Below are 57,671 nucleotides of genomic sequence, written 5' to 3'. Positions count from 1 at the left end.
GTGCGGCGCCGATGGCGTTGCGTCGCCGGGCGAAGGCGTGATCGTGATTCCCGCGCCGACCCCGACGCCCACTCCGACCCCGACCCCGACGCCCACGCCGACCGGCGTGACCCCGGCCGACGCCTGTCCGAGCATCGCCGGTGCCGACCAGCTGACCGACCTCGGCACAATCGCCGGTAACGAAGGCACCTGGCGCAACTGCGGCTTCCCCGCGCGCTTCAATTCGACGACGGCGATCCCGAAGGTGGACGGCGTCATCTATTCGCTGCCCGGCCGCGTTGACGTCGGCACCGATCAGGGCGCCGCTAGCACCAACACTGCCGTCACGCTGACGATCGATCCGGGCGTTACCATCTTCGGTTCGACGGGCGTTTCGTACCTTGTCGTCAACCGCGGCAACCGGATCGACGCCGTCGGCACCCCGACGCAGCCGATCGTCTTTACCGGCCGTGGCAACGTCGTCGGTTCGGCGGGCGACAACACCTCGCAGCTCTGGGGCGGGGTCGTACTGCTCGGCCGCGCGCCGGTCACCGACTGCCTCGCACCGGGCGCCGCCGAAGGTACCGTCGATTGCGAACGCGATACCGAGGGTACGTCGAACGCACTATACGGCGGCGCGCAGCCGGCAGACAATTCGGGCCGCATGTCCTATGTCCAAATCCGCTATTCGGGCTTCATCCTCAGCGCCGACAAGGAACTGCAGGGCCTGACCCCGTCGGGCGTCGGTTCGGGCACCCAGTTCGATCACATCCAGATCCACAACAGCTCGGACGACGGCATGGAAGTTTTCGGCGGCCGCCCGAACTTCAAGCATATGATCGTCACCGGGGCCGAAGATGACGCCTTCGACACCGACGTCGGTTACAAGGGCAATATCCAATATGCGATTGCGATCGGCCGGGCCGGCGGGACGGTTGGCGACTCGATGATGGAAATCGACTCGGACGGCAACGAACAGGCGGTGCCGCGTCAGAATGTGACGATCTCGAACTTCACCTTCATCCACCGTAACGCGAACAACAGCAATGCGGCCGCCATCCGCATCCGCGGCGGTGCCGACTACACCTTCGCGAACGGCCTGCTGACGACCGATACGTCGTGCTTCCGCATCGACAGCACGTCGACGACGCAGACGACGGGTGCCGACGAACAGGGGCCGCCGCGCTTCTTCTCGGTCTCGGCGAAGTGCAGCGCCGCCCGCCCGTTCCGCGGCGGCGGCAGCCCGGCCGTGACGGACGCCGAAGTCCAGGCGATCTTCACCGCCGGGACGAACAACCGCTTCGACTACACGCCCAGCCTGACCAGCCTGTTCGTCAATGGCGCCACCGAAACGGGTTTCGCGGCGTTCGACGCCAAGACGATCGCGTCCTTCTTTGACACCACGGCCTATGTCGGCGCGGTCCGCGACGCGAACGACACCTGGTACCAGGGCTGGACCTGCAACTCGGCGACGGCGGACTTCGGTACGTCGAGCGGCAGCTGCAGCGCCATCCCGACGACCTGATCGCTCGCGATCCAAACGGGGAGCGGGCACGCCTGACGGGCTGGCCCGCTCCCTTCCTGCATATACCTTGGGGATTTTCACCATGACCAAGCGGCCGATCTTCGCCAGCCTGCTTCTCCTTAGTTCCGCGCTCGTTGCGCCGGCCGCGCTCGCGCAGGACGCCAGCGCCGAACCCGCTGCCGATGCGCCGCCCGCTGCCGATGAAGCGGTTGCCGACGACACGGCGGCGCCCGAAGAAGAAGCGGATGTTTCGATTCCCGGCGGCGCCGACGAGGAAATCGTCGTCACCGGCCGCTATACCCCCAATATCGTCCGTGCGACGCCCGAAGTCGTGTCGTCGCTTTCGTCGGCCGACATCGCGCGCACCGGCGAAGGCGATATTTCGGGCTCGCTGCAGCGCGTGACCGGCCTGTCGGTCGTCGGCGGCGGTTTCGTCTATGTCCGCGGCCTCGGCGACCGCTATTCGCTCGCGCTGCTCAACGGATCGCCGCTGCCCAGCCCCGAACCGTTGAAGCGCGTCGTTCCGCTCGACATCTTCCCGACCAACGTCATCGACTCGACGCTCGTGCAAAAGAGCTTCTCGGTGAACTTCCCCGGCGAATTCGGCGGCGGCGTGATCAACCTCACGACCAAGGCCACCCCGCGCGAGACCTTCCTCACCTTCTCGGGCGGCATCGGCTGGGACAGCGAGACGACCAACGAACTCGGCTATACCTATTATGGCAGCGACACCGACTGGACGGGATTCGACGACGGCACGCGCGACGTTCCGCCGCTGCTGAGCGCTGCGCTGAAGAGCGGCAAGCCGATCCTCGCAGGCGCCGATTTCTCGCAGGACCAGCTCGAAGCGATCCAGATGGAGCTGGTGAACGCCGAAACCACGCTGCTGCAACAGAACAACCATATCCCGGTGAATTGGTCGGCGGGCATCACCGGCGGCACGACGATCCAGCTTCCCGATGGCGAACTCGGGATCATCGCGACCGCCGGGATCAGCAACAAATGGCGCACGCGCGACACGCTCCAGCAGACCTCGGTCAACGACGACCTCTCGGGCGACCCGCAGACGAGCTATAACCGCGTCATCACCGACAATCGTGTCGTGGTGAACGGGCTGCTCGGCTTCGGGCTCGAACTTGGCGATCACAAGATCCGCTGGACCAACCTCTATATCCGCGACACGTTGAAGCAGGCGCGCCTCGCGCTCGGTACCGACGCCAACCAGTCGGACCGCGACATCATGAAGCAGGACACGGCCTGGTACGAGCGCCAGCTGATCAATACGCAGCTGGTCGGCGAATTCAAATTCGACCGGCTGAAGCTCGACCTGCGCGGCGCCTACGCCAATTCGCAGCGCGAGGCGCCCTATGAGCGCGGCTTCACCTATGTCCGCACCAACCAGCCGGGCGACCCGGTGGGCGACAAGTTCGTTAACGACCTCGGCGGCAACCGCGGCGACGCGACGATCGCCTTTTCGGACCTCAACGAGGATCTGTGGTCGGGCGGCGTCGATCTGTCGTACGAACTGGCGCCGCGGATCACCGCCACGGTCGGTTATGCCTATACCGACACGCACCGCATTTCGGAACGCCGCACCTTCCAGTTCCGCGCGTCGAACCTGCCGATCGAGGTGCAGCAGCTGCGCCCCGACTATCTGCTCTCCGACGCGACGATTCAGCTGTACGACATCTCGCTGCTCGAAACTTCGGCGCAGGACGGCACGGCGGCCTTCGATGCGAAGCTGACCACCCATGCAGGCTATGCGCAGGTGCAGGCCGAGCTGACGGCGGGCGTCAATGTCAACGCCGGCGTGCGCTATGAAGAGGCGAAGCAGACCGTTGTCCCGATCGACCTGTTCGGCACCGGATCGTCGGCGATCGTCGAAACAAACCTCGACAATGATTACTGGCTCCCGGGCGTCACGCTGACCTGGGAAGTCGCGCCCGATATGCAGCTGCGCCTCAACGGATCGAAAACGATTGCCCGCCCGCAGTTCCGCGAACTGGTGGCACAGGTCTATCAGGATCCCGAATCGAACCGTCTGTTCCGTGGTAACCCTTCGCTGACCGACAGCGAGCTGTGGAATGCCGAAGCCCGTTATGAATGGTATTTTGACAAGGATCAGCGCCTGACGGTCGCCGGCTTCTACAAGTCGATCGACAATCCGATCGAAACCTATACCTCGATTTCGGACTCGTCGGTGAACAGCAGCTACGCCAACGCGCCGAAGGCGACCCTTTATGGCGCCGAGCTTGAAGTGCAGAAATATCTTCCGCTCGACACGCTATCGGATTCGCCCTTCTGGCAAAGCCGCCGCCTCGTGCTGATCGGCAACTACACCTACACCAAATCGGAGATCAAGGTCGGCGATGGCGACACGACCGTCATCAACGGCGTGGTGCAGAATGCGGAGAACTTCTTCTTCGACGGGGCGCCGCTGACCGGCCAGTCGGACCATCTGGTCAATTTCCAGATCGGGCTCGAAGATCAGGACCGGCTCTCGCAGCAGACCCTGCTCCTGACCTACGCCAGCCCGCGCGTGACCAGCCGCGGCCCGTCGGGCCAGCCCGACCTCAAGGAAAAGCCCGGCATCCAGCTCGACTTCGTCGCGCGGCAGGGAATCAATCTCCTGAACAAGGAAATCGAACTGAAGTTCGAGGCGCGCAACCTCACGGGGCGCAAATATCAGGAAGTCCAGACCTCGGGCGACAACAAGATCTTTTTCAACCGCTACAAGCTGGGCCGCACCTTCTCGCTCAGCGCTTCGATCAAGTTTTGACCCAACTGACGCCCTCCCCTTCAGGGGAGGGCAGCGAGACTTGCCAGCTTGCTGGCTTAGTCGCAGCGGGTGGGGGCCATCGGCCTTGCGCAAGGCCGATGGCCCCCACCCCAACCCAGTGTCAGGTAAACCGTCCCCCGGACGGTTTAGGTCATGCCGGGGGCATGACCGACCTGACACTCCTAAAGGGGAGAGGCTTATGCGAAGCGCCCCACCGCACCGGACTCGCCCGGCTGACAAAAAACTGTAATCTTGCCGTCAACTGATTGTCACCAATCGCCCCTAGGCGATTCGCGAGATGCTCTTTCGGTTGGGGGACAGATAACCACATGGCAACGCTGATGTCCGGATCGGCCGTTCGGCTGCCGCGCGCGCTGCCCTCGTGGCTCCGCGTTCGCAAGCGGACCCCGCGCGAAATCTGGCCGCACCTGCTCGTCGGCCTGCTCGGCGCGCTCCTGATCTGGCAAGGCGTCCGCCTGCTCTGGACATTGCTCACGCCGCTCTCGCCGCTCGGCGCGTGGCAGCCGCAGACCGCCGTCATCGCATCGCCCGCCGAACGGCGTTCGCTCTTCACTAGCCTCGATCCCTTTTTCCGCGGCAATGTTCAGGGTCCCGCCACCGCGACCGTGACCTCGGCCGGGCTCACGCTGTTCGGGATCAACCTCAACGAAGCGACGGGCGGCGGGTCGGCGATCATCGCGGGCGAGGACGGGGTGCAGACGAGCTATGCCGTCGGCGACGAGATCGCGCCGGGGCTGAAGCTTGCCGGCGTCGCGTTCGACCATGTGCTGCTCGATCGCGGCGGCGCGCGCGAAAGCCTGTTTCTCGACCAGAGCGGTGAGGCGCCCGTCGCCAGTCCGGGAACGGCGCTCCCCGCGCCGACGCCCGAAATCGGCGCGGCGCCGTCGGCCACCAGCGGCGAAATGACCCCCGCAGCGATCAAGGCGGGCGTCGCCTTTGCGCCGCGCGCCGAAGAGGGTAGCATCACCGGCATCGTCGTCCAGCCGCAGGGCGACGGCGCCACCTTCCGCGCCGCGGGTCTGCGCCCCGGCGACGTCATCCGCTCGGTCGGCGGCCGCCCGATCACCTCGGCGAGCGACGTCGCGGCGCTTGCCAATCAACTTGCCCCGGGCGCGCGTATCGCGCTTGAGGTCGAACGCGGCGCCAGCGTCGTTCCCGTCGCCATCTTCCTTTCGAAGCAATAGGTTCTATGCGTCTTAAACTCTCGCTCATGCTTGCCGCCGCGCTCGTTTCCGCCACACCGGCGCCTGCGGTCGCCCAATATACGCTGAACGTGCGCGACGCTGATATTCGCGCCTTCATCCAGGATGCGGCGCGGATCACCGGACGCACCTTCGTGATCGACGGGCGCGTCAACGGCAAGGTGTCGGTGGTCACCGACCGGCCGCTGTCGCGCAGCGAATATTTCGAGATTTTCCTCGCAACCCTCCGTTCGAACGGCCTCGTCGCGGTGCCGGGGCCGAACGGCAGCTATCGCATCCAGCCGATCGACGGCGCGGCATCGCAGCCCGGCCGCATCGGCAGCGCGCGCGCGGCGCAGAACCAGTTCGTCACCGAAATCATCCGCCTCAGGCATATCGACGCCGTCGCGGCGGTCGAAACGCTGCGCCCGCTCGTCAGCCCGCAGGGCTCGCTCACCGCGAACCGCAACGCCAACAGCCTCGTCGTGGCCGACTTCGCCGACAATATCCGCCGCATCCGGTCGCTCGCCGCCAGCATCGACCGCGACAGTTCGACCAGCCAGATCGTCACGCTCAAGAACGCCGGGGCACGCGAAATCGCTGCCGCGCTCGCCGCGCTGGTGCCCGCGGCGGGGGAGGGCGCGCGCGCGCCGGTCGCGATCGTGCCGATCGACAGCAGCAATGCGATCGCGCTCAGGGGCGATCAGGCGCTCGTCGCGCGCTTCGTCGCGATGGCGAATGATCTCGATGCCAAGGCTGCGGGCGGCACCGAACTGCGCGTCTATTGGCTCGAACATGCCAATGCCGAGACATTGCTCCCGACGCTCCAGCAGCTGATCGGCGGCGGCAGCGACCCCGCGCAAAAGGCGGGCCTGCCGCCTGCGTCCGCCTCGACCTCGACTTCTTCCTCGAATGGCGGCAGCGCACCCGCGCCCGCCGCCGCACCCGCCGCGACCTCGACCGGCGCGGGCGGCAGCGGCAGCATCTCGACTCGCGGTCCCGCGATCGTCACGCGCTACGAGGGCGCGAACGCGATCATCGTCGCGGCGAACAGCGAAGTGCAGCGGATGCTCGGCGAGCTGATCCGCCAGCTCGACAGCCGGCGGCAACAGGTGCTCGTCGAGGCGATCGTGGTCGAGATCGGCGACGACGCGGCCAAGAAGCTGGGCGTCCAGTTCCTGCTCGGCGGCAAGAATATCCCGTTCGTTGCGACGAGCTACAGCAATGCGTCGCCCAATATCCTGACGCTCGGCGGCGCCTATGCCTCGACGCAGATCAGCGAGGAAACGACGACCACCGACGGTACGACCGTGGTGACCACGACGTCGAGCGCGCTCGGCGACGCGTTTCAGGAGGCCGCGGCGGCGCAGCTGCTTCAGGCCACGGGCGGCTTCGCTGGCTTTGCGGGCGACATCGGCAAGAACACGATCTTCGGCGCGATCATCAACGCGGTGAAATCGGACACGACGTCGAACCTGCTCGCGACCCCGCATATCGTCACGCTCGACAATCAGGCGGCGAAATTCCTCGTCGGGCAGGAAGTGCCGATCACGACGGGCGAGGCGCTCAGCGACAATTTCGACGAAGCCTTCCGCACCGTCCAGCGCGAAGAGGTCGGCATCAAGCTCGACGTGACGCCGCAGGTCAACGGCGCGGGCGAGGTCAAGCTGTTCCTCCGCCAGGAAGTGTCGAGCGTCGCGGGGCCGGTGTCGTCGCGCAACAGCGACCTCATCATCAACAAGCGCGCGTTCGAAACCGTGCTGACCGTCGACGACGGCGAAATCCTCGCGATCGGGGGGCTGCTCAACGACGACGAGCGCAAGACGATCGAGCGGATTCCGCTCCTCAGCGATATTCCGCTGATCGGCGAACTGTTCAAGTCGCGCAGCCGGACGCGGTCAAAGACCAACCTGATGGTCTTCATCCGCCCGACCATCCTCAAGAGCCGCGAAGACAATGCCGCGCTCACCGCGCGCCGCTACGGCTATATCCGCGACTTCCAGCTCCAGCGGAATCCCGATGTCGAACCCGCGATCGACACGCTGGTGCGTGACTATATGGGCACGACGCCGCCGTCGCCGCCGACGCCGGCCGACGTGACGGTCGGCCCGGTCAACCTCCCCGAACTGCGCCGCCCCGACGGCAGCGTGATCACGACCGATGTTCCGCCCTCGACGTCCGAGGCGCCCGCCCCGCCTGCCGGAGACTATCCGTGACCGACATCGAACCGGCGGCGCCTTCCCCGGCGCCGGTTGATATTCCCTACGGTTTCGCGCGCACGCATGGCGTCGTCATCGCGCCGGGCGAAAACGGCGTGTGGCTCGCGACGCTGCGTGAGGGCAGCGATCCCGCGGTGCTGATCGAGGTCAAACGCTATCTCGCGCAGCCGCTCCGCGTCGCGACCGCCGATGCCGCCGATTTCGACCGGCTGCTCTCCGACCATTATGCCGTCGACAGCTCGGCCGCCGCGATGGCGGGCTCGCTCGACGGCAGCGACCTCGACCTCGGCATCCCCAGCGCGGAGGATCTGCTCGACAGCGCCGACGACGCCCCGGCGATCCGCCTGATCAACGCGATCATCGCCGAAGCGGTGCGGCAGGGGGTCAGCGACATCCACATCGAGCCCTATGAAAGCGGGCTTGTCGTGCGGATGCGCGCCGACGGCGTGCTGCGCGAGCATCTCCGCATGCCGCCGCATGTCGCCCCCGTCGTCGTCAGCCGCATCAAGGTGATGGCGCGCCTCGACATTGCCGAACGCCGCGTGCCGCAGGACGGCCGCATCGGGCTGACGCTCGCGGGGAAAGCGGTCGACGTCCGCGTCTCGACCTTGCCGAGCCGCGCGGGCGAGCGGGTCGTGATGCGTATTCTCGACAAGGACACGGCGGGGATCGACTTCGACGTGCTCGGTCTGTCGGGCGCCGCCGATCAGATATTGCGCGAGGCGCTCGCCGAACCCAATGGCATCATCCTCGTCACCGGCCCGACGGGCTCGGGCAAGACGACGACGCTCTACGCCGCCTTGAAGCAACTCAACGACGGCCAGCGCAATATCCTGACCGTCGAAGATCCGGTCGAATATGCCGTCGACGGGGTCGGACAAACGCAGGTAAACAGCAAGGTCGGGCTCGACTTCGCCGCGGGTCTGCGCGCGATCCTGCGCCAGGATCCCGATGTCGTGATGGTCGGCGAAATCCGCGACCGCGAAACCGCCGACATCGCGGTGCAAGCCTCGCTCACAGGCCACCTCGTCCTCTCGACGGTCCACACCAATGATGCGGTCGGCGCAATAACGCGACTTAAAGATTTGAAAGTAGAGCCTTTTCTTCTGGCTTCGACTCTCCGGGCCGTTCTTGCGCAGCGACTTGTGCGCAAACTTTGTGAAAATTGCCGCGAACCCGTCCAGGCCGACAACAGCGTCGCCGCGATGCTCGGCCTCGACATCGGAACCGTCATCTGGCGCCCCAAAGGCTGCGAGGCGTGCGGCGGCACCGGCTTCAAGGGGCGCATCGGCGTGTTCGAGGCGATCAAGGTCGACGAGACGGTGCGCCGCTATATCTACGCCGGCGGCGACGAGGCGATGATCGCCAAGCACGCCTTCCTCAAATCGCCGACGCTCGCCTCGGCGGCGCGGTCGATGGTCGCGAAGGGGCTGACGACCGCAGAAGAGGCGATCCGCATCGCGCGGCGCGAGGATGTCGATGCCTGATTATCGCTATGTGGCGATCGATCCCCAAGGCCGCGAGCGCAAGGGACGGCTGACCGCCGCGAACGACGAGGCCGCGCGCGCCGATCTGGTGCGGCGGAAATTCCACATCGTTGCGGTCGAAGCCGCCGGAGCGAAACCCGCCGGTCGCTCGCTGCTCGCGTTCCGCAAGACCAAACTGTCAGCCAAGGAACTGGCGCTTTTTACCCGCCAGCTCGCGACGCTCGCCGAGGTCGCGCCGCTCGAAGAGGCGCTGCGCACATTGACGCGTCAGAGCGAGGCCGAAAGCGCGCGCGCGATTATCGGCGACGTCCACGCCGGCCTGCTCGAAGGCCGCCGCCTCGCCGACGCGATGGGTCGCCAGCCCGGCAGCTTTCCGCCGCTCTATCGCGCAATGGTCGCAGCGGGCGAAACGACCGGCAGCCTCACCACGATCCTCGCGCGCCTCGCCGACCTGCTCGAACGCCAGGCCGAAGTGCGCGGCAAGCTGATCGCCGCGCTCGCCTATCCGATCGTGCTCGCGATCGTCGCGATCGGGGTCGTCGCGGCGCTGATGATCTTCGTCGTCCCGCGCGTCGTCGAACAGTTCACCGACACCGGCCAGCAGCTGCCTTTCCTGACCCGCGCGGTGATCGCGATCTCCAGCTTCGCCGCCAATTGGTGGTGGCTGATCGCGCTGCTCATCGTCGCTGCCGCGTTCGGCTGGGCCGCCGCGCTGCGCCGTCCGGCGTTCAAGGCCGCGGTCGATGCCCGCCTTCTCCGCCTGCCGCTCTTGGGGCGCCTCCTCCGCGACCTCTACGCGGCGCGCTTCGCGCGGACGCTGTCGACGATGGTGTCGAGCCGCCTGCCGCTTGTCGAAGGGCTGAAACTGACCGTGCCGACGATCCGCAACGCCGCGCTCGCCGGCGCGACCGCCAACATCGTCGATCAGGTGCGCGCCGGCGGCGGCCTCTCGGCCGCGCTCCGCGACGCCGGGGTGTTCCCACCGCTGCTCGTCTATATGACCGCGAGCGGCGAAAGCGCCGGGCGGCTCGAGGTGATGCTCGAACGCGCGGCCGATTATCTCGAGCGCGAATTCGACCGTTTTACGGCCGCGTCGATGGCGCTTCTCGAACCTGTCATAATTGTCGTTATGGGGTCGTGCGTGGCCCTGATCATCCTCGCCATTCTGCTGCCGATCCTTCAGTTGCAGAATCTAGCCGGACTATGAAAATGTCGCTGATGAAGCTATTCCTTCACCTGATGCTCGATACGTCCTTTTCGGATCGGGGCCGCTCCCCCGTTCACCGCCGCCGCAAGAAGGACGAGCGCGGCTTCACGCTGACCGAATTGATGGTCGTCATCTTCATCATCGGGCTGCTCGCGACCGTGGTGATGATCAACGTCCTCCCGAGCCAGGACCGGGCGATGGTGACCAAGGCGAAGGCCGATATCGCGACGCTCGAAAATGCGCTCGAACAATATCGGCTCGACAATCTGGTCTATCCGGCTTCTACCGACGGGCTGAACGCGCTTGTCACCGCACCTCCTGCGCTGGCCCAGCCCGAACGCTATCGCCGCGGCGGCTATATCAAGAAACTGCCCGCCGATCCGTGGGGGCGCCCCTATAATTATCAGGCGCCGGGGCCGAACGGAAAGGCGTTCGACGTCTGGTCGCTCGGTGCCGATGGCGCCCCCGGCGGGACCGACGACAATGCGGATATTCGCAGCGACGCCTGAGGCGCGTCCGCGTCAGGTCTGGGCCGCGTTCGGAGTCCCGCGCCTCCGAACGCCCTCCGCGGGGGTGCGATCAAGTGCCGATGATCGCGGCTTCACTCTCGTCGAACTGATGGTCGTGCTCGCGATTATGGCGCTCGCCGCGACCGCGGTTGTGCTCACCATTCCGGGCGAGGAACGCACGGTGCGCAGCGAGGCCGACCGGCTTGCGGCGCGGCTTGCCGCCGCGCGGGATGTCGCGGTGATCGAGGGGCGCAGCGTCGCGGTCAATTTCGCGCCCTCGGGCTATGGGTTCGAACGGCGGGTCGCCGGCGAATGGCAAGTGCTGCCGGGCCGTGCTTTCGAACAGCGAAACTGGCCCGGCGACGTCCGCTTTGCGGCGGGGGACGGACGCGGCGCGGCGCGCCTGCTCTTCGACCGGGTCGGCACCAGCCCGACCCCGCAGGCCATTGTGCTTGCCGGGGGCGATGCGCGCGAGGTCGTGCGCGTCTCTGCTACCGGGGAGGTCAGCCGTGGCCGGTGAGCATGAAAGCGGGTTCACCCTGCTCGAAATGCTCGTCGCGCTCAGCGTCATCAGCATCGCCGCGCTCGCGCTCGTCCGCCTCGACGCCTATGCGGTCCGCACCGCCGGCGACCTCGACGAAAGCACGATGGCGGGCGTCGTCGCGCAGAACCGCGCGGTCGAGCTGTGGACCGACCCCGCGCCGCCGACAATCGGCAACAGCGCGATCGGCGTTTCCAACGCCGGGCGCAACTGGCGCGTCGAACAGCGCGTTGCGAGGACCGCCGACGACGCGCTGCTCCGCATCGACCTGCTCGTGCGATCCGAAAGCGGGCGCGGGCAGGCGGCGCTGACGATCATCCGGCCATCGCGATGAAAGGCGAACGCGGCTTCACCCTCGTCGAGATGCTCGTCGCGCTTTCCATTTTCGCGGCGATCGCGGCGATGGGCGTCGGCCTCCTGCGCAGCAGCGTCGACACCCAAGACGCAGTGCAGGAACGGCTGAAGGCGATGGGCGGCATCAACCGGCTCCGCGCCGTGATGGCGAACGATCTGGCGCAGGCGGTCCAACGCTCGACGCGCGGTCCGGCGGGTGAAGCCATTCCTGCTTTCATCGGGTCGTCGAACGGCTTTGCCTTCGTCCATGGCGGCGCCGGCTCTCTCGACGGCAGCTCGCGTCCGAACGTCGAACGTGTCGGTTATGCGCTCGTCGGGGGCGAGTGGCGCCGCGCGACGCAGCCGATGCTCGACGGAACCCCGCTGGGCGAAGGCGACCGGCTCGTGGGAGAGGTTGCGGCGGTTGTCGTGCGTTATCGCGACGAACGCGGCAATTGGAACGAAAACTGGACGTCGGAGCCGGGCGACCGGCTGCCGCGCGCGGTGGAGGTGCGACTGACGCGCACGGGACGCGAAACGCTGACGATGTCGTTCCTGACCGCTCCGACGTTGCCGCCACCCACTATCGGGACGCCGGCGTCATGAAGCGCCATGCCAAAGGTGAACGCGGCGCTGCGCTGCTCAGCGTGCTGCTGCTCGTCGCGGTGATGGCGGTCATCGCCGCGACGGCGCTCGACCGCCTCACACTCGCTACGCGCATCGCGGGCAGCGCCGCGACGGTCGATCAAGGACGCGCCTATGCCTTCGCCGCCGAACAGATCGCGCTGCGCCGGGTCGCCGATCTTGTCGGGCGCGACCCGGCCAAACTGACGCTGGCGGGCAATTGGCTGGGGCGCGATTTCACGCTGCCGCTGCCCGGCGGCGAAGGACGGGCGAAGCTGACCGACGCGAACAATTGCTTCAACCTCAACAGCCTGGTCGCCGAAACGGTGCCGGGACGGTTCAGTCAGCGATCGGGCGCGATGCGTCAGTTTGGCCAATTGATGACGCTGCTCGGGATCGAAAACGGAGAGGCGCAGGCGATTGCGGGCGCAGCGGCCGACTGGATCGACAGCGACAGCAACGAAGGCCGGCTGGGTGCCGAGGATAATGTCTATCGATCGATGCAGGGCGCCTATCTGCCCGCCAACCGCAAGATGGCCGATGTCAGCGAATTGCGCGCGGTGCGCGGGGTCACCTCGAAGATCTATGCGCGGCTCAAGCCCTGGATCTGCGTGCTGCCGGTGACCGATCCGGTAAAGCTGAACGTCAATACGCTTGCGCCCGAACAGGCGCCGCTGGTCGCGATGCTGCTGCCCGGCGAGATCGGTATCGCCGACGCACGGACGGCGCTGGCGGCGCGCCCCGCGGGCGGCTATGGCAGCAGCGTGCGATTCTGGGAGGCGAGTGTGTTCGACGGCCGCAAGCCTCCGAGTGATGTTGCCGAACAGGCGGGCGTGACCAGCCGCTGGCTCGCGCTGACGACGAACGTGACGATGGGGGACGGTTTCTTGACCGCAGTTTCGCTGATCGATGCCAATGGCGGGGCGCCGTCTGCCGGAATGACGCCGCCGGTGATCGTGCGCCGCGATTGGGGCGAGGCGGACTAGGGCATGAATCCGCATACGGCACCGTCGAGGTTTGAAGCGATTTTGTTCAGGGCAAGGAAGCGAGACGCAGGCATATGAGTATATTCCAAGGCTCGCTGACGCAGCCATGGACAAAATCGGTCAAATCCCGGAGGGACGCCGAAATGGCTTCGATCTCGTCTCCGCGCGGCCTTGCAGACGGAACCACCGTCCGCTGCGGCCACGCGAAGCCGATATCTTCGCCATTTCGGCGCCTCGACGGCGCCGTATGCGGATTCATGCCCTAAATGTCGCGCACGCTGGTTTTATGGCTGCCCCCGGTGGCGGCGCTCGGCGAGGAAGGCGCGCCGCACCCCGCATGGCTGCGCATCGATGATGGCGTGATCGTCGATTCGGGACAGGACGACGGCTGGGTTGGCGCGTGGGAGAAGCCGCAGGATGATGGCGCCGACGACCGGCTGGTCGCGCTGGCGCCCGCCGCCGACGTGCCGCTGCGCTGGCTCCATTATCCCGACGCCGCGCCCGCGCAAGCTGCCGCCGCGGCGCGGATCGATGCGCTGAAGGACAGCCTGGGCGATGCCGCATCGCTGCATGTCGTCACGGGCCATCCGGCGGGCGCGGGACAGGCCGTCCCGGTAGCGGTCACGACCCATGCCGCCATGGCCGGGTGGACCGAATGGCTGAAGGCCCGCGATCTGTCGCCCGTCGCCGTCATCCCCGCCGCCGCCGCGGTGCCGCCGCCCGAGCCCGATATGCTGTGGACCGCAGAGGTCGGCGGCGAGCAGATCGTGCGCAGCGCCGACCGCGCCTATCGCTCGGATCCCGAGCTCGACGCGCTGATTGCGGGTAGCCATGACATCGCCCCGCTCGATCCCGACCGGATGCGCGAAGCGCTGTTGCTAACGCTCGCCGCGCCGCCGCTCGACCTGCTCAGCGGCGGATGGAAGCCCAAGCGAAGCTGGGCCGTCGATCCGGCGCTGCTGCGGATAGCGAAATATTTGCTGATCGCGCTCGTCGTCGTGAGCCTGCTCATTCCCGTCGTCCATGCGGTGCGGCTCGTTTCCGACACCGGCCGCGCCGACGAGACGGTCGTGGCGATGGCGAAAAAGGGCGGGGTTACGGCGAGCGACGCCACTGCGGCGGAGGCGGAACTCGACCGCCGCCTCGCGGCGGCCGGCGGCGGACCGCTGGCTTTCTCGGTTCCGGCCTCGGCGCTTTACGATGCGATGGGCGATGCGCCCGGCGTGTCGCTCAAGACGCTGTCGCACCGCACCGACGGGACGTTGACGACGACGCTCGCCGCGCCGCGCGTCGAGGATATCAACCAGGTGCTGCTCGCGCTGCAGGCGCGCGGTTATCGCATCACCGCGCAGCCGATGGCGGGCAGCGACGGCCAGCAGATGGCCAATGTGACGATCCGGGCGGTGCCATGACCGACAAGCTCAAAAATTGGTGGAACGGGCTTTCGCTGCGCGAACGCTGGCTTGTCGGCGTTGCGGGCGTATTGGCGCTTGGCGTGTTGATCTGGGGCCTCGCCCGTCCCGCGGTTGCGGGGTTCATCGATCTCGAAAGCCAGCATCGCGCCGCGATCGAGCGCGAGGGACGGGTCAAGGCCAAGGTGCAATTGCTCGGCCGGACCCCCGCGAAATCGGGTGCGGCGGCGGCAGAGGCGCAAGCGATCGACCAATATCTTGCACAATCGGCGGGTGAGATCGGGCTGACGCTTGACCGCAACGAGGCGCGGGGCGCCGGGCAGGCGACGATCGCCATCGCGACCGCCAAGACGCCGGTGCTGATCGACTGGCTCGCTTCGCTCGAAGCGCAGGGCTTCGTCGTCGATCAAATGACGATCACCCCCGCCGCCGACGGCACCGTCGGGCTGACGGCCGAACTCCGGAAGGGCGGGCGATGACCGCGCGCAGAGGATGGATCGTCGCCGGGGCGGTGCTTGCGCTGCTGCTCCTTATCGCGACCTTCCCGATGCGGCTCGCGCTGGCCTGGTCGGGCGCGACTGAGGCGGGGGTTGCGGCGCGCGACGTTCGCGGCTCGGTCTGGTCGGGCGAACTCGTCGAAGCGCGGTTCGGAGCCTTGCCGCTCGGAACCGTGCGCGCGAGCCTTTCGCCGCTCGCGCTTCTCGGCGGGAATGTCGAACTGGCTTTCGCGCGCACCGATGACAGATTGGGGGCGCTCGCCGGGCGCCTTTATGGCAGCGATCCGCGCGGCGTGTCCGACGTGAGCGGCACGACGTCGATGGCGGGCGGGCTGGGCGCGGTCCCGGTGGACAGGATCAGTTTCGAAGGCGCGACGGTGCGTTTCGACGATACGGGCAAATGCGTCGTCGCCGGCGGCCGGATCCGGCTCGTGGTCAGCGCGCCCATCGCCGGCCTCGATCTGTCGCGCGGCCTGTCGGGTTCGCTCAGCTGCGTGAACGGGCGCGCGCAGGCCGCGCTTGCCAGCCAGTCAGGCATGGAAAGGCTGACGCTGTCGTTCGACGGCAGCGGCGCCTATCGCGCGCAATTCGCGATCAATGTCGACCGCGACCCGGCGATGGCGGCGGCGCTCGCCGCGCTCGGGTTCAAGGCGGGCGCGGGCGGGTTCGTGCTGGCGACCACGGGCCGCTTCTGACGTGACTTTATTGGATGCCTTGCCCTTCGGCATGGGCATCGCCTTTGCTGCGCTGGCCGGGCTGATCCTCGGCAGCTTCATCGCAACGCTGGTGTTGCGCTGGCCGGCGGGCCGATCGGTGCTGGGGCGATCGCAGTGCGACGCGTGCGGACGGCCGCTCGGTGGGCTCGATCTCGTTCCGTTGCTCTCGGCTCTCGCCGCGCGCGGGCGCTGCCGGACCTGCAGCGCGCCGATCGATCGCTTTCATTCGCGTGTCGAGGCGGGGGCGGCGCTGATCGGCGCAGTCGCGCTCGCCCTGATGCCCGGGACCACCGGCTGGCTATGGGCGCTTTTCGGCTGGCTCCTTCTGCCGCTCGCATTGCTCGATGCACGGCACTTCTGGTTACCCGACCGGCTTAACGCGCTGCTGGCGGTCGCGGGATTGCTATTGGCGGGTCCCTTGTTCGAAGCAGCCCTGCTCGACCGATGGATCGGCGCCGTTGCGGGTGGAATTGTGCTTGCGTTTCTGGCTTGGGCTTATCGACGGACGCGCGGCGCAGAGGGTATGGGCGGCGGCGATCCCAAACTCGTCGCGGCGATTGGCTGCTGGACGGGGTGGCAGGCCTTGCCGCTGCTGCTGCTGCTCGCCAGCGCCGGGGGGATCGGCTGGGCTATCTTGGCCCAGCGAAAAGGGGACCCGTCGCTAGCAGAGCGACCGGTCCCCTTCGGTGTTTTCCTGTGCATCGCGGCGTTCGCCGCGGTGCCCGTCTGGCGCTGGCTTACTGGCCGATAACCACAGTCACCGCGCGGCGATTCTTGGCATAGGCTGCTTCGGTCGAACCGAGTTCGGCCGGACGTTCCTTGCCATAGCTGATGACGTTGATGCGGCTCGGGTCGATGCCGAGCGATGCCAGATAATTTTTCGCGGCGTTGGCGCGGCGTTCGCCAAGCGCGATGTTATAATCGCGGGTGCCGCGTTCGTCGGCATGGCCTTCGAGCGTGACGCGAACGGCGGGATTGCGCTGCAGCCACTGCGCTTGGCTTTGCAGCGTCGCCTGATCCTGTGCGTCGACATTATACTGGTCGTAATCGAAGAAGACGCGGTCGCCTTCGAGGCCCACGCTGGCGAGGAAATCTTCCTGCGATCCCGGGATCACGCCGGTGCCGGTTCCGGCGCCGGGGTCGGTTCCGGTGCCTTCGGGGGCGGGTGGCAGCGTGTCAGGGGCCTTTTTCGCGCAGGCGCCAACAGCAAGCATGGTGATCGCCGCGATCATCGCGGTGCTTTTCCGTATCGTCATGTTTTCTGTCCTCTTGTTGTTGTTGGTAAAATCATTCTGCGGGCAAAAAGAACCGGCTGGACGCGATATTTGAACCCGAGCCGGGCGTTTTGGTTCCGCGCCGCTCAAGGCAGGACGGGACCCCAGCTCGGATCCGATCCGTCCTGCGGCGTCGGCAGGCGGCGCAGGTTCACGCCGGTCAGGTCGACCTGCCACAGGCTCGATTTGCCTTCGCGCCCGCGCGTCGTGCGGAAGAACTGGATGACGCGGCCGTTCGGCGACCAGGTCGGCGCCTCGTCCTGCCAGCTGTTCGTCAGCATGCGCACTCCGCCGCCCGACGGGGTCATCACGCCGATACGAAACTCGCCGCCGCCCATGCGGGTAAAGGCGATCAGGTCGCCGCGTGGCGACCATTCGGGGGTCGCGGCGCGGCCGCCGCCAAAGCTGATCCGCTGCTGGTTCGACCCGTCGATGTTCATCGTATAGATTTGCTGGCCGCCCGACCGGTCGCTTTCGAACACGATCTTCCGCCCATCGGGCGAGAAACTGCCGCCGACGTCGATGCCCGGCGTGTTCGTCAACCGCACCGGCGTGCCGCCATTGGCCGAAATGCGATAGATGTCGGTGTTGCCGTTCACGGCCATCGAATAGAGAATCTGCGTGCCGTCGGGCGACCAGCGCGGCGCGAAGGTCGCGTTCGAGCTTTCGGTCACCAGTTTCTGCGACCCCGACGCGACGTCGTAGATGAAAACGCGGACGCGGTTGTTCAAATAGCTGACGTAAACGATCTTTTTGTAATCGGGCGAGAAGCGCGGGCTGATGGCGAGCGCCTGACCGTTGGTGATGAAGCGGTGGTTGCCGCCGTCCGAATCCATGATCGCCAGCCGCTTGATGCGATTTCCCTTGGGGCCGCTCTCGGCGATATAGGCGACGCGGCTGTCGAAGAAGGGCGCTTCGCCCGACAGGCGCGAATAGATAGCGTCGGCGCATTTGTGCGCCGCGCGCCGCCAGTCGGCGGGCTGAATCTCGAACCCCTTGCGCACCAGCTCGCTGCCGAGCGCCGTGTCGTAAAGATAGCAGCCGACGATCAGGCTGCCGTTCGATCCGGCGTCGACGAAGCCGTGAACGACATTTTCGGCGCCGCGCGTCTGCCATTCGGCGAAGCGCGGCGCCTGCACCTCGGCGCGGGTGATCGCGGGGACCCCGTTCGGACCGATCGGTTCGTAAAGGCCGCTGCGTTCGAGGTCGGCGGCGATGACTTCGGCGATCTGGCGGCCGAGGCTGTCGGTGCGCAGCCCCGCGACGGTCTGGACCGACGCGGTGGCGAGCGGCGGGATGCCGATGACCGTGCGTTCCTGCGACAATGTGCCCTCGATCGTCTCGCGCGGTGTGGTCGTCGGCGTAACCGCGGGGGGCGTCGGGGCGGTTTGTGCGAACACCGGGGCGGTGGTCAGCAGCAGTGCGAGCGAAAGACTGATCGGACGGAGAAGCATTTCTCTTACCTCTTGATGAAATCGAGCGTGTAATTCTGCCAGAAGCTGTAATTGTCCTCGGGCAGGTCGAAGGGAGCGGCGAGTTCCACCGCGCGTTTTGCGCATTCCTGATGGCGCTGGATCTGGAATTTATTGCTGTCGGTCTCGCCCGACGTGGTGACGCTGGTGAAGCCGGCAAGCGCGCCCGATTGGGTCAGGCGAAACTTCACGACGGTCTTGAGCTGGTCGACGTCGACCCCCGAAACGCGGCAACCGTTCCAGCGCGGGAGGACCGCCGACTTGATGCTGACGTCGATCGAGCGGCGAACCTCGGCCGCGGTCGCCGCAGCGGGCGCGCCCTTGCTCGAAGGCGATTTGGGCTGTGATTTGGAAAGGCCTTCGGCAATGCCGTCGAGCCGGCCCGTCGGGCGCGCGGGGCGATCCTTTGCGGGTGGTGCCTTGGGCGCGGCCTTGGGCTGCGCCTTTTTCGCGGCGGGGCGCTGCTTGGGCGGTGCCTGTTTCGGGCGGGCGACCTGCTTGGGCGTCGGGGCCGGCGTGGGCCGCACGACGGGGTCGGGGAGCGGCGGGACCGGAACCGGCTCGGGCGCGGCGATGTCGACATCATCCTCTTCGCCCAGCCGCGCGGGGGGCGGCGTCTCGCTGATCACCGGCGCGGTCGATTGCACGGCGGTTTCGGCGATCAGATCGACCTCCATCGGCGGATTGTCGAAGCGCCGGTCGCCCGCGGTCCACTGAACCGAAAGCAGGCCGACGATCAGGACATGCGCCGCCACCGCGATGGCAAAGCCGCGTCCTTCCTTCCCCCTCACTGCCCGGTGTTCGGCCATCGTCCTAACCTAGGTCCCGGTTTCTGAACCGTCGGTGACCGCCGCCGGGGCGGCCGGTTCGGCGTTGGCGCCGGTGGTAACCAGCGAAATCCGCGTCAGGCCGGCGCGGTTGAGCTCGCCCATCACGCGCATCACGCGGCCATAATCGAGCCCCTTGTCGGCGCGCAGCATGATCTGGCGGGGCCGGTCCTGGCCCTCATTCTCGCGCGCGATCGCGTCGAGCCGCGCGGGCAGTTCGGCCTCGGGCACCACCTCTTCGCCGATATAGAGCGTATCGTCGGCGCCGACCGATAGCTGGATCGGTTCCTGATCCTCGGTCTCGACGGGCTTGGCCCGGCTTTCGGGCAAATCGATAGGCACGGCCGAGGCGAGGAGCGGGGCCGTGATCATGAAGATGATCAAGAGCACCAGCATCACGTCGACGAGCGGGGTGACGTTGATTTCGGCCATCGGCGCGCGGCGGTTGCCGCGGCCGCGTCGCCCTCCGACGCCGCCCGAGGGTCCGGACATCGCCATCAGGCTTCGACCTCCAGTTCGCGGCTGAACGTCGCATGCAATCCGTCGGCGAAGCGGCCGAGCCGCGATTCGAGGCGGTTCAGCCGCTGCGAAAAGGCGTTATAGGCGATGACCGCGGGAATCGCCGCGAACAGCCCGATCGCGGTCGCGAACAAGGCTTCGGCAATACCGGGGGCCACGACGGCGAGGCTGCTGTTATTTTCCGCCGCGATCGCGGTGAAGCTACGCATGATGCCCCAAACGGTGCCGAACAGGCCGACGAAGGGCGCGACCGCACCGATCGTCGCCAGCGTCCCGATCTTTTCGGCAAGGCGGTCGACTTCGCCCGCGACCGCGCTGTTCATCGCGATGCCGAGGCGTTCGCGCGTGCCATCACGATCGATAGTCTTGCCCTTGGTCGACCGGCGCCACTCGTTGATCCCCGCCGACAGCACCTTCGCGCTCGGCAGGTCCTCATCGCTGTTCTTGTCGAAGAATTTGTCGATATTGTCGGCGCGCCAGAAATCGCGCTCGAAGCGTTCCGACGCGCTCATCAGCTTGCCGACCCCGCGGCCGTGGGTGAAGATCACCGCCCAGACATAGATCGACGCGAGCAGCAGGCCGATCATCACCGCCTTCACGATGATGTCGGCTTGCAGGAACAGCGCGACGGGGGACAAAGTCGCCGCGTCGGCGGCCAGCGAGATATTGTCTAGCAAGGGAAAGTCTCTCCATTCATGATGGCAGTAAATCGGTCGGCCCACCCCGCGGGCTGGCGGCGCGGCCGGCCCCCGGGCGACAGAAAGGCAGCGGTGACCTGCCCGTCGGTCAATGTCTCGCCGCTTAACGTGTCAGTTCCGCGAAGGATGCGCTGCGCGATTATCACGCTGGCGCCGCGCACGGCTTCGACAGTGCTGACGACAAGCAAATCGTCGTCGAGCTTGGCGGGGCTACGGTATTTGATAGCGAGATCGGTGACCGCCCAAGCGCCTTCACCCCCCTCCATCGCCGCGCGCTGGTCGATGCCGGCAAGGCGCAGCATGTCGGACCGTGCGCGCTCCATATAGCGCAGATAATTGGCGTGATAGACGATGCCCGACAGGTCGGTGTCCTCGAAATAGACGCGCGCCCGATAATGATGTTCGGACCCTGCAAAGGCGCCGGGAACAAAGGGGGGCGGGGCGTCTACCATCGTCCCGACCGATAGCGTCGCAACGACTCGTCGCAAAGCCCTCATAAACGATTCGTCGCAGATCGGGAGCGGTTGGCGGAATGAAATCCGCAGAAAACCGTCTATTTCGCCTGATCGAAGAGTCCGTCCTGCGATCCCGCGGGCGGATTGAGCCCCAGATGCTTCCACGCGCTCGCATTGAGCATCCGTCCGCGCGCGGTGCGTGCGATGAGTCCGGCCTGCAGCAGATAGGGTTCGATCACATCCTCGATCGTGTCACGCGGCTCACTGAGGCCCGCCGCCAGCGTCTCCACCCCGACCGGACCACCGCGATAGATATCGGCGATCATGGTGAGATATCGCCGGTCCATCGCATCGAGCCCGAGCGCGTCGACTTCGAGCCGGTTGAGCGCCGCATCGGCGGCTCCCGCGTCGACCACCGCGTGGCCCGCAACGGTCGCGAAATCGCGCACGCGGCGGAGCAGACGTCCCGCGATCCGCGGCGTCCCGCGCGACCGCTTCGCGATCTCGAGCGCACCGTCGGACGCGATCGGCAGTGCAAGCAGGCGCGCGGCGCGCGAAATCACCTGTTCGAGTTCGGCGTGGGTGTAGAAATTGAGCCGCACCGGAATGCCGAAGCGGTCGCGCAGCGGCGTCGTCAGCAGGCCCTGCCGCGTTGTCGCGCCGACGAGGGTGAATTTGGGCAGGTCGATACGGACGCTGCGCGCCGACGGCCCTTCGCCGATCATGATGTCGAGCGCGCGGTCCTCCATCGCCGGATAGAGAATTTCCTCGACCGCGGGCGACAGCCGGTGGATCTCGTCGATGAACAGGACGTCGCCGTCCTCGAGATTGGTGAGCAGCGCGGCGAGATCGCCGGCCTTCGCGATCACGGGGCCGCTGGTCGAGCGGAAACCGACGCCGAGTTCCTTGGCGACGATCTGCGCCAGCGTCGTCTTGCCAAGCCCCGGCGGGCCATAAAAGAGCACATGGTCGAGGGCATCCGCCCGCGCCTTCGCCGCTTCGATGAAGATACGCAGATTCTCGCGTGCCGCGGCTTGGCCGACGAATTCGGCGAGCGACTTCGGCCGCAGCGCGGCGTCGGCATCCTCGGGGGTGCGGATGGGGGTGGTGAGGGCCGGCTCAGTCATAACGCTCTATTGCCTCGCCGAGGATACAAACCCAAGGTTCCTGACGATCCTCATAGACTGAAAATTGCGGCTCGAAGTCATGGCCGGGTTCGAAATTGCCGATCGGCACGGCATAGCTGTCGAGCTCCGGGTGATTGAGGAACCACAGTGTGGAGCCGCAATTGCCGCAAAAATAGAAGTCCGCGAGCGTGCCGCTCCCGCCCGGATGTTGGTAGAGCTTCGCGTCGCCTTCGGTGCGAACCTGATCGGCGGGGAAGCGCGCCTGTGCGGCAAAGGCGCTGCCGCTCCGCGCCTTGCAATTGCGACAGTGGCAGACCGAGACGCGGATCGGTTCGCCGGCGCAGACGATACGGAGCTGTCCGCAGCGGCAGGAGGCGTTACGAACGCGCTCGGTCACTTGGCCGCCTTTTTGAGTGCCGCGCGCACCAGCGCGTCGAGGCTTGCGCCCGCGCCCAATTCCTCGCTCGCTGCTGCGACCGCCGCGCTCGCCTCGCCGGGCTTGAAGCCGAGGCCGGTGAGGGCGGCGACGGCATCGCCGAGCGGGCCGGCGGTCGCCGCGAGGGAGGGGCCGGTGCCGGCAATTCCGCCCAATGCTCCCGCCTTGTCTTTCAGTTCATGCGTGATGCGCTGCGCCAGTTTCGGGCCGACGCCGTTGGCGCGCGCGATCATCGCGCTGTCGCCGCTCGCGAGCGCGCGCTGGAGGTCGCCGATCTCGAGCGCCGAGAGGATCGCGAGCGCGACCTTGGCGCCGACGCCCTGGACGCTGGTGAGCAGGCGGAACCAGTCGCGTTCCTCGGCCTTCGCGAAGCCGAGCAGGCGCAGGAAATCCTCGCCGACGAGCATTTCGGTGTGGATGACGACCTCGCCGCCGACCGGGCCGAGCGCGTCGAGCGTGCGCGCCGACGCCTCGACCAGATAGCCGATGCCGCCGACGTCGATCACCGCATGGCCAGCGCCGCTGGAATCGAGCCGTCCGGTGAGTTTCGCGATCATGCGCTCCTGCCTAGCGCGGGGAGAACGAAAAGGGAATCATTATCGCTCCGTCGAACGATCGGGGCTCGTCGCGTGTTCGAGAGATGGACAGCCCGAAAGGATCGAAAATGAGCTACGCCCGCTTTGGCGCCATGATCGCAATATCCACGGTCGTTATGTTCGGCCTCATGTACCTGAACAGCTATGCGCTCGATCATCAATATTTCAGCCAGACGCGAATGTGGATGGCGCTATTGATGGGCGCCACCATGGCAATCGTCATGATCGGCTTCATGTGGCGCATGTATCGGGGCCGCCGCGTCAAGATCGCCATCGTGACCGCGTCGCTGCTGATCGGCGCCGGATCGCTGTGGCTGGTGCGGAGTCAGCAGACGGTCGGCGACGTCGCCTATATGAAGGCGATGATCCCGCATCATTCGATCGCGATCCTGACGAGCAGCCGTGCGCAGATTCGCGATCCGCGGGTTCGCGAGCTAGCCGACGAGATCATAGCGGCCCAGGTGCGCGAGATTGGCGAAATGAAGGCGCTGATCGCCGATATCGAGGCGCATCCAGTTCCGGACAATGCGCGCGAACGGCCGCTGGTAGCCTTGGAGCCCTAGCGCCCGCGGTGGTTCGCGTGGCAGATCGCGACGGCGAGCGCATCGGCAGCATCGGTCCCTGCGACTTTCGCGCCGGGGAGCAGGACGCGCAGCATCGCCTGCACTTGCTCCTTCGCCGCGCCGCCGGTGCCGACGATCGCCTTTTTGACGAGCCGCGGCGCATATTCGGTGACGGTCAGCCCGCCGCGCGCGCAGCCGAGCAGGACGACGCCGCGCGCGTGGGCGAGCTTCAGCGTCGATTGCGGATTGTCGTTGACGAACACTTCCTCGACCGCGGCGCACGCCGGCGCATGGTCGGCGATCACTGCCGCGAGCGCGGTGTCGAGATGAGCGAGGCGGTCGGGCAGGGGCGCCTTGGCGTCGGTCTTCACCTGTCCGTTGGCGATATGGCTGATCCGGTTGCCCTCGACGCGGATGATGCCCCAACCGGTGCAGCTGAGCGACGGGTCGAGGCCCAGAATGATCCCCGGGTCAGAACCAGCCGTCGAAAGGGCCATTGAGCGTTTCGTTCAGCTGCTCGCGCAGCGCCGCCGGCGCGCGGTCGCGGGCGGCGTCGGCCATCGCCGACGCGTCGGTGCCATTGCCGCAATCGAGCCGCCCGAGCGCCTTGCCGCCGTCGGGGCCGGCGACGATCGCGATGCCCGAATAGCTGTGGCCGGGGTTGACGGCCGCCTGGCCGTTGGCGCCCTCGAACACGATATAATGCGTATCGCCGCGGGTGAAGCGGATGTGGCTTTGATGCCCGCCCTGCTGTCCGGTGACGAAACCCAGACGGACGTTCGACCAGTCGGGCCTGCTCGCAATTTCCATCTCGGTCTTCGCCGTGCTGCCAAAGCGGTAGGTCACGCGGTCGCTGCCGCCGCAGACGCTGCCGATCTTCTTGCCGAAGCGGCACGAATAGAGTGGTTCCTCGCCTGTCTTGCAAAGCCCCGCCGCGGCGGGTGCAGTCATCGCCGCCGGGGCGGACCCGGCAACGAGGACCGCGATCAATGCGGTTGCGGCGAAGCGCCCGATCACCCGAGCTTCTCCATCACTGCGTCGGGGATTTCGTAATTGCCCCACACGGTCTGGACGTCGTCGTCGTCGTCGAGCGTGTCGATCAGCTTGAACAGGGTCTGCGCGACGCTCTCGTCGGCGACCTCGCTCTTCAGCGTCGGGCGCCAAGCGAGCTTCACGCCTTCGGCTTCGCCGAGCTTGCCCTCGAGCGCCTTTGCGACTTCGTGCAGGCTGTCGACGCTCGTCCAGATGTCGTGGCCGTCCTCCGACGATTCGACATCGTCGGCGCCCGCGTCGAGCGCGGCTTCGAACACCGTGTCGGCGTCGCCGGCGCCGGCGCCATAGCTGATCATGCCGAGGCGGTCGAAGCCGTGGCTGACGCTGCCCGAAGTGCCAAGGTTACCGCCATTCTTGCTGAACGCGGTGCGGACGTTGGTCGCGGTGCGGTTGCGATTGTCGGTCAGCGCCTCGACAATCAGCGACACGCCGCCGGGGCCATAGCCTTCGTAGCGGATTTCTTCGTAATTATCGCCGTCATTACCTGCGGCCTTGTCGATCGCGCGCTGGATATTGTCCTTGGGCATCGACTGCGCCTTGGCGGCGTTCACCGCCGCCCGAAGACGCGCATTTGCGTCGGGGTCTGGCAGGCCCATCTTCGCCGCGACGGTGATTTCGCGGCTGAGCTTCGAAAAGAGGCTGCTGCGCTTTTTATCCTGTGCACCCTTCCGGTGCATGATGTTCTTGAATTTACTATGGCCGGCCATGGCTCTCTTCTTTTTGGCTGGGAGGAACTGGAAGCGCGCTTACATCAGGACCGAACGTCAAAGCAACCGCTGCCACCACCCGACATCGCGCCAGCTACCCATTTTCCAACCGACCTCGCGGTAGATTCCGACCGGTGTGAAGCCCATTGCTTCGTGCAAGCCGATGCTGGCGTCATTCGGCAGGGCAATTCCGGCAAAGACTGCATGGACATTGCGATCCTTGAGCATTGGAAACAGCGCCTCGTAAAGCCGCCGTCCAATTCCCGTGCGGGCGAAAGCCGCATCGAGGTAAATCGCGACATCGGCCGAGGTCGCATAGGCTTCTCGCGTGCGGTGCGGCGATCCATAGGCATAGCCCGCAATTTGGCCTTCGACCTCCGCAACCAGCCAGCCATGGCTTGCCCCGTAATCTTCTATCCGGCGCGCCATTTCAATCGCTCCGGGCGGATCGCATTCGAAACTGACCCAATTGTCGATGACATAGGGCGCATAAATCTCGGCACAGCGCGCGGCATCGGCTGGGGTGGCTGGGCGAATGTCAGCGCTCACTCCAGCGTGACCGCCGTTCCCGAAGCGCTGACCATCAGCATCGAACCATTCTGGCCGAGCACCTCATAGTCGAGGTCGACGCCGATCACTGCATTGCCGCCGAGGCGCGCGGCCTCGGCTTCCATCTCGGCGATTGCCTCTTTGCGGGCGCGGGCGAGGACATCCTCATATTTTCCCGAGCGGCCGCCGACGATGTCGGTGATTGACGCGAACAGGTCGCGGAACAGGTTGGCGCCGACGATCACCTCGCCGGTGACGATGCCCAGATATTCGCTGACCGGGCGGCCCTCGACATTGTTCGTGGTGGTGCTGAACATCGTCACTCTCCTGTTGGTTGCGTCGGCGTCAGTCGATTCCGAGCGCCGATTTATAAACGTCGAGAATCGCTTCCATTTCCTTGCGGTCGTGCACCGGCAATTTGCGCAGACGCACGATCTGGCGCATGATCTTCGGATCGTAACCCTGCGATTTCGCTTCGTTATAGGTGTCGCGGATGTCGTCGGCGATGCCCTTTTTCTCTTCTTCCAGACGCTCGATGCGCTCGATGAAAAGGCGCAGTTGTTCGTCGGACACGGTGGCTTCGCTCATTTTATACTCCGCTGGATTGGATGGATTGGAGGCGAGAATCGCCTCGGCGCGTCCCTAGCGAGGTCAGGGATTCTTCGCCATGCTTTCTTCCATCCGCGCGAGCTGTTCGGGCGTGGCGGCGACGTGGTAGCGTGATTTCCATGTCGCGGTCGGCATGCCGTGGATGATCGCGCGGCCCGCTTCTTTGTCCATATTCCCCGCCTCCGCGATCCAGTCGCCGAGGCAGTTGCGGCAAAAACCCGCGAGCCCCATCAAATCTATGTTCGCGGCATCGCTGCGGTACTGAAGCAAGCGCACGAGGCGGCGGAATGCGGCCGCTGCAACCGCGTCGTCAAGCTCGTCGAGCGCATCGCCGCCGGTCGTCTGATCTTCGATACAGGACATGGTTCCTCCGCTGGGTGATTGAATAGCTATACGGTTGTTGCCTAGACAGCATCAAGGCGGCATTGCCCTAGCGTCCTATAATCATCGGAGCATTTGTGGTTCAGAGCTTTACCCCCCGCCAGCGCAAGGTTCGCATCCTGGCGACCCTCGGTCCCGCCAGCGCCAATGCCGAGATGATCGCCGAACTGCACCGCGCGGGGGCGGACGCCTTTCGCGTCAATATGAGCCACGGCGATCATGCCGGCCATGCAAAAGTGATTGCCGCGATCCGCGCGCTCGAAAAGGAAACCGGCCGCCCGACGACGATCCTCGTCGATCTGCAGGGGCCGAAGCTGCGCGTCGGGACGTTCAAGGACGGCCCCGCCGAGCTGGTTAAGGGCAAGGCCTTCGTGCTCGACGCCGACAAGACGCCGGGCGACGCGACGCGCGTCCACTTGCCGCATCCCGAATTGTTCGCGGCGGCCGAACCCGATACGCGCCTGCTGATCGACGATGGCAAGCTGGTGCTTCGCGTGAAGAGCGTGGCGCCGGGCCGCATCGAAACGATCGTCGAAGTCGGCGGCAAGATTTCGGACCGTAAGGGGGTCAATGTTCCCGACGTCGTCGTCCCGCTCGCTGCCCTCACCGAAAAGGACCGCAAGGACCTGGCCTTCGCGCTCGAACAGCATGTCGACTGGATAGCGCTGTCGTTCGTCCAGCGGCCCGAGGATGTCGCCGAGGCGCGGCGGCTGATCGGCGGCAAGGCGGCGTTGCTCGTCAAGTTCGAAAAACCGTCGGGCGTGCAGCGGATCGAGGAAATCCTCGAGCTCGCCGACGCAGCGATGGTCGCGCGCGGCGATCTGGGTGTCGAACTGCCGCCCGAAGCGGTGCCGCCACTGCAAAAGAAGATCGTCGCGACCGCGCGCCGCATGGGCAAGCCGGTCGTCGTCGCGACGCAGATGCTCGAATCAATGATCGTTTCGCCGTCGCCGACGCGCGCGGAAGTGAGCGATGTCGCCACAGCGGTGTATGATGGCGCCGACGCGATCATGCTGTCGGCCGAGACCGCAGCGGGCGCCTGGCCGGTCGAAGCCGTCACCATGATGGATTCGATCGCGCGCTCGGTCGAAAGCGACCCCGATTATTATCGCCGCCTGCATTTCACCGAGACGGTGCCCGACGCGACGACCGCCGATGCGCTCGCCGAAGCGGCGGGCAGCATCATCACGACGATCGCCGCTGATGCGATCATCTGCTTCACCGCGTCGGGATCGACCGCGCGCCGCGTCGCGCGCGAGCGGCCGGGCGCGCCGCTGCTGGTGCTGACGCCGAAGCGCGAGGCGGCGCGGCGGATGGGGTTGCTGTGGGGCGCGCATGCGGTGCCGACGAAGGACATCGGCAGCTTCGAGGAGATGATCGCCAAGGGCAAGCGCATGGCGCTGCGCCACGGCATCTGCAAGGCGGGCGCGAAGCTCGTCATGATGGCGGGCGTTCCGTTCGGTACGCCGGGGTCGACCAACGTGCTCCACGTTGCAACTTTGACCGGCGACGAACTGCGCGGATATAGCTGACGAATAGTTCCTCCCTGCCGCGAAGCGGTGGGGAGGGGAACCGTTCGCGAAGCGAATGGTGGAGGGGCCGTGACGTCGCGCCATAAGCCTCTCCGTCAGCCCTTCGTGCACCTCCCCATGGCTTCGCCACAGGGAGGATCGCTCTGCCATAGTCGATTCAAATCGGCACAAAAGTTACCGGCTGATTCACAAAATTTTCGGCGTGATTCAGAACGGGACGTTTAAAAATGGTAAATGGACTTTGCACCATTGACGCCGCGCGGCATAGTTGGTGCAAGTAGCGCGTCGGACCCGCGTCGGGGGGCTCCGCATCGCAAGTCCGGAGGTTTTTTCCGCGTGTCCGCACCGTTCCGTTTTCCGCGCTTTTTTGTCACCAGCCCGGCGCCTTGTCCCTATCTGGCGGGCAAGACCGAGCGCAAGGTGTTCACCGAACTCAGCGGCAACAATGCGAACGAGCTGAACGACGCGCTCGGCCGGATCGGGTTCCGCCGCAGCCAGTCGGTCGCCTATCGTCCAAGCTGCGCCGACTGTTCGGCGTGCGTCTCGGTGCGCGTCTGCGCGGCCGAATTTGCACCGAGCAGTTCGCAGAAGCGCAACCTGCGCCGCAACGGCGATCTGGTCGCCACGGCGTGCAAGCCGTGGGCGACCGAAGAACAATATGCGCTGCTCCGCTCCTATCTCGCCTCGCGTCATCCCGATGGTGGCATGGCCGACATGGACGAGCAGGATTTCGCCGACATGGTCGAGCAGACCCCGGTCGATAGCTATATGATCGAATATCGCGAGCCGGCGGCGGACGGCGGCAAGGGCCGCCTCGTCGGTTGCTGCCTGACCGACCGGCAGGGCGACGGGCTGTCGATGATCTACAGCTTTTTCGACGCGCACCATCCGATGCGTGAGGGGCTCGGCACCTATATCATCGCCGACCATGTCCAGCGCGCGGCGCGCGCCGGGCTGCCCTATGTCTATCTCGGTTACTGGATCGAGGGGTCGGCGCGCATGGCGTATAAGGCGCGCTTCCGTCCGCTCGAAAAGCTCGGGCCCGATGGGTGGTCGCGGGTCGAAGAAACGCAGTCCGACCGCATCGCGGCGATGTTCGAACTCGCCTGAGCCACTCTCCTTGTCGAGATAGTTGAGAATGGCTCGCAACTGCCGATTCTGGCGGCCGGGCGGTTGACCTTTTCCCGCTTTCAAGGGCATAGCTCGTCGCGAGGACGATAAGTCCGGGTCGCATCCGTGGTTAGCGTCGCTTAGGGGTTAAGCGATTGGGGGGAATGGGATGCCCGTGTATGCGTTCACCGGTATCTTGATCATTCGCCCTTGGCGAGAGGATGTTTCCGCATGAGCGAGGCTGTCAAGGTCGCGATCATCGGCTCGGGGCCCGCAGGCCTCAGCGCCGCGTCGCGCGCGGGGCAGCTCGGGATGAGCCATATCCTGCTCGAAAAGACCGATCACCTCTCCGACACCATCTTCAAATATCAGAAAGGCAAGCGCGTGCTCGCGACCCCCGAGCGGCTCGACCTGCGTTCGGACTGCCGCTTCGCCGAAGGCGCGCGCGAATATATCCTCGGCAATTGGGACGAGGACGCCGCGAACAACAAGGTGCAGGTCGCCTATCACGCCGAGGTCGCCGAAGTGAGCGGCGAGAAGGGCGCCTTCGCGATCAAGACGACGAAGGGCGACGTCTATACGGCAGAAAATATCGTGCTGGCGATCGGCACGCAGGGCAATCCGAACCGGATGCGCTGCGAAGGCGCCGACCTGCCGCACATCATCTATCAGGTCGACGATCCCGAGGATTTCAAGGACAGGCATATCACCGTCGTCGGGTCGGGCGACGCGGGGATCGAAAATGCGCTCGGCGTTGCCGAGGAAGCGCTCGAAAACACTGTCACGATCCTCAACCGCTCGAAGGATTTCGCGCGCGCCAAGGCGAAGAATGTCGCCGACATGATGGAGGCGGGCGAAAACGGGCTGATGAGCATCCGCACCGAGACGCAGCCGAAGAAGGTCGAGCCCGGTTTCCTGACGCTCGAGACGCCCGACGGCGACGAGACGATCCCGTGCGACGTGATCGTTGCGCGGCTGGGGTCGGTCGCGCCGCGCGGCTTCGTGGAATCGATGGGGATCGAGTTCACCGGGCCCGACCGCGAAGCCTTTCCGAAGCTGTCGCCGATCTTTGAATCCACGGTGCCCGGCATTTTCGTGATCGGCGCGCTCGCGGGTTATCCGCTGATCAAGCATTGCATGAACCAGGGCTATGACGTCGTCGAGTTCATCAACGGCAATAGCGACCTGACCCCGGCGGACGAGAAGGATCTGGCGGCGATCTTCGAGGGCCTGCCGAAAAAGAAATCGGTCAGCGAGTGGCTCGAATATCTGCGCACGCGCGTCAGCATCTTCGCCGACGTGTCGCCGCTGCAGATGCGTGAATTCATGCTCGATTCGAAGGTCGCCTTTTACCGCAAGGGCGACGTCGTGTTCGAAAAAGGGGAACCCGGCTCGTCGCTGTTCGCGATCGCCGACGGCTTCGTCGAGGTCGAGGTCGGGCCAGGCGTCATCGTGCCGATCGAGCAGGGATCGATATTCGGCGAGGTCGGGCTGATCTCGGGCCGCAAACGCGGCGCGACGATCCGGGCGGGTGCTGACGGCATCTTCGTCGAGGTGTCGCGCACCGCGGCGCTGAAGCTGATGGCGTCGGTTCCGGGGGCGAAGCGCGCGATCAATCGTATCTCGCTCGAACGCCAGCTGCTCCAGATCTTCAAGGGCGGGCTGACCGTCGACGATCTGGGCCCCGTCGTCGACACCGCCGAAGTCGAGCGCGTTCCCGCGGGCAAAATCGTGCTGACCGAGGGCGAGCAGGGCGACGACGTCTATGTAATCCGTTCGGGGTCGATGGTGGTCGAGAAGGATATCGGCGGGAAGCCGATCTTCCTCCGCTATCTTCCGGCAGGCAGCTTCTTCGGCGAAATGGGCGTGCTGAGCGGAGCGCCGCGCAATGCCACGGTCAAGGCCGCGGTCGGCGCAGAGCTGATCAAGCTCACCGGTGAAAGCTTCCGCAAGATGCTCGCCGCGCGGCCGCAGGTGCGCGAGGCGACCGAGGCGGCGGTCGCCGAACGCGCGCAGATGAACAGCTTCATCGAATCGCGCAAGGCGAGCTATTCGAGCGCGGTGGACCTTTATTCGGACACCGCGAGCTTCATCATGAAGGAAGGGCTCGGCGAGGCGACCGACGCGCTCTTGATCGACGAGAATCTGTGCGTCGGCTGCGACAATTGCGAAAAGGCGTGCGCCGACAGCCACGAAGGCCTGTCGCGGCTCGACCGCGAGGCGGGCAAGACCTTTGCGCATCTGCACGTGCCGACGAGCTGCCGCCACTGCGAGCATCCGCACTGCATGGCCGACTGCCCGCCGAACGTGATCCACCGCGGCCCCGACGGCGAGGTGTTCATGGAGCCGGGCTGCATCGGCTGCGGCAATTGCATGCGCAACTGCCCCTATGGCGTGATCCGCATGGAGGCGGCACCGCCGCAGAAGCCGAGCCTGCTGCGCTGGCTGCTCACCGGCTTCGGTCCCGGACCGGGCGAACCGTCGCCCAAATGGACGAAGAAGCAATTGGGCGACGAGAAGCCGAAGAAGATCGCGGTCAAATGCGACATGTGCAAGGGCATCGCCGGCGGCCCTGCCTGCGTGCGCGCCTGCCCGACCGGCGCCGCGATCCGCGTTTCGCCCGAGGAATTCCTGTCGATCGCGCGGCTCGACGAGGACACCGACTGATGGCTTCGCTTTTCCAGCGACGCCGGTCGAAGGCAACGCAGGTCGAGCGCGTCCGCGAGCGGCGCCACGAGGGCTTCCTGCGCTATGCGGGCTTCCGCTGGGCGAAGATTTCGGGCGGGCTGTGCCTGCTGATCATCGTGAGTTACGCGCTGATCGACGTGACGCCGCGGCATAATGGCGGCAGCTGGTACGGCTATACGCTCGGCACGATCGGCGCGGCGCTGATCCTCTGGCTCACCGCACTCGGCTATCGCAAGCGCAAGATGACGCGCGACCACTGGTCGCTGAAGGCGTGGACCTCGGCGCATGTCTATCTGGGTTTGAGCCTGATCATCATCGGCACCTGGCACACCGGCTTCCAGCTCGGCTGGAACGTCCACACGCTCGCCTGGGCATTGATGATGCTCGTGATCCTGTCGGGGCTTTACGGCGTCATCGTCTATGCGACGTTGCCGCAGGCGCTGTCGAACAATCGCGAGCAGATGACGCAGATGCAGATGCTCGAGGCGATCCGTGCCTTCGACCGCCAACTCCACAGCGCCGCGCAGCCGCTGACCCCCGAGGATACCGCGCCGGTCCTCGCGGCGCTGGACGAGGATCCGTTCGCGGGCGGCATCGCCGCGCGGCTTTCGGGCCGCTATCCGAACTGCGCCACCGCGGCCGCCTATCGGGCCCTGTCGGCGTCGCGCAGCAGCGACGCCGAAGCGCGCACGAAGGTGGTCGGGTTGCTGTCGCAGAAAGAGGCCGCGCTCGCCCGGCTGCGCGAGCATCTGCGCATCCGCGCGTTGCTCGAAATCTGGCTCTATGTGCATGTGCCGCTGACCTTCGCGCTGATCGCGGCGCTGTCGGCGCACATCGTCAGCGTCTTCTTCTATTGGTGAGGCGCGGACGATGAGCTTCATCCTGCGCCGCATCGCGACGACCAAGACGGGCAAGCAGATCATCCGCGACCAGCCGCTGCCGGGCGACGCGATCACGCTCGGCCGCGACGCCGGCAACATAATCCATATCGCCGACCTTGCCGTGAACGCGCACCATGCGACGATCGGCAGCAGCGACGGGCGCCACGTGCGGGTGCAAGCGCTCGAGGGGCTGGGCTTCGACTTCAACGGCCGCACCGTCGATGCCGCCGACATCGACAGCGCCGCGGGGGCCGAGCTGCGCTTCGGCGGGCACCGGCTGACGATCGCGCGCGAGGAGGAGAAGATCATCCTGCTCGTCGAGCGGATCGACGAGCTGTCGCAATCGTCGAAGGACGTCGACGAGGCGAAGGCCTTTTCGCTCGCGGGGACGATGCCCGGCAAGCGCATGGGGGCTTGGGTTTTCGGGCTGCTGATGCTGCTCGCCTTCCTGATCGGGCCGATCTGGGCGTGGTACAGCTACAGACAAGTGAACGAGCGTCCCGACGGCTATCATGCCGACAGCGCCTGGCTGTCGGGCCCGCTGTCGAGCGCGCATGCGAGTCTGAAGAACGACTGCCAGTCGTGCCATGTCGAGCCCTTCGTCGCGGTGACCGACAAGGCGTGCGTCGGCTGCCACACGGGCGAGCACAAGGCGATGAGCATGGCGCATGCGAACGCGCCGACCGCGATGCTGCTCGCCGCGCGCCACCCGCCCGGCGTGGGCGAGCGCATCCTCGCTGGCTTTGCCAAGACCTTCAACAAGCCGCAGGGGCGCTGCGTCGATTGCCATACCGAGCATGAGGGCGCGGGGCCGATGGCGGCGACGCCGCAGAAATTCTGCGCCGATTGCCACGACGGCATGTCGGCGCGGCTCAAGAGTGCCGGGCATCCGACGACGCTCGCCGACGCCAGTGATTTCGGGACGAGCCATCCCGAATTCCGTCCGCTCGTCCGTCCTGTGGCGGGCGGCAAGCCGGTGCGCACAACGCTAGCGAAGGGGGTCGTCGATTACAACGGTCTCAAATTCCCGCACGACATGCACCTTCAGGCGACCGGCGGCGTGGCGCGCATGGCCGCGAGCTTCCGCGGCCACTATGATTTCGGCAAGAAGCTCGAATGCGAAAATTGCCACCGCGTCGAGGCCGATGGGGTTCGCGTGAAGCCAGTCGAGATGAAACGCGACTGCGCGATGTGCCACAGCCTTGCTTTCGAGACCGTGGGAGGGGTGACGCGGACGTTGCGGCATGGCGATCCCGATCAGGTCGCCGCTGACCTCACCGCCTATTACCGGTCGGCGCCGCCGGCGCGGCCGCTCCAGCTCGGCGGGATGCAGCGGCGACGGCCGGGCGCCTATGCCGAGGGACAGGTCTACAACATCTATTTCAACGAAGTCGCGGTGCGGCCCTCGCGCGCGCAGGATGCGGTGCGCGCCGTCTTTTCAAAGGGCGGTGCCTGTTACGACTGTCACACGATCTTCGAACCGCGGGCGGGCAACAGCTGGCGCGTCGCGGCGGTCGACCAGACGCCGCGCTATATGCAAAAGGGCTGGTTCGACCATGACGCGCACAAGGAAACCGCATGCGCCGATTGCCACGTCGCGGCGCCCGCGTCGAAGGCATCGACCGACCTGCTCGTGCCCGGCATCCGGCAATGCCGCGACTGCCATGTCGGCGAATCGGGGGCGCGGCTGGTGAAGGTCGAAACCGCGACCGAATCGCCCTGCGCGATGTGCCACGAATATCATTCGGACGGCGGCAAGCCGTGGATGCCGGCGCGCCAGCGGAAGAAAAATGTCGCGGCAATCACAAATAAACGTCTTGGCGCTACCTATGGTGTGAGCATGATCACAGGAACCGGGGGGCGGGGCCTTTACGAAGTGACATGGCGCAGACCTTCCTTGCACGGGGCAAGGCGGGGCGGATAGGGTTTTGGGTCGCCGGACCAGACCGGCGAAAGCAGGGGGCGGATATGCTGATCGCGCAGATCACAGATATCCATATCGGGTTCGATCCGGACAATCCGGCCGAATATAACCGCAAGCGCCTCGACGAGGTGCTCGACGTGCTCATCGAGGGACCGAACCGGCCCGATCTGCTGCTCGCCACTGGCGATATCACCGACCGCGGCGACGACGACAGCTACCGCCGCCTTGTCACCGCCTTTTCGCGCTGTCCCTTCCCGGTCTGGCCGAGCGTCGGCAATCATGACCTGCGCGACAATTTCCATGCGCGCTTTCCGGGGTTCGACGACGGCGGCGGGTTTGTACAATACACGATCGAGCTTCCCGAGCTGCGGCTGGTGACGATCGATACGCTTGAGGAGGGACGCCACGGCGGCGCCTTCTGCGAACAGCGCGCGGCATGGCTCGACGCCGAACTGGCAAAGGATAGGGGCAAGCCGACCTATATCGTCATGCACCACCCGCCCGTCGAAAGCGGGATCGAATGGATGAACACCCACCCCGACGAGCCGTGGGTCGCGACCTTCACCGATGTCGTTCGCCGTCACCCGCAGGTTCGTGGCCTCATCTGCGGGCATCTTCACCGCTCGGTGACCGTCGCGTGGGAGGGACGCACGATCGCGATCTGCTCGTCGACCGCGCCGCAGGTCTCGCTCGACCTTCGGCCGATCGACGAGAACAAGCCCGACGACCGCCCGATGATCGTCGCCGAGGACCCCGCCTATGCACTCCACCGCTGGAACGGACGCGAACTGGTCAGTTTCTATGACCACGCTGGGGCGCACACGATGCTCGCCAAATATGACGAGCGGTTGCAGCCGCTGGTGCGCGAGCTGAAAGCCGAGCGGCCGGGTCAGTAACCCAGCGTCAGGTCGACGCGCGGCTCGACGGCTTCGCCCTTTTTCCAGCGACCCAGATTTTCGAGGAAGCGCTGCGCCGAGCGGACGAACATCTTGTCCTGCGCGCGGCCCGACAGGTGCATGGTGATGTGCGCGTTGTCGAGGCTCCACAGCGGGTCGTCGGCGGGCAGCGGTTCGGGCGTGGTGACGTCGAGGAAAGCCGACGCGATCTGCTGGCTATCGAGCGCCGCGACGAGCGCGCCCTGATCGACGACGCTCCCGCGCGCGATGTTGATCAGCGTTGCGGTGGGCTTCATCGCGGCGAGTTCGGCGGCGCCGATCATGCCGTCGGTTTCGGGGGTCGCGGGAACCGCAAGGATCACCCAGTCGAAATCGCCGAGCCTTGCGCGCCACTGGTCGGGAGTGAGCGTGTTCGGGCCGGGCGAACGGCGAACCACGGTGACGTCGACCGCAAACGCCTTTAACCGCTCCTCGATCAACTTGCCGATCGCGCCATAGCCGAGAAGCAGCGCCCTCGAGCCGAACAGTTCGACCTTGCCCGGCGAATCGATCAGCCATTCGCGGCGTTCCTGCGCGCGGACAACGTCACGGTAGCCCTTGGCGACGGTGAGCATCCCCATCACGACGTATTCGGCGATAGTGATCGCGTTGATTCCCGCGCCGTTTGTTACCACGGTGCCGCGCTCGGCGAGCAGATCGAGCGGCATGCCGTCGACGCCGGCGTAGATCGAATTCAGCCATTTAAGGTTCGTCGCCGCGGTGATGACAGCCGCCATATCCTTCTTGTCGTACATGTCGAACCAGCCGATTTCGGCGTGCGGCGCGAGCTCGAGCGCCTCTTCCTTCGACTGGAAGAAACGCGGTTCGACCCAGTCGGGCAGGCGGTTCTCGACGAGCGGGCGGATCAAGCCGGACAGGACGGTGACGGTTTTCGACATTTTGCCTCTCTTCGGTTCTATTCTGCAACCGATCATGGCGAGGGAGAGGCTAGTTGTCGAGCCGCCACTCCCAGCCGAGCGGGTCGCCGTCCATCACCTCGACTCCCGCAGCGCCGAGCTCGTCGCGGAGCGCGTCGGAGGCGACGAAATCCTTGGCCGCGCGCGCATCTTTGCGGCGCGCGAGGATCGCTTCGATTTCGTCTTCGGCGATGGTCGCCGCCTTTGGCTGGACGCGCAGGTCGGCGCGATCGATCGTCAGCAGGTCGAGGCCGAGCACCGCGTCCATCGCGGCGAGCGTCGCGCGCTTTTGGCCCGCGTCGATCTTTTTCATCGCCGCCGTTTCTTCGAGCAGGGTCAGCGCCACGGGCGTGTTGAGGTCGTCCGACATCGCCGCGTCGAACCTGGCGAGCAGGTCGGCGAGGCGGCGGTCGGTCACGTCGATCGCTTCTGCCTCGCGGACCGGTGCCGCGGCCATCACCAACCGCTTCAATCGCGTCAGCGCGGCACCGAGCCCCTCCCAGCTGAACTCCAGCTCGCTGCGATAATGCGCCTGCAGGCACATCAGGCGATAGGCGAGTGGGTGGTAGCCCTTGTCGATGAGGAGCTGGACGCGCAGGAACTCGCCGCTCGACTTCGACATCTTGCCCGAGCGTTCGACGAGGAAATTATTGTGCATCCACAGCCTCGCGCCGCTCGCGTCGCTGCAGCTGTGCGCCTGATTCTGCGCGATCTCGTTCGGGTGGTGGATCTCGCGGTGGTCGATGCCGCCGGTGTGGATGTCGAACGGAAAGCCGAGCAAGGCCTCCGACATCACCGAGCATTCGAGGTGCCAGCCCGGCGCGCCGCGGCCCCACGGCGAATCCCATTCCATCTGGCGCTTTTCGCCCGGCGGCGTCCTGCGCCAGATCGCGAAATCGGCGGGCGCGCGCTTGCCGTCGACGGGGTCGATGCGGCTTTCGCCCTCATCGGTTCCGTGACGCGCGAGGCGGCCATAGTCGCTGACTGTGGTCGTGTCGAAATAAAGGCCGCCGTCGAGTTCGTAGCAATGCCTGTCGGCAATCGCCTTTGCGAACTCGATCATCTGCGGGACATAGTCGGTCGCGATCGACCAGTGCGCGGGCTGGCGGATATTGAGCGCCTTCACGTCGGCCCAATAGGCTTCGGTATAATGACGCGCGATGTCCCAGATCGATTGGGCTTTCTCGGCCGCGGCCTTTTCCAGCTTGTCCTCGCCCGCATCGGCATCGTCGGTCAGATGGCCGACGTCGGTGATGTTGATGACATGGGTGAGCTTGTAACCCTTGTACGACAGCGTGCGGCCGAGCGTGTCGGCGAAGACATAGGCGCGCATATTGCCGATATGCGGATAATTATAGACCGTCGGACCGCAGCTGTAGACGCGCGCTTCGCCGGGGTGGACGGGCTCGAAGATTTCGAGGCTGCGCGTCAGGCTGTTGAACAGCTTGAGCGGAAGGGCCGGGGCGTCGGTCATGCCGCCGCCCATGCCTCGCTCCGATGCGATCCGTCAACCGAAACGCTTGCTACTCTGCGGGCGGCGTCCACAGATCGTCGTTGCCCGCGCCGGTGACCGGGTCGTCGAGCAGCGGCGCGCCGGTCAGCGGGTCGACCTCGCGTATCGTGATCAGGGGCTGCGGGAGCGTATTGCCTTCGCCTGCGCTGTCCTCGTCGCCATCGATCTCCTCGATGACATCTTGCACCGGAAAATTGCTGTCGACGTCGAACACGACGGTGGCGCAAACGGTGGGGCTGGAGATGAGACAGCCGTTGACGGTCGACCGCGGATCATAGCTGTCGGCGACCGGCGTCGCGCCGGCGATGGTCAGGAGCTGGAGCGTGTCGAGGCCGGTGACCTGACCGTTCGGGCCCAATTGCACGCCATTGATCACGATGCGCGACGGCCCTTCGGTGACGACATCGAGCCCGCCGGCGCCGAAGGTTAGCCCGCGGCGCTCGACGAAATCGGTGCCGGCGCCGCTGTTCTGCACATAAAAGCCGCCGACGACTTGAGCACGGATGCCGCGTGCGAAGAGCGCGCCTTCGTCGAGCAGGATGCCGTCATTCTGTGCGAGCCGCGTGTTGATCGCGCTGGTCGAGGTCGCCGCGCCGACATCGGCGATCGCTTCGGCGGTGGCGACGATGATGTCGTCGGACACCAGGTTGAGCCGCCCTGCCGGATCGGCGCCGTTGACGAGCCGCACGCTGCCCTGCCCGAGGATTACCTCGAGTGCGTCGCCCGCGACGAGATTGAGCGTATTGGCGTCGGTGAGCCCGGTCAGTTCGACACTGCCGACCACGCGCATCTTGCCCGGAGTGCGGATCGTCAGCGCGCCGTTCGCGCCGAGGTTAGATCCCGCCGCGCCGCCCGCCATGGTGAACGTGTCCACGATAACGTCGGGCGCCGCCGCCGATCCGACCGAGGTTCCGCCCGCGGCCTGCACCGCGGGCGCGACGATTTCGATCTGGCTGCCGTAGAGGCGGGTCAGCTCGTCGGTGTCGATATGATAGCCCGCGACGCTGGTGCCCGATGCGCCGCCGACGAAGGTCTGGTTGTCGCTGCTGTTGTTCGCGACCGACAATTGCTGCGTGACGCCCGCGGTGCCGACGCGGCCCGCCGAGCCGATCGTGATATTCCCCGAGGCAAGCGCGATCGACTGGCCGGTGACGACGCCGGTGATGCCGAGTGAGGCGAGCGCGCTGGCGTCGAGGCTGCCCGCGACGGTGACGGTGTCGAGATTGAGGAAGCCGCCCGAATTGGCGAGGATCGCATTGGCCGCGTCGAGCGTGCCGATGCTCATGCTTTCGCCTTGCGTGCCGAGATCGGCCGTGCCCGCGATGGTGCCGTTCGCAACCGACAGGTCGCCGTTCGCGCGGACATAGGCGTCGCCGCCGTCGGTGGTGAGCGTTGCGAAGACCATATCGCCGCCGCCTTCGATACGGATCGCATCGGCGCTGGCGTCGATCGGGCCCGCGGCGAGCAGGCTGCCGATCCGGATATCGCCGCCGCTGCTGTCGAGGCTGGCTGCACCGAGTATATTGGCTTCCTGCACGTCGATGCCGGTCGTGCCGGTCAGCGCGACATTCTGGCCCTCGACCGCGGTGAGGCCGATGGCGGTGTCCGCCGTGAGCGCGACGTCGCCGAGCGCGCGAACGCCGCCGCCCGCAACGCCCGCCGCCGAATTGACCACCACATCGCCGTCCGCGTCCAGCGTCGGAACGGCATTGCCGCCGGGGTCGGTCAGCGCGGCGAGGGTGACATCCTGCGCGTTGATCGTGGCGTTGCGGCCCGCGGCGACCACGCCCGAGAGGTTGGCAAGGCCCGCCGCATCGACGACGACGTCGCTGAAGGAATCGATGTCCGAAAGCGTCGTTGCGCCGCCCTGTGTGCGGATGCTGCTGTCGCCGCCGGTCGTACCGAGGCCGAGGGTGGTCGCGCCGTTGACCGCGATTTCGTTCGCGGCGTCGAGCAATATATCGTCGCCCGCCGAGAGCGCCGCGGCGTCGATCGCGCCGTTTGCCGAGGTGATCGCGATGTCGGCACCGCTTCCATCGCCGACGCCGATGGTGAAGATCGGGCTGCCCGATCCGGACGACAAGTCCAGAACATGCGTGTCGGCGCCCGCGCCGGTCGCGCTGACATTGACCGCGTCGATGTTCCCGGGTGCGCGGACGGTGAGGTCGTCGCCCACGCTGACGTCGGTCAGGCTGGCGGTCGTCCCGGCGACGATGAGCATGTCCTCGCCCGCACTGCCGCCATCGATCGATGCGCCGTCGCCGGCGCTGACGCCGAACATGCGCGCCGCCGAACTGTCGGTCAGTGCAGCGTCGCCCGCGGCGATGACGAACAGATTGCCTTCCGTGGCGAGACCGTTGCCATCGACATAGCCGCCGTTCGCCTGCGCCGACGCATCGATGTTGCTGTCCGAATTGAGAAAGATGTCGCCGCCGGCGACGAAGCTGCCCGAAAGATCGTCGGCCGCGAAGATCGAGATCGTGCCGGCGACGTCGGCGCTGTTCACCGAAACCAAGCCGCCGGTGCCGAAGGCGAAGAAGGAGGCGTCGCCGGTCACTGCGCCGGTCAGTGCGATGCTGTTCGCGAGCAGGTTGATATCGCCGCCCGCCGCGATCGAGCCGCCGCTGATCCCCTCCGCTCCCGGAGCCGTCCCATTGGCCGAAAGGCCGACGGTCAGGCCCGCATCGATCGTATTGAAGGCGATCGATTGCCCCGAGACTTGCACGAAACCACCGGCGCTTGAATTGCCGAGATCGACCGCGCCCGGCGCGACGATGCTGATGTCGCCCCCTGTGATGATCGAATTGAGCCCCGTAGCGAAGCTCGCGGCGTTCGCGCTGAAATCATTCGCCGCTTCGGCATGTTCGACGGTCGTCGCGCCGGTGCTGGTCAGTATGATGTCGCCGCCGGCGAGGGCGTCGACGCCGATCGTCCCGTCGGTGGTCAGCGACAGCGCGCCGTCGGCGGCGATCAGGCTGCCCGGCGCGCCGCTGATGCTCGTTGCCGCGGTGGCGGTCAGGCCTCCGCTCGCGCGCAGCGTCGGACCGTCGCCTTCGCGCGCATCGTGGCGGATGTCGATCTGGTCGCCCGCGTCGATGGCAAGGGCGCCGTTGACCCCGAACCGGCCGCTTGACTGGGCATGGAAGCCGATCGAACCGTCGGTGGTCAGCGTGACGTCTCCCTGGCTGGCGATGGTACCGCCGGTCGGCGCAACGAAGATGCCCGCGAGCGCGGTGTCGGTGTCGTTATTGGTCGGCGCAGCGATCCCGAGGGCCTCGGCGGCAAGGCCAGCAAAGTTGATATTTCCGCCCGCGCGCAATTCGATGCGCCCCGCAAAATCGCCGTTCGCCGCGATGCTCGTCGGGCCGAGGTCGATCTGGCCGGGTCCCGATGCGCCGACGGCCGTTTCGATCACGACGCGACCGCCCGTGGTCTGTCCCGAAATGCCAAGCGCGCCGTCCACGCCGCCACCCTGGCCGATGCCGCCGCTGCCGCCCTCGCCCGAAAGGCCGCTCGAGGTGATATCGACCGCTTCGCCGTTCGAGGTGATTGCCCCGCCGGTCGCGATCAAACGGACGGTCCCGCCGGTTCCCGCGCCGCCGTCGCCGCCATTCCCCGACTGATTTCCCTCACCGAAACTGCTGTTGCTGCCGAGGCCGCCTGCGCCGCCGCTTCCGCTGCTCGATAGTGAGACGGCATCGCCGCCGCTGTCGAGGCCAAGCGCGACAGTCCCGCCTTCGTTCGCCGCAATCTCGATCGCGCCGCCTTGCCCATTGCCGCCGTCGCCGCCGTCGGGGGCGACCGCCGGGAAGGAGCTGAAACCCAGCCCGCCCGCGCCGCCGTTGCCGCCGATGCCGCCGGACACGAGGTTGCTCTGCACCGCGGTCAGGCTCGCTCCCGCGCCTTCTGCTGCAATGCGCGAGGTGCCGCCGGTGCCGTTTCCGCCGCTGCCGCCCGCCCCGTCGGCACCGTCGGCGCCATTGCCGCCTGTGCCGGTCGAATCGATGATGACCGCGAGGTCGCCCGCCTCGAAGCCGGTGGCGATCGCCTGCGCCGTGCCGCCGACGCCGTCGCCGCCATTGCCGCCGACATTGTGATCGCCGCCTGCGCCGCCGGAGCCGAACGCGACGCTGCTCGCCGCGCCGACGCCGTCGATCGCGGTTTCGAGCGCGATCGTCGCGGTGCCGCCGCGACCCGTGCCGCCGGTGCCGCCGACACCGATGCCGGTCGAGGGAGCGCCGCTACTCGAGAAAAAGCTGTCGCCGCCGTCGCCGCCGATACCGGACGCGTCGGCGATCACGCTGCTCGCGGTCGTCGTGCCGCCACGGATATTCACCGTCGCCTCGCCGCCGATGCCCTCGCCCGCGTTGCCCGCGTCGCCCACTATCCCATTGAAGAAGCTGTCGAACTGTCCGCCGTCGCCGCCCGAGCCGAGCGCATTCGCCTGGATGACGCTGACATCGACGACCGCCGTGCCGCCGACGCTGATCGTTGCCGCGCCGCCGCGCCCCACGCCGCCGTCGCCGCTCGCGACAATGTTGAGCGGGTCGGAGTCATCGCCTGCAAAGCCGATGCCGCCTTCGCCACTGGCCGAGGCGGTGATGTCGGCCGCGGTGATCGTTCCGCCCGACAGGTCGATCGCCGCGATGCCGCCGACGCCGGTTCCCGACACGCCTTGCGCCGTACCGCCGACGCCGTCGGCCGCGATGCTGATGTCGCTGACCGAAACATTGCCGCCCGTCTGGGTGAAGGTCGCGGCGCCGCCGGTTCCGGTTCCGCTGCCCGCGCCGGCGCCGTTCGCCAAGAGGTTCAGGACGCCGCCGGTGAGGGTGCCGCCGGCGACTTCCACCGTCATCGTCCCGCCCTGGCCGTTGCCGGCGGGCGCTTCGACGCCCGGCGGTGTTTCGCTCTCGGCCTGGGTCTGGCCGCCGGCCGCTGCGAACAGATCGCCCGTGTCGATGCGGCTGCTGTCCGACGCGTCGGCTTCGACGCGGATCAGGATTGCGCCGCCGGTGCCGGTCGGGTTGGCCGCGCCGGAGGTCGCCGCGCCGCCCGACGTGCCATCGGCAAAGAGATTGGCGCCCACGCCGAGGTCGATCGTGCCGGCGTCGGCGATCAGCTGGATAGTGCCGCCGGTGGCGGCCGTGCCCGCCGCGCTGACGCCCGAGCGTGCGTTGGCGTTGAAGCTGTTGGTCGCGTCGAGCGTCGAGACGAATTGCCCGCCATTTTGCGCGACGATGTCGATCGTGCCGCCTTGCGCCGTGCCGCCCGTGCCGGTCACACTGGCCGTGTTGCCGCTGACGTCGACGTCATAGACCTCAGCCTGGATCGTGCCGCCGTCGGCGAGAAAATCGACATTGCCGCCGACGCCGTCACCGGCGCTCTGGCGGGTCGTGTCGGACATGCTGCCGCCCATCGCCTGTGCGGTGAGGCGGTTGCCGGTGGTGATCGTCCCCCCGGCAGTCGCGCCCACCGCAATATTGCCGCCCGTGCCCGCTCCGAAATTTTCGCCGGCAGGGTTGAACGGAAAGGGATTCATGCCGACGGCGAAAAGGTTGATGAAGCCGCTGCTGTCGATCGTGGACCCGTTCGTCGCGGTCAATGTCACATCGTTCGCGCGCGCGTTGCCCGACTGTCCGGTCGTGCCGCTGGGGGTGGTGGCGGTTCCGGCAGCCGCGGACGCGTCGAGCACGATTTGAGTGAATTGCGCTGTGACGCCGCCTTCGACGATCAAGCTGGCCGAGCCCCCCAGCGCGTCGCCGCCGGTCGTATTTTCGCTTCCGGCGGCGTTGCCACCATCCCCGATGCCGAAGGCGCCGAGATTGCCGAGCGACACGACCGAGGTTGCGTCGGCGTTGATCAGTATTTCGGCCGTGCCGCCCGTCCCGTTGCCGCCATTCTGGGTCTGGAAGCTGCCAAAACTCCCGCCGCCTTCACCCGTCGCGTCGACAAAGCTTTGCGTTGCCGAGAGGAACGATCCCGCGCCCGACACCGCGATGCGCGCGGTGCCGCCGGTGCCCTCGCCCGACTGGGTCAGGCCGAAACCGCCGAACCCGCTCGCGTCGAGCGAAAGCAGCGTTGCCGGTCCGACGCTGCCGCCGCCCGCGACCGTCAGGCTGGCGGTGCCGCCGGTCCCACTGCCGTTGACGGCGGGGGCGGTGCTGAAGCTGTTATCCCCGCTTCCGACCGCGTTGATGAAGATATTGCCGGCGGTCAACGAGCTGCCCGCATTGCTGACCGAAATGCCGGCGCTGCCGCCGCGTCCGTTCCCGCTTGAGCCGCCCGCGTCGAGGTCGCCGAAGCCATTGGCTTCGACCGTGACCCCTTGGGCGCTTACGCTGCCGCCGGTGATCGTCAGGCTGGCGGTGCCGCCCTGCGCATCGCCGGTCAGCGCGTCGGGCGTGCCCGATGCCGAGATGGTGAGCGCGGCGGGCGTCGAGAGCGTCCCTCCGGTGACGTTTACCGCGGCGTTGCCCGGCGTGCCGCCACGGCCGCCCGACTGGACCGTGAGGCTTCCCGTCGCGCCGCCAGACTGATTGGCGCCGATCGAAACCGTCGCGCTGGCGTCGCCGATGAAAGTCCCGCTGCCTTCGACGAAGAACTGACCTTCCGATGACAGCGGCGGGGGCGATGCGGGCAATTGCTGCGCCGGGCCGGCGGCAAAGGCGCCGCTGGCGTGCGCGTCCGTGTTGCTTCGGAACAGCGTATCGCTGGCGGTGATGTTCGCGGCGGTTGCGTTGGCGGGCGCTGCGGCGATTTCGCCGCCGACGATGTTGTAGCCTGCCGACAGACGCACCGCACCGTCGGGATCGACCTGCGCCGACAGCGCGTCGTCATAGCCGATCGCGCCGCTGACGAGCATCGTCACTGCGTCATTCTTGGGAATGGAGACCATGTAGATGCGGCTCTGGTTGCCATTGGTGTCGAGATGCGCGGGACCGGTGGTCGTGCCGGTGTGGGTGATCGCGTTGCCGCCTTCTGCGCCCACGGTGACGTCGATGTCGAAGAGGCCGCCGTTGATGCGGATATTCGCCTGTTCTGCAGCGACATAGGCGGCCGATCCGTCAACGCGGACGGTGCCCGCCTGCACGACCCGCGGCGCGACCAGCGCGACATAGGAGCTGCCGGGACTGCCGAGGATATTGGCGTTGATCGTGCCGTCGACGGTGATCGCCGACGTACTGCCCGGCGCGCCGTTGAAGCGGATCGAGCCGTCCGCGCCGAACAGGCCGCCGGTAGTGACGATGTCGTTCGTCGTGAGCAGCAGGCTGCCGACGTTGACCACGCCGCTCGCGCCGATCAGGATGCCGCCGGCGTTGTAGAACCAGATATTGCCGCCGCGTGGGCCGGTGGTCGATCCGACATAGCTGTTCACGGTGCCATTGAGTGCGATCTGGCGGCTCAGCGATCCGCTGCCGCCGTTCACGAAGCGGTTGAGGACGGTATAGTCGCCGGTGCCGACGAAATTCATATTCTCGCCAGCGGGCAGAAAATCGATCGCGCCGCCGGTCGGCGCGGTGTCGGTCGGCACCCAGTTGATGATGCTCTCCGTACCGCCGACATTCACCGTCGTCGTGTTGGTCGCGCCATCGTTGCCGATCGAGCCGGTGCCCGATACGAAGCTGCCCGAACCGGCGACTTGCGCTGGAGCCGGGCCCCCATAGGCAAGCGCAGCGATACCGGCCGCGATCGCGCAACTGGCCAGCAGGCGCTGCTTGCCTTTGTGGACGGGCGATACAGTGGCGGTGGCACGCATGGCAGTCGTCCTCGAAGCAAAGGTCATGGATAGGGTCCGTACTCAATTACAGCGGCGTCGAGGCGCCCAAATGGCGAACAGCTCGGGTCGAAAGACGCGCCGCGAGGGCTGGTTGTCCTTGCAAGCGGCTTTCGGTCCGAGATGGAAGCCATTTGGACGTCCCGAAGGGATTTGATCAAAATGGCCCATTGCTTCGTCAAGAAGTCTCGAAATATCGACATATGCCTTCGCCTTCTCTCCTCGCACTGGGCCATTTTGCTTCAAACCTCGACGCCGCTGTAATTGAGTGCGGATCCTAACGCGCCCCCACGCCGAATTGGGTGGTCAGCGACACGAGCAGTCGCGGATCGGGTTTTTCGGTGAGGAAACCGCCGCGGTTGAGCGGCACCGCCAGCGTGACGTCGAGCCGGCCGAGGTTGCCATACGCGACACGCACACCGCCGCCCGCCGAATAGAGTTTTTGCGGATCGAGTCCGTCGAAGGCGGTATCCTTGTTCCACACCCAGGCGGCGTCGAAAAAGACGAAGGGCTGAAAGGCGAAGGCGTTCGTATTGGCGGGAACGAACGAGCCATAGCGCGCTTCGAGCGCCACCGCGACGCCGCTGTCGCCGATCACCGTGCCGGGATCGAAGCCGCGTCCGACAGTGAAGTTGCCGCCCGAAAATTCCTCATAGGCAAGCAGCGGATCGTTCGCCCATTGCGCGCGCGGCGCTGCCGACAGCGTGAACAGCTTTGCCGGCCGCCATTCGGCGAGGGCGTTGGCGCGCACCAGAAAGGCGTCGGGCTTGCCCTCGACGCGCGTCAGCGGCACCGCGCCGGGCAGGAAGCAGGCTGTGCCGCCCGGGCCGCAATCGTCGCTGGCGCCGAGGAAGGAGGCGCCCTGCCGCGCCTCGAGCGAGGTGGCGAGCGACCAGCGCGGTTCGGCGGGATTATATCCGCCGCGCCCTGCGATCGAGGCGGGGTCGATCCAGCTCGCGTCGGCGCGCAGGTTGAACACGCGCAGCCGGTCCTCGTTGATCGGCACCCCGGTCAGGCCGATGTCCTGATCGATGATGTCGAGCCCGCCGCCTACGCTCAAGCGCCGCGCCTGCGTCAGGATGAGCGGATAGGAGCCGAACAGGCTGACGATCTGGGTGTTCGACTTGATCGGCAGGCCGGTAAGGTCGGGGCGCGTCCAAGCATAGGTATAGCTGGCGCCGAGGCGCAGCCCTTCGCCGCCGACGCGGAACTCGTGCGACGCCTGCACCACCTTCTGCTCGTCGAGATCGGGGGTCGCATAGAAGCTGACCGTGGTGAGATCGCCCATGCCGGTCAGGCCGGCAAAGCGCGCGCGCGCATTGCCGCCCCAGCGGCCGACGTCGCGCGACCCGAAATTCTGCGCATTGAAGTCGAAGGTGACGGGTGTGCGCGTGACGGTCACTTCGCCGACGACTTCGCCGGGAATCGTGCCGGGGCGCAGCGTCAGCCGCGCGTCCATGCCCGGGATGTCGCGCGCGAGCAGCAGATAGCGTTCTGCGTCGGCGATATTGAACACCGGCGCATCGTCGAGCCGCGAGAGATAGCGTTGCAGCAGCTTCTCGTTGGCGCCCGCATCGCCGCGCACCTCGACGCGCGTCATTCGCGCGGACAATATGTCGAGCCGGACGATGCCGTCGCCGATCGTCTGCGGCGGCACGCGGACCGCGGCGAGATAGCCTTGCGACCGCAGGATCGTTGCAGCGCGGTCGCGAATCTCGCACACCGCGGAAATCGGTAGCTCCTGTCCGACGCGATCGGACCAGCTCGGCGCGAGCAGGGCGTTGTCGATGCCTTCGACGCTCGAAAATTCGACCCCGCGGAGCGTGAAGCGGATCTGGGCGAATTCGGGACTGGCGAGCGGGCAGGGCGCGCGTTCGATGCCGTCGTCGATCGCGACGATCTGCTCGCCGGGCTGGATGGCGGAGGGCAGCGCCGGGCGCTGGATTTCTTCGCGCGTCGGGATTTGCGGCGTCGCCTGCGCCCACAGGGTCGCGGGCAGGGCTGCAGCGATCAATCCTGCCGAGCCCGCGAGCGCCCTGCGGAGCGCCGCGTATTTCGGCCTCGCGGCCGCATGAAATCCCACATCCCCCGACACGGCCATCACCACCCCTTGCGTTCCGGCGCACCGATCGCGGTGCACCAATTTCATCGGCCCGCCGGCAAACCCGGCGGAGCCAATTGCGACCCAAGGAAGGTTCCGCCACGCGACAGGCGGTATTTCCCGGGAATAATATCAGACGGATAGGGCGCGTTCAATCGCGGCCTATCCCTCTACTCAACCCGCCTCCGCTTCCGACATCGTATCGACGAGGCGGTTGAGCTGCGGTGTGCAACCCTTGCTCATCAGCATGTCGACCGACCCCTCGACCGTGTCGGGGGCGTTTTCGACAGCGGCGAAACGCACCGTAACCGGCTGCGCCAGCCCGCCGCCCGAGAGGCGATAGTCGGCGCCATATTGCACCGGCAGGACGTCGGTCGGCCATTTGCGGAAATTGGCGCCGTCGACGATCGCGACGGTCGTCTTCTTGCCGCCGCTTTCGATCTCAAGCGCGGTATCGCCTTGCATATTGGGGCGCCACAGCATCAGCAACGCGGGATCAATGACGCAAAAGGTCCCGCCCTCGCGATAGTCGAGCAGCCAGAGATTGGGCGCGCGATGCTCGGCGGGGATCGGGTCGTTGGGGCCGCGCGAAAATCCGCCGCGCGACCGCATTGTCGGCCCCTTGGCGAGCATCCGGCTGACATTGCCGCCTAGCGACTGGCTCGCCTGCACCGTGCCGGTGGCGGCAAAGGTGCCGGGGCCGGACAGCGTGCGCGTCTTGCCCGACTGCATCAGCACGATCCTGTCGCCAGCGACGAGGGTGAGCTTGTCAGTCGGCTTGAGCCGCGCCCCGGTCGGATATTTGGCTGCCGACGGGCCGGTCGAGCGGACGACCATCGATTGCGCCGCGGCGGCGGTGACGATCGTCATGGCGGCGACGGCGGCAACGGCGGTCAGGCCGAAGCGGCGCATCGGAAAGTCAGGAAAGGACATAGCTTTCTCCATTTTCGGTCTCGTTCAGGCGTTCGATCAGGAACAGGATGGATGCGTCCTGGGCGAATTCCGCGGCCAATGCTGTGGCGGTGGTCACATGGGTGTTTTTATCGCCCGCCGCGTGCGCGGCGACAAGCGCGGCGATCTGCGCGCGCCGTTCCGGGACAAGATCGGGGCGCGGGGTGAGCACGTCGACCGGCTGCGCCCGCCCGCGCAGCGTGACGCGGCCCATCGGGACGAGGTCGTCGCGGCCCGAGCGCGCGGCGGCTTCGGCCGAGATCAGCACGCCGGTCTTCAGGCTCTTGTTCGCCGCTTCGAGCCGCGAGGCGGTGTTCATGCTGTCGCCGAGCGCGGTATATTGAATGCGCCCCTCGCCGCCGAAATTGCCGACGATCGCGTCGCCGACGTGCAGGCCGACGCGCGTCATGCCGATGGGGGGCACGTCGTCGGCGGCCAGATCGGTGCGGAATTTCTCGCCCGCTTCGAACATCGCGAGCGCCGCGGCGGCCGCGCGCTCGCCGTCGTCGGGACGGCTGAGCGGCGCGCCCCAGAAGGCGACGACGGCGTCGCCGACGAACTTGTCGATCGTTCCCCCATGGTCGAGCACGATGTCGGAGAGGCGGTCGAGATATTCGTTGAGCAAGCGTGCGACTGTTTCCGGCGTCACCGCATGACTGAGCTTGGTGAAGCCTTCGAGGTCTGTGAAGACGCAGAAGATGTTGCGCCGCTCGCCGTGCAGCGAAAGCTGGTCGGGGTCACGCAAGATCTGCGCCGCGACGTCGGCGGGCAGATATTTGCCGAGCGCCGACTGGGCGAAAGCGCGCTGGCGCGATCCGATCGTACGCGCCGCTGTGCCTACCGCGGCATAGCCGAATAGCCAGCCGACCGCCCAGCCGAAGGTCGGCAGCGTCGTCGTGTCGATGCCGCGCGCGTGCAGCCAGAACGGGAAGGCGACGAAGAAGGCCATCTGTCCGAGGAAGGCGAGCGCGACCCAGCGCGCGCGCAGGTCGATCAGGCTGGTGAGCCCTCCCGCGATGACGATCAGGACCGCTAGCGCCCAGAGCGCCGGGACCGGGATCGGGCGCGGCCAAGCGCCATCGAGCTGCTGCGCGAGCATATGCGCGTGCACTTCGAGCCCGATCATCGTTTCATGCTGGCCGGTGATTGCATCGGGAAAGCGGCTCAAGGGCGTGTTGAACTGGTCATTGTCGATGATGTCGCCGCCGATCAGCACATAGCGGTCCTTCACCAGCTCGGCGAAACCGGCGCGCATGTCGGCATCCATCGGCATCGCGAAGGTGTCGATCGGGATGTTGGCGAAAACGGGTTCCTCCTGACCCGCGGCGGCGCGCGCGGGAACGAGAAAGCGGATGCCGCCCTGAAAATCGGCATAGGCGGGATCGACCGGGGCCAGTGCGTTCGCCATCAACGGCGGCAGATTCGCCGGCCGGTGCGGCCATTCGCGGATCACATCATCGCCGTCGGTGCGGAACAGGACGCTCGTCGGCCGGGTCTTCGTGGTCGTGACGTCGGCGATGAAGGCTTCGAGGAACTTCTGCTGCTCATAGAAGATGGTGTTCGGATTGCTCGCCTGTTCGGCATAGGCGAGCCATGTCGGCGTCCGCATCGAACGGAGCTGCGCCTTCAACACATCGTCGTCGGGGCGCGGCGAATCGAAGGCGATATCGATGCCGATCGCTTTCGCGCCCATCAGGTCGAGATTGCCGAGCGCGTTCGCGAGCAGGGTGCGGTCGAGCGGCGAGCGAATGCCGGTGTTGAACAGGGTCTCGTCATTATAGGTGACGAGGGTGATGCGACTGTCCTGTTCGACCTTGGGCGCCATCAGCGTCGCGCGCGCGTCATAGAGCGCGCGTTCGGCAGCGTTGATCAGCGGCATCTGCCAGCTGAAGCGCGCGATCAGGATCGCGGCGAGCAGGAAGACGATCGTCGCCGCCATCCGCGACGGGCCGAGCTGCATGACCAGCCGGCGCACGCGCTTGCCGAGCGGCACCGCGGTGCGCTGGCCGTCCGGCGCAGACGGGTCCGCGGGGAGGATGATGGTTTCGGGCGCGTTCATCGGATCAGCGGGCGGCGCGGACGGCGCTCTCCCCCTGTCGGGCGGCGGTCGTGCCATTGTGGAGCAGCGCCTGGCTGCCGTCGCCGATGATCGCGAAGCCGGCCCAATAATAAGGGTGCGAGGTCTGCTGGTCATCCATCAGCTGCATCTGCGTCGACCACAGCGCATCGGCGACGCTGGTTCCCTCGTCGGCCGCGAACAGGCCGCCAATCAGCCGCTTGGTCGCGTCGAAATCGTCGGGCGCGGGCCAATGGCTGGCGATCACCGAGCGGCCGCCGGCGCCGATGAAGCTGCGCACCAGACCGTCGAGCGCGTTGCCGCCGCCCGAAAGCCCCGTCTCGCGCGTCGCCGCGACGCTCGCCGCGCCGGCGGTATCGCAGGCCGACAGAATGACGAGGTCGGCGTCGATCCGGAGGTCGAAGATTTCCTGGAAGGTGAGGAGGCCGTCCGAATCGGCGCCGTCGAACGAGGTGACCAGCGCCGGGCGCGCGGGGCAAGCGGGGCGCGGCGCGGTGACAAGGCCGTGCGTCGCGAAATGGATGATGCGATAGTCGGCGAGGTCGGCGCGGTTCTTGACCGCCGTGTCGGTGAAGGCGCCTCCCGTGAGCAGGGTTCCGGCGGCGCGGCCCACGGCGTCGCGCGCGGTGACCAGTTCGTCGGCCGAGATCGGGCGGCCCCATTGCGCGGCGTCCCACAGGCAGCCGGCGTCGACGCTGCCGCCCGCCGCGCCGCGGGTGCCGAGCGAAGGCAAGCGGCCCTCGACGGGCAGATTCTCGCCGAGCCCGAAATATTGACGGCTCGCCTTCGACGGCGGCGCTTGCCGCGCGTTGCGGAAACCGAGCGTCGATACCGCCGTGCTCGGGCGGCTCGTGCGGCCGAGCCAAGCGATCTGGCGCATGTCGAACGGGTCGGCGTCGGGGTCGAGCAACCGTCGTTCATAATCGGCGAGCCCGGTGTCGGCGGTGATGAGCAGATTGATCGGCAGCCGCAGCATCGCGCCGTCGGGTTCGAAGATCAGGTGCGGTACCGCCGGCAGCTTTGCAGCGACGGGACCGAAGAGCTGGCCGTAAAGCTTGTACGAGGTCGCCGCATCGAAAGGATAAGTGACGCGGCGGCCATTTTCGACGATCGAGATGGTCGATCGGATCGTGTCGACCGCCCCTTCGAGATCCGACGCGCCGATGGCCGATTTCCAGAGCTGCGCGCCGCCCGGTTCGATCAGCATCGCATAAACGCCCTCGCCGACGACGAGCATCTTCAGATAGGCTTCGTCCGGCCGCAGCACCTGTTGCAATTCGGCGAGGTCGAGCTTGCCCGACGCGACGACGCGATATTGCGGAAACGCCGCCAGCTGGACGAGGGTTTCGGACTGCTGGAACGCCAGATTGTCGAGCTGCGTCCTGATGTCGGCGCGCAGCGCACCCACTTCGGGCGTTTCGGGAAGCTGAGCGAGGCGGGCGTCCTCGATCCGTGCGCGCTCGATGTCGCGGTTCAGCGTCGTCGCCTGGCGGAAAAGCCGCGCGCCGTCGTCGCTGCCGCTCGACAATTCGCGTGCCAGCACCGCCTGCGTATCGGCGACGCCGGGGCGGATCTGGAGCTGGCTGGCGACGAAGAATTCGCCGACCACGGCCGGATCGGTCTCCGCGCGGTTCGCCAGCAGCCGGTAATAGGGCGCCATGACATTCGCCATGCCCGCGGTCGAACGCTGCGAACTCGCAAGCGCGGTGACGACCTCGCGATAGATTCCTATCGCCTTGTCGTCCTGCGCGTGGCGGGTGAGGAAGGCGGCATAGCGCGCACGCGCCGAGGCGAGCGCGGTGGTTTCGGGATATTCGACCGCGAGCAGATCGACCGATTGGGTGAAACGCGCGTCGGCGCTGCCGATGTCGCCGATCGCTTCCTCGGCCAAGGCGAGCTCGCCGAGCATTTGCGAACGCAGCCGGATGATCGAGGTCACGCGGCCCTGACGCACGGCAAGCGCGTCACCGAGTCCCTTCAGTTGCGCGGTCTTCGCCGCCGCGGCATTGCCGCGGAGCCGTTCGACGGTGCCGAGCAAATGGACCGCCTGCGCGTCGATGATCTGCGCGCGCTCGATCGGGGTCAGCCGCTCGCGATCGTTCGCCTGACGGATGACGCGGGCATTGTCGCCGCTGTTGACGCCGGCGACGATTTCCGGAGTCAGCGTTACCGCATCGCCCGCGACCGTCACGCCGGTGGTCAGCGGCGCGATTGGCGCCTGGAGCAGCGTCGCTGCGCGATCATAATCGCGCTGGTTGAGCGCGTTGATCGCGCGGAAATTTCGGCGGAGGCGGAGCTGAACCGGGTCGCCGGTCGGGATCGCCTCGACCTCGGTGAACAGGCGCTCGGCTTCGGCGAATTCGCCAAGGTTCGAGCGTTGCAGCGCGCGGTTCAGCGTGAATTCGGTAGGGTCGATGCCGGCCGCTGCCTGCTCGCCCTCCGCCCGGCGCGACAGTGCCTCGAAAAATTCGGCGGCCTCGGCATAGTCGCCGCTATGGTTGCGGCGATATCCCTCAGCGAGCGCCTTGTCGATGTCGATCGTCCCCGCGAGCGTGCGCGCGAAGCCGTCATTGTCGCCGACCGAGATCGTCGCAACCTTGATCACGCCGGGTGCGACCCGGCGCTGGCGCACCGATTCGAGCGCGATCCTGAGTGCGTCGTCATAGGCGGCGAAGCCTTCGACGCTATAGCTTGTGTCGCCGTCGGTTTCGACCCGCGTCGTCCAGGCGACGTCGCTGTTCGCGACCTTGCACGCGCCATCGGCGGCGCAGACGATCGTGCCCGCACGGGCGCGTTCGATCCGCGTGCGCGCCTTATCGGCGCCGGCGCGCAGCACGCGCACCGTGCCGACGGGCTGGCTGGCATCGCGGCAGATGATCGTCCAGGCGCGGTCGAACATGCCCTCGATCACGCGGTCCTGGACGGTGGCCTGCACTTCGCACAGCGAGCCGCCCTGTTCGCCGATCGAAAAACTGTCGCGGAGCGTCGGATCGCCTTCCTGTGCCCGCGCGGTTCCCGGCGCGGTCAAGGCCAGCGCAGCCAGAACCGGCGCGAAATGCGAACGTCGAGCGGCCATTACCAATCCCCCAAACACAAGCGCGAAGGCGCCGTGCCGACGCGATGCCGGCAAGGCGCAGTCTTCATTGCTGCGGTACGACCCATTCCCTTGGGACCAAACCCTAAACCCTTCGTAAGCGAAAGGGAAGTGATCTGCCGCACAGGCCGCTTGCGCCGCCGGGGTGGCCGACCTATTTGCAAAGGGAGATTCATTCGCACGAGGACAAGATGAGCGCATTCGACGATCGGGAACGGGCTTTCGAAACGAAATTCGCACGCGACCAGGAGGTGCAGTTCCGGATCACCGCGCGGCGCAACCGCCTGCTCGGCGAATGGGCGGCCGAGCGCATGGGGCTGACGCCCGAGGAAACCGACGCCTATGCCAAGGCGGTGGTGCAGGCCGATTTCGAGGAAGCGGGCGACGAGGATGTGATCCGCAAGCTCGCGGGCGACCTGACCGCGGCGAGCATCGAGATCAGCGATGCCGAGATTCGCGAAGCGCTGAACCAGAAAACCGCCGAGGCGCGGCGCCAGTTCATCGACAGCCAGAATTGAGGACGACTGCGGGATGGCGATGCGCCAGGATGATTTGCGGACGATGATCGCGGCGGCGTTTCCGGACGCCGAGGTGACGATCACCGACCTCGCCGGCGACGGCGACCATTATGCCGCGCATGTGGTCAGCGAGGAATTTCGCGGGTTGAGCCGGGTCGCGCAGCACAAGGCGGTCTATGCCGCGCTCGGCGGGCGCATGGGCGGCGAACTTCACGCCTTGCAATTGACCACCGCCGTCCCTTCATAGGGGCCAGATGATTTGCGGGCGCGATGGCGCGCCCGACCGGAGACCGACAATGACCGACCCCACCACCCACGACCGCATTACGAAGCTGGTCGCCGACAACCCCGTGCTGCTCTTCATGAAGGGCACGCCGCTCTTTCCCCAGTGCGGTTTTTCCTCGCGCGCGATCGCTATGCTCGACCGGCTCGGCGTCGAATATGAAACCGTCGACGTGCTGCAGGACATGGAGGTCCGCCAGGGCATCAAGGAATTTTCGGACTGGCCGACGATCCCACAACTCTATGTGAAGGGCGAGTTCGTCGGCGGCAGCGACATCATGATGGAAATGTGGGAAGCTGGCGAACTGCACACGCTGATGGACGGGATTCCCACGCGCGCCGAATAACGGGGCGTTTCTGGAGAACAAAAAGCCCGCCGGAGCTTCGGGTCCGGCGGGCTTTTTTGTCGGCTTTGGGGTGGTGAGTTGCCGTTTCAGTTCCGTCATCCCGGCGAAGGGTGTTCAGAGGGCACGTGATTCTGAAACACGATCTCACCCTAACGGTTTATCGCACCGGCGAGATCGTGTCCGGGGTCACGTGCCTACGGATACCCTTCACCGGGATAACGATGGAAAGAATTTCGTATTCCGGCCGAAAGCAGCACATTTTACGCCGCCTCGGCATCCTCATAGGCTTGCGCCTCGGCGGCGATCAGCAGGTCGGCGAGCATCCAATAGGCCTCGCCCCATGCCGCGAGCACCTCGTCGGTCGCGGCCTCTTCGCCCAGCACGTCGCGGATCGCGGGCAGCAGGGCATTGGCGACATGCGGATAATGTTCGGGCCGGACGCCGGTCTCGATATGGCGGCTCACCATGCGCGAGACCGCAGGACCGAGGTACTGGAGCTTGTCGATATTCTTCGCATAAGCGAGGATCGCCGCGGCGAGGCGTTTCGGCTGTTCGCCACTCGTCTGCGCGGCGCGGTCGAACATCGCTTCGATCTCCGCGTTCTCGAACAGCCGGGCGTACATGGCTGTCGTGATCGCAAGACCGTGCTTTTCGAGCGCGGGGGCGGTCGATTTGACGATCGCCATGGCGTGGGCGGACGCGGTGCGCATAGGGTTTTCCTTTTAGTTGAAGAGGGGAGAAGGGCTTCAGGCTGCCCCGCGACCGGGGTCGTCGAGGCGGAAGAAGAGCGCAAGCTGGAGGCTTTCGGCGATGCGCGCGGCCTTGGCTTGCAGGGCTGCGGCGGCGGCGTGCGGCATCAGCTCGTCGGTCGTCGCGGTCCAGATCGCGAGCCAACGGTCGAACATCGCCGGGATGATGCGCGCCTTGTGCTTCAGATGCTCGGCGACCGGGTTGCCTTTGTAGCGGCCCGTCGCCAGCATCACCGACGACCAGAAGGCGACGAGCTTTTCGAGGTGCGCGGGCCAGTCTTGGACCGCGTCATTGAAAAGCGGGCCGATCTCGGCGTCGGTGCGCACGCGGTCGTAGAAGGCTGGAATCAGGCGCGCGAGCGCGGCTTCGTCGATCTGATCGTCGTGGTTCACGACTCGCTCCAATCATGTATCTGATGCGCATGTATTCCGGACATTTGAAACATGCAACAAAAATACATATTATGTGATCGGAGCCGATTTGAAGGATTGCGATGCGCCTGACGCGCTACACCGATTATGCGATGCGCGTGCTCCTCTATGTGGGGGCGCAGGATGAGGCGCGGCTGAGCCCGATCTCCGAGATCGCGCGCGCCTATGGCATTTCGCAGAACCATCTGATGAAGGTGGTCAACGATCTGGTGAACGCGGGCTATCTCGAAAGCGTGCGCGGGCGTTTCGGGGGCATCCGGCTTGCCAGACCCGCGGCCGAGATCAATGTCGGTGCCGTCGTGCGCCATACCGAGGAGGGCTTCGACCTCGTCGATTGCGGCAGTTGTATCATCGCCCCCGCATGCGGATTGACGGGCGCGCTCGCCGAGGCGCTCGCGGCGTTCATGACGGTGCTCGACGGCTACAGTCTCGCCGACCTGCTTTCCAAGCGCGCGAATCTGACGGCGTTGTTCGGCGTGCCGGAAATTTCGAAGGGCTGAAAAAGCTTCCGGGGGGCGGGGCCTTTCGGCCGCTCCGCCCCCCGTCTGCATCGGGGGCCAGTGG

General features: G+C 66.5%; 51 protein-coding genes (1 of these 51 running past the window's edge). 26 read left to right on the top strand and 25 right to left on the bottom strand.

Going from position 1 to position 57,671, the window contains the following annotated elements:
• The 15 genes from FG95_RS08175 to FG95_RS08105 all read left to right on the top strand — a co-directional run.
• Window positions 1-1,504 carry the 3' portion of a hypothetical protein gene (locus tag FG95_RS08175; protein ID WP_037555199.1) on the top strand. It extends 65 nt beyond the left edge of the window, so 1,504 of the gene's 1,569 nt are visible here — the last part of the coding sequence; its start codon lies beyond the left edge, outside the window; it ends in the stop codon at window positions 1,502-1,504.
• An 82-nt stretch (window positions 1,505-1,586) separates the two neighbouring features.
• A complete protein-coding gene (locus FG95_RS08170; RefSeq protein ID WP_037555198.1) occupies window positions 1,587-4,283 on the top strand; it encodes a TonB-dependent receptor domain-containing protein in 2,697 nt (898 codons plus the stop codon).
• A 341-nt stretch (window positions 4,284-4,624) separates the two neighbouring features.
• The gene (locus tag FG95_RS08165) at window positions 4,625-5,488 is read left to right on the top strand and encodes a type II secretion system protein N (RefSeq protein ID WP_235211499.1); all 864 of its coding nucleotides are present in this window, start codon (window positions 4,625-4,627) and stop codon (window positions 5,486-5,488) included.
• Window positions 5,489-5,493: 5 nt separating this feature from the next.
• Entirely contained in the window at window positions 5,494-7,701 is a 2,208-nt protein-coding gene (gspD, locus tag FG95_RS08160) for a type II secretion system secretin GspD (RefSeq protein ID WP_037555196.1), read from the top strand.
• Complete coding sequence (locus FG95_RS08155; RefSeq protein WP_037555194.1) at window positions 7,698-9,191, top strand: GspE/PulE family protein; 1,494 nt, start codon at window positions 7,698-7,700, stop codon at window positions 9,189-9,191. Before gspD ends, FG95_RS08155 begins: the two co-directional genes overlap by 4 nt.
• Window positions 9,184-10,398: a type II secretion system inner membrane protein GspF gene (gspF, locus tag FG95_RS08150; protein ID WP_037555218.1), complete on the top strand. Its 1,215-nt coding sequence runs from the start codon at window positions 9,184-9,186 to the stop codon at window positions 10,396-10,398. The genes FG95_RS08155 and gspF overlap by 8 nt, the downstream gene beginning before the upstream one ends.
• A 2-nt stretch (window positions 10,399-10,400) precedes the next feature.
• Entirely contained in the window at window positions 10,401-10,907 is a 507-nt protein-coding gene (gspG, locus tag FG95_RS08145) for a type II secretion system major pseudopilin GspG (protein WP_052182202.1), read from the top strand.
• A gap of 64 nt (window positions 10,908-10,971) precedes the next feature.
• Window positions 10,972-11,427 (top strand): GspH/FimT family pseudopilin, encoded by a 456-nt coding sequence (locus FG95_RS08140; protein ID WP_052182201.1) that lies wholly within the window; start codon window positions 10,972-10,974, stop codon window positions 11,425-11,427.
• Window positions 11,417-11,782 carry a type II secretion system minor pseudopilin GspI gene (gene gspI, locus FG95_RS08135; RefSeq protein WP_037555191.1) on the top strand — a complete coding sequence of 122 codons (366 nt, stop codon included), beginning with the start codon at window positions 11,417-11,419 and terminating at the stop codon, window positions 11,780-11,782. The genes FG95_RS08140 and gspI overlap by 11 nt, the downstream gene beginning before the upstream one ends.
• On the top strand, window positions 11,779-12,387 hold the full coding sequence (gspJ, locus tag FG95_RS08130; RefSeq protein WP_037555190.1) for a type II secretion system minor pseudopilin GspJ: 609 nt from the start codon (window positions 11,779-11,781) through the stop codon (window positions 12,385-12,387). The genes gspI and gspJ overlap by 4 nt, the downstream gene beginning before the upstream one ends.
• Complete coding sequence (gene gspK / locus FG95_RS08125) at window positions 12,384-13,391, top strand: type II secretion system minor pseudopilin GspK (protein ID WP_037555189.1); 1,008 nt, start codon at window positions 12,384-12,386, stop codon at window positions 13,389-13,391. Before gspJ ends, gspK begins: the two co-directional genes overlap by 4 nt.
• A 266-nt stretch (window positions 13,392-13,657) precedes the next feature.
• Complete coding sequence (gspL, locus tag FG95_RS08120; RefSeq protein WP_037555188.1) at window positions 13,658-14,803, top strand: type II secretion system protein GspL; 1,146 nt, start codon at window positions 13,658-13,660, stop codon at window positions 14,801-14,803.
• Complete coding sequence (gene gspM / locus FG95_RS08115; RefSeq protein ID WP_037555186.1) at window positions 14,800-15,282, top strand: type II secretion system protein GspM; 483 nt, start codon at window positions 14,800-14,802, stop codon at window positions 15,280-15,282. The genes gspL and gspM overlap by 4 nt, the downstream gene beginning before the upstream one ends.
• On the top strand, window positions 15,279-15,995 hold the full coding sequence (gene gspN, locus FG95_RS08110) for a type II secretion system protein N (RefSeq protein WP_037555184.1): 717 nt from the start codon (window positions 15,279-15,281) through the stop codon (window positions 15,993-15,995). Before gspM ends, gspN begins: the two co-directional genes overlap by 4 nt.
• A gap of 31 nt (window positions 15,996-16,026) precedes the next feature.
• Entirely contained in the window at window positions 16,027-16,767 is a 741-nt protein-coding gene (locus FG95_RS08105) for a prepilin peptidase (RefSeq protein WP_037555213.1), read from the top strand.
• On the opposite strand, the gene pal is transcribed toward FG95_RS08105, so the two are convergent.
• The 9 genes from pal to ruvA all read right to left on the bottom strand — a co-directional run bounded on the left by pal (window position 16,754) and on the right by ruvA (window position 23,381).
• Complete coding sequence (gene pal, locus FG95_RS08100) at window positions 16,754-17,272, bottom strand: peptidoglycan-associated lipoprotein Pal (protein ID WP_200880172.1); 519 nt, start codon at window positions 17,270-17,272, stop codon at window positions 16,754-16,756. The genes FG95_RS08105 and pal overlap by 14 nt on opposite strands.
• 104 nt (window positions 17,273-17,376) lie before the next feature.
• Window positions 17,377-18,744: a Tol-Pal system beta propeller repeat protein TolB gene (gene tolB / locus FG95_RS08095; protein ID WP_037555182.1), complete on the bottom strand. Its 1,368-nt coding sequence runs from the start codon at window positions 18,742-18,744 to the stop codon at window positions 17,377-17,379.
• A 5-nt stretch (window positions 18,745-18,749) separates the two neighbouring features.
• A complete protein-coding gene (locus FG95_RS08090) occupies window positions 18,750-19,571 on the bottom strand; it encodes a hypothetical protein (RefSeq protein WP_037555181.1) in 822 nt (273 codons plus the stop codon).
• A gap of 9 nt (window positions 19,572-19,580) precedes the next feature.
• Window positions 19,581-20,087 carry a protein TolR gene (gene tolR / locus FG95_RS08085; RefSeq protein ID WP_037555180.1) on the bottom strand — a complete coding sequence of 169 codons (507 nt, stop codon included), beginning with the start codon at window positions 20,085-20,087 and terminating at the stop codon, window positions 19,581-19,583.
• Window positions 20,087-20,785 (bottom strand): protein TolQ, encoded by a 699-nt coding sequence (tolQ, locus tag FG95_RS08080; RefSeq protein ID WP_037555179.1) that lies wholly within the window; start codon window positions 20,783-20,785, stop codon window positions 20,087-20,089. The genes tolR and tolQ overlap by 1 nt, the downstream gene beginning before the upstream one ends.
• Window positions 20,779-21,258, bottom strand: coding sequence for a YbgC/FadM family acyl-CoA thioesterase (locus FG95_RS08075; protein WP_037555178.1), 480 nt, complete (start codon window positions 21,256-21,258; stop codon window positions 20,779-20,781). Before FG95_RS08075 ends, tolQ begins: the two co-directional genes overlap by 7 nt.
• A 101-nt stretch (window positions 21,259-21,359) precedes the next feature.
• Complete coding sequence (ruvB, locus tag FG95_RS08070) at window positions 21,360-22,388, bottom strand: Holliday junction branch migration DNA helicase RuvB (protein WP_037555177.1); 1,029 nt, start codon at window positions 22,386-22,388, stop codon at window positions 21,360-21,362.
• The gene (locus tag FG95_RS08065; RefSeq protein ID WP_037555176.1) at window positions 22,381-22,785 is read right to left on the bottom strand and encodes a GFA family protein; all 405 of its coding nucleotides are present in this window, start codon (window positions 22,783-22,785) and stop codon (window positions 22,381-22,383) included. The genes ruvB and FG95_RS08065 overlap by 8 nt, the downstream gene beginning before the upstream one ends.
• Entirely contained in the window at window positions 22,782-23,381 is a 600-nt protein-coding gene (gene ruvA, locus FG95_RS08060) for a Holliday junction branch migration protein RuvA (RefSeq protein ID WP_037555175.1), read from the bottom strand. Before ruvA ends, FG95_RS08065 begins: the two co-directional genes overlap by 4 nt.
• Before the next feature lie 107 nt (window positions 23,382-23,488).
• On the opposite strand from ruvA, the gene FG95_RS08055 reads away from it, so the two are divergent.
• Window positions 23,489-23,983 carry a DUF305 domain-containing protein gene (locus FG95_RS08055; protein WP_037555174.1) on the top strand — a complete coding sequence of 165 codons (495 nt, stop codon included), beginning with the start codon at window positions 23,489-23,491 and terminating at the stop codon, window positions 23,981-23,983.
• Here FG95_RS08055 and ruvC read toward each other — a convergent pair.
• From ruvC to FG95_RS08020, 7 genes are all read right to left on the bottom strand, one after another.
• Window positions 23,980-24,480, bottom strand: a complete 501-nt coding sequence (gene ruvC / locus FG95_RS08050) for a crossover junction endodeoxyribonuclease RuvC (protein WP_037555173.1) — start codon at window positions 24,478-24,480, stop codon at window positions 23,980-23,982. The two genes, FG95_RS08055 and ruvC, sit on opposite strands and share 4 nt — an antisense overlap.
• The gene (locus FG95_RS08045) at window positions 24,455-25,000 is read right to left on the bottom strand and encodes a hypothetical protein (RefSeq protein WP_037555172.1); all 546 of its coding nucleotides are present in this window, start codon (window positions 24,998-25,000) and stop codon (window positions 24,455-24,457) included. The genes ruvC and FG95_RS08045 overlap by 26 nt, the downstream gene beginning before the upstream one ends.
• Entirely contained in the window at window positions 24,997-25,743 is a 747-nt protein-coding gene (locus tag FG95_RS08040) for a YebC/PmpR family DNA-binding transcriptional regulator (protein WP_037555170.1), read from the bottom strand. Before FG95_RS08040 ends, FG95_RS08045 begins: the two co-directional genes overlap by 4 nt.
• 57 nt (window positions 25,744-25,800) lie before the next feature.
• Complete coding sequence (locus FG95_RS08035; RefSeq protein ID WP_152567606.1) at window positions 25,801-26,292, bottom strand: arsinothricin resistance N-acetyltransferase ArsN1 family B; 492 nt, start codon at window positions 26,290-26,292, stop codon at window positions 25,801-25,803.
• Complete coding sequence (locus FG95_RS08030; RefSeq protein WP_037555169.1) at window positions 26,289-26,609, bottom strand: heavy metal-binding domain-containing protein; 321 nt, start codon at window positions 26,607-26,609, stop codon at window positions 26,289-26,291. Before FG95_RS08030 ends, FG95_RS08035 begins: the two co-directional genes overlap by 4 nt.
• A 28-nt stretch (window positions 26,610-26,637) precedes the next feature.
• Complete coding sequence (locus FG95_RS08025; RefSeq protein WP_037555168.1) at window positions 26,638-26,880, bottom strand: DUF2312 domain-containing protein; 243 nt, start codon at window positions 26,878-26,880, stop codon at window positions 26,638-26,640.
• Window positions 26,881-26,943: 63 nt separating this feature from the next.
• On the bottom strand, window positions 26,944-27,264 hold the full coding sequence (locus FG95_RS08020) for a DUF1244 domain-containing protein (RefSeq protein WP_052182199.1): 321 nt from the start codon (window positions 27,262-27,264) through the stop codon (window positions 26,944-26,946).
• Window positions 27,265-27,359: 95 nt separating this feature from the next.
• Here FG95_RS08020 and pyk point away from each other — a divergent pair, with 95 nt between their 5' ends.
• The 6 genes from pyk to FG95_RS07990 all read left to right on the top strand — a co-directional run bounded on the left by pyk (window position 27,360) and on the right by FG95_RS07990 (window position 36,313).
• Window positions 27,360-28,814, top strand: a complete 1,455-nt coding sequence (gene pyk, locus FG95_RS08015) for a pyruvate kinase (RefSeq protein WP_037555166.1) — start codon at window positions 27,360-27,362, stop codon at window positions 28,812-28,814.
• Between the two features lie 336 nt (window positions 28,815-29,150).
• Complete coding sequence (locus FG95_RS08010; protein ID WP_037555165.1) at window positions 29,151-29,924, top strand: arginyltransferase; 774 nt, start codon at window positions 29,151-29,153, stop codon at window positions 29,922-29,924.
• Window positions 29,925-30,155: 231 nt separating this feature from the next.
• On the top strand, window positions 30,156-32,591 hold the full coding sequence (locus tag FG95_RS08005; protein WP_037555164.1) for a cyclic nucleotide-binding domain-containing protein: 2,436 nt from the start codon (window positions 30,156-30,158) through the stop codon (window positions 32,589-32,591).
• Window positions 32,591-33,472 (top strand): hypothetical protein, encoded by an 882-nt coding sequence (locus FG95_RS08000; RefSeq protein WP_037555163.1) that lies wholly within the window; start codon window positions 32,591-32,593, stop codon window positions 33,470-33,472. The genes FG95_RS08005 and FG95_RS08000 overlap by 1 nt, the downstream gene beginning before the upstream one ends.
• A gap of 10 nt (window positions 33,473-33,482) precedes the next feature.
• Window positions 33,483-35,417 carry a cytochrome c3 family protein gene (locus FG95_RS07995; protein ID WP_037555162.1) on the top strand — a complete coding sequence of 645 codons (1,935 nt, stop codon included), beginning with the start codon at window positions 33,483-33,485 and terminating at the stop codon, window positions 35,415-35,417.
• Between the two features lie 44 nt (window positions 35,418-35,461).
• Complete coding sequence (locus FG95_RS07990) at window positions 35,462-36,313, top strand: metallophosphoesterase (protein ID WP_037555161.1); 852 nt, start codon at window positions 35,462-35,464, stop codon at window positions 36,311-36,313.
• Here FG95_RS07990 and FG95_RS07985 read toward each other — a convergent pair.
• The 7 genes from FG95_RS07985 to FG95_RS07955 form a co-directional block, all read right to left on the bottom strand.
• Window positions 36,307-37,251: a D-2-hydroxyacid dehydrogenase gene (locus FG95_RS07985; RefSeq protein WP_037555160.1), complete on the bottom strand. Its 945-nt coding sequence runs from the start codon at window positions 37,249-37,251 to the stop codon at window positions 36,307-36,309. The two genes, FG95_RS07990 and FG95_RS07985, sit on opposite strands and share 7 nt — an antisense overlap.
• 49 nt (window positions 37,252-37,300) lie before the next feature.
• On the bottom strand, window positions 37,301-38,743 hold the full coding sequence (gene cysS / locus FG95_RS07980; RefSeq protein ID WP_037555208.1) for a cysteine--tRNA ligase: 1,443 nt from the start codon (window positions 38,741-38,743) through the stop codon (window positions 37,301-37,303).
• 49 nt (window positions 38,744-38,792) lie between these two features.
• Window positions 38,793-46,538 carry a hypothetical protein gene (locus FG95_RS07975; protein ID WP_037555159.1) on the bottom strand — a complete coding sequence of 2,582 codons (7,746 nt, stop codon included), beginning with the start codon at window positions 46,536-46,538 and terminating at the stop codon, window positions 38,793-38,795.
• A gap of 295 nt (window positions 46,539-46,833) precedes the next feature.
• On the bottom strand, window positions 46,834-48,705 hold the full coding sequence (locus FG95_RS07970; RefSeq protein WP_235211497.1) for a ShlB/FhaC/HecB family hemolysin secretion/activation protein: 1,872 nt from the start codon (window positions 48,703-48,705) through the stop codon (window positions 46,834-46,836).
• Between the two features lie 126 nt (window positions 48,706-48,831).
• Window positions 48,832-49,590 carry a hypothetical protein gene (locus FG95_RS07965; protein ID WP_037555157.1) on the bottom strand — a complete coding sequence of 253 codons (759 nt, stop codon included), beginning with the start codon at window positions 49,588-49,590 and terminating at the stop codon, window positions 48,832-48,834.
• Window positions 49,577-51,667, bottom strand: coding sequence for an adenylate/guanylate cyclase domain-containing protein (locus tag FG95_RS07960; RefSeq protein ID WP_037555156.1), 2,091 nt, complete (start codon window positions 51,665-51,667; stop codon window positions 49,577-49,579). The genes FG95_RS07965 and FG95_RS07960 overlap by 14 nt, the downstream gene beginning before the upstream one ends.
• A 4-nt stretch (window positions 51,668-51,671) precedes the next feature.
• Window positions 51,672-54,761 (bottom strand): CHAT domain-containing protein, encoded by a 3,090-nt coding sequence (locus tag FG95_RS07955; protein WP_052182198.1) that lies wholly within the window; start codon window positions 54,759-54,761, stop codon window positions 51,672-51,674.
• Between the two features lie 209 nt (window positions 54,762-54,970).
• Between FG95_RS07955 and FG95_RS07950 the strand changes: the two genes are divergently transcribed.
• From FG95_RS07950 to grxD, 3 genes are read left to right on the top strand one after another with little or no spacing between them, the layout of a single operon-like run.
• On the top strand, window positions 54,971-55,297 hold the full coding sequence (locus tag FG95_RS07950; RefSeq protein WP_037555154.1) for a DUF1476 domain-containing protein: 327 nt from the start codon (window positions 54,971-54,973) through the stop codon (window positions 55,295-55,297).
• Window positions 55,298-55,310: 13 nt separating this feature from the next.
• Entirely contained in the window at window positions 55,311-55,544 is a 234-nt protein-coding gene (locus FG95_RS07945) for a BolA/IbaG family iron-sulfur metabolism protein (RefSeq protein WP_037555153.1), read from the top strand.
• 49 nt (window positions 55,545-55,593) lie between these two features.
• Window positions 55,594-55,926: a Grx4 family monothiol glutaredoxin gene (gene grxD, locus FG95_RS07940; RefSeq protein WP_037555152.1), complete on the top strand. Its 333-nt coding sequence runs from the start codon at window positions 55,594-55,596 to the stop codon at window positions 55,924-55,926.
• A 260-nt stretch (window positions 55,927-56,186) separates the two neighbouring features.
• On the opposite strand, the gene FG95_RS07935 is transcribed toward grxD, so the two are convergent.
• Together FG95_RS07935 and FG95_RS07930 are read right to left on the bottom strand one after the other, a co-directional pair.
• Entirely contained in the window at window positions 56,187-56,636 is a 450-nt protein-coding gene (locus tag FG95_RS07935) for a globin domain-containing protein (protein ID WP_037555151.1), read from the bottom strand.
• A 36-nt stretch (window positions 56,637-56,672) separates the two neighbouring features.
• On the bottom strand, window positions 56,673-57,068 hold the full coding sequence (locus tag FG95_RS07930; protein ID WP_037555149.1) for a group III truncated hemoglobin: 396 nt from the start codon (window positions 57,066-57,068) through the stop codon (window positions 56,673-56,675).
• 101 nt (window positions 57,069-57,169) lie between these two features.
• On the opposite strand from FG95_RS07930, the gene FG95_RS07925 reads away from it, so the two are divergent.
• A complete protein-coding gene (locus FG95_RS07925; protein WP_037555148.1) occupies window positions 57,170-57,607 on the top strand; it encodes an Rrf2 family transcriptional regulator in 438 nt (145 codons plus the stop codon).
• The last annotated feature ends 64 nt before the right edge of the window (window positions 57,608-57,671 follow it).

It is taken from the genome of Sphingopyxis sp. LC363 (assembly GCF_000756385.1).
In the GTDB taxonomy this organism is placed as follows: domain Bacteria; phylum Pseudomonadota; class Alphaproteobacteria; order Sphingomonadales; family Sphingomonadaceae; genus Sphingopyxis.
Note: the sequence above shows the minus strand (reverse complement) of the source record. Positions and strands in the feature narration are given on the sequence as shown.

Coding starts and splice junctions, on each gene's coding strand:
- FG95_RS08170 (WP_037555198.1), top strand. CDS start 1,587: ATGACCAAGCGGCCGATCTTCGCCAGCCTGCTTCTCCTTAGTTCCGCG.
- FG95_RS08165 (WP_235211499.1), top strand. CDS start 4,625: ATGTCCGGATCGGCCGTTCGGCTGCCGCGCGCGCTGCCCTCGTGGCTC.
- gspD (WP_037555196.1), top strand. CDS start 5,494: ATGCGTCTTAAACTCTCGCTCATGCTTGCCGCCGCGCTCGTTTCCGCC.
- gspF (WP_037555218.1), top strand. CDS start 9,184: ATGCCTGATTATCGCTATGTGGCGATCGATCCCCAAGGCCGCGAGCGC.
- gspG (WP_052182202.1), top strand. CDS start 10,401: ATGTCGCTGATGAAGCTATTCCTTCACCTGATGCTCGATACGTCCTTT.
- gspJ (WP_037555190.1), top strand. CDS start 11,779: ATGAAAGGCGAACGCGGCTTCACCCTCGTCGAGATGCTCGTCGCGCTT.
- gspK (WP_037555189.1), top strand. CDS start 12,384: ATGAAGCGCCATGCCAAAGGTGAACGCGGCGCTGCGCTGCTCAGCGTG.
- gspL (WP_037555188.1), top strand. CDS start 13,658: ATGTCGCGCACGCTGGTTTTATGGCTGCCCCCGGTGGCGGCGCTCGGC.
- gspM (WP_037555186.1), top strand. CDS start 14,800: ATGACCGACAAGCTCAAAAATTGGTGGAACGGGCTTTCGCTGCGCGAA.
- gspN (WP_037555184.1), top strand. CDS start 15,279: ATGACCGCGCGCAGAGGATGGATCGTCGCCGGGGCGGTGCTTGCGCTG.
- FG95_RS08105 (WP_037555213.1), top strand. CDS start 16,027: ATGGGCATCGCCTTTGCTGCGCTGGCCGGGCTGATCCTCGGCAGCTTC.
- pal (WP_200880172.1), bottom strand. CDS start 17,272: ATGACGATACGGAAAAGCACCGCGATGATCGCGGCGATCACCATGCTT.
- tolB (WP_037555182.1), bottom strand. CDS start 18,744: ATGCTTCTCCGTCCGATCAGTCTTTCGCTCGCACTGCTGCTGACCACC.
- FG95_RS08090 (WP_037555181.1), bottom strand. CDS start 19,571: ATGGCCGAACACCGGGCAGTGAGGGGGAAGGAAGGACGCGGCTTTGCC.
- tolR (WP_037555180.1), bottom strand. CDS start 20,087: ATGGCGATGTCCGGACCCTCGGGCGGCGTCGGAGGGCGACGCGGCCGC.
- FG95_RS08075 (WP_037555178.1), bottom strand. CDS start 21,258: ATGGTAGACGCCCCGCCCCCCTTTGTTCCCGGCGCCTTTGCAGGGTCC.
- ruvB (WP_037555177.1), bottom strand. CDS start 22,388: ATGACTGAGCCGGCCCTCACCACCCCCATCCGCACCCCCGAGGATGCC.
- ruvA (WP_037555175.1), bottom strand. CDS start 23,381: ATGATCGCGAAACTCACCGGACGGCTCGATTCCAGCGGCGCTGGCCAT.
- FG95_RS08055 (WP_037555174.1), top strand. CDS start 23,489: ATGAGCTACGCCCGCTTTGGCGCCATGATCGCAATATCCACGGTCGTT.
- ruvC (WP_037555173.1), bottom strand. CDS start 24,480: ATGGCCCTTTCGACGGCTGGTTCTGACCCGGGGATCATTCTGGGCCTC.
- FG95_RS08040 (WP_037555170.1), bottom strand. CDS start 25,743: ATGGCCGGCCATAGTAAATTCAAGAACATCATGCACCGGAAGGGTGCA.
- FG95_RS08030 (WP_037555169.1), bottom strand. CDS start 26,609: ATGTTCAGCACCACCACGAACAATGTCGAGGGCCGCCCGGTCAGCGAA.
- FG95_RS08025 (WP_037555168.1), bottom strand. CDS start 26,880: ATGAGCGAAGCCACCGTGTCCGACGAACAACTGCGCCTTTTCATCGAG.
- FG95_RS08020 (WP_052182199.1), bottom strand. CDS start 27,264: ATGTCCTGTATCGAAGATCAGACGACCGGCGGCGATGCGCTCGACGAG.
- FG95_RS08005 (WP_037555164.1), top strand. CDS start 30,156: ATGAGCGAGGCTGTCAAGGTCGCGATCATCGGCTCGGGGCCCGCAGGC.
- FG95_RS08000 (WP_037555163.1), top strand. CDS start 32,591: ATGGCTTCGCTTTTCCAGCGACGCCGGTCGAAGGCAACGCAGGTCGAG.
- FG95_RS07995 (WP_037555162.1), top strand. CDS start 33,483: ATGAGCTTCATCCTGCGCCGCATCGCGACGACCAAGACGGGCAAGCAG.
- FG95_RS07990 (WP_037555161.1), top strand. CDS start 35,462: ATGCTGATCGCGCAGATCACAGATATCCATATCGGGTTCGATCCGGAC.
- FG95_RS07985 (WP_037555160.1), bottom strand. CDS start 37,251: ATGTCGAAAACCGTCACCGTCCTGTCCGGCTTGATCCGCCCGCTCGTC.
- cysS (WP_037555208.1), bottom strand. CDS start 38,743: ATGACCGACGCCCCGGCCCTTCCGCTCAAGCTGTTCAACAGCCTGACG.
- FG95_RS07975 (WP_037555159.1), bottom strand. CDS start 46,538: ATGCGTGCCACCGCCACTGTATCGCCCGTCCACAAAGGCAAGCAGCGC.
- FG95_RS07970 (WP_235211497.1), bottom strand. CDS start 48,705: ATGAAATTGGTGCACCGCGATCGGTGCGCCGGAACGCAAGGGGTGGTG.
- FG95_RS07965 (WP_037555157.1), bottom strand. CDS start 49,590: ATGTCCTTTCCTGACTTTCCGATGCGCCGCTTCGGCCTGACCGCCGTT.
- FG95_RS07960 (WP_037555156.1), bottom strand. CDS start 51,667: ATGAACGCGCCCGAAACCATCATCCTCCCCGCGGACCCGTCTGCGCCG.
- FG95_RS07955 (WP_052182198.1), bottom strand. CDS start 54,761: ATGGCCGCTCGACGTTCGCATTTCGCGCCGGTTCTGGCTGCGCTGGCC.
- FG95_RS07950 (WP_037555154.1), top strand. CDS start 54,971: ATGAGCGCATTCGACGATCGGGAACGGGCTTTCGAAACGAAATTCGCA.
- FG95_RS07945 (WP_037555153.1), top strand. CDS start 55,311: ATGGCGATGCGCCAGGATGATTTGCGGACGATGATCGCGGCGGCGTTT.
- grxD (WP_037555152.1), top strand. CDS start 55,594: ATGACCGACCCCACCACCCACGACCGCATTACGAAGCTGGTCGCCGAC.
- FG95_RS07935 (WP_037555151.1), bottom strand. CDS start 56,636: ATGCGCACCGCGTCCGCCCACGCCATGGCGATCGTCAAATCGACCGCC.
- FG95_RS07925 (WP_037555148.1), top strand. CDS start 57,170: ATGCGCCTGACGCGCTACACCGATTATGCGATGCGCGTGCTCCTCTAT.